Below are 54,101 nucleotides of genomic sequence, written 5' to 3' on the forward strand. Positions count from 1 at the left end.
ACCTCGGTCGCGGTCAGAACCGCATGGGCGCCTCGATCCTTGCCCAGGTGCACGGCAAGCTCGGCAAGCAGGCCCCGGACGTCGACGACGCCGAAGACCTGAAAGCTTTCTTCGCCGTGATCCAGGGCCTGAACGCCGACGGCCACCTGCTGGCTTACCACGACCGTTCCGACGGTGGTTTGCTGACCAGCGCCGTGGAAATGGCCTTCGCCGGTCACTGCGGCCTGAGCCTGAACCTCGATGGCCTGGCAGAAACTTCCGCCGACATCGCAGCAATCCTGTTCAACGAAGAGCTGGGCGCCGTGATCCAGGTTCGCCAGGACGCAACGCCAGACGTACTCGCACAGTTCAGCGCCGCTGGCCTGGGTGACTGCGTGGCCGTGATTGGCCAGCCGATCAACAACGGTGAAATCAACATCGTCTTCAACGGCGAAACCGTGTTTGAAGGCCAGCGCCGCCTGCTGCAACGCCAGTGGGCCGAGACCAGCTACCAGATCCAGCGCCTGCGCGACAACGCCGACTGCGCCGAGCAGGAATTCGACGTGATCCTGGAAGAAGACAACCCGGGCCTGAGCACCAAGCTCAGCTTCGACGTCAACCAGGACATCGCCGCGCCTTACATCAAGAAAGGCATCCGCCCACAAGTGGCCGTACTGCGTGAGCAGGGCGTCAACGGCCAGGTGGAAATGGCGGCAGCGTTCGACCGTGCCGGCTTCAATGCGATCGACGTGCACATGAGCGACATCCTCGCTGGTCGCGTCGACCTCAACGAGTTCAAAGGCCTGGTTGCCTGCGGTGGTTTCTCCTACGGCGACGTACTGGGTGCCGGTGAAGGCTGGGCCAAGTCGGCCCTGTTCAACAGCCGTGCCCGTGACGCGTTCCAGGGCTTCTTCGAGCGTAACGACAGCTTCACCCTGGGTGTGTGCAACGGTTGCCAGATGATGTCCAACCTCAGCGAACTGATCCCGGGCAGCGAGTTCTGGCCGCACTTCGTACGTAACCGCTCCGAGCAGTTCGAAGCCCGTGTTGCGATGGTCCAGGTACAGGAATCCAACTCGATCTTCCTGCAAGGCATGGCCGGTTCGCGCATGCCAATCGCCATCGCCCACGGTGAAGGCCATGCGGAATTCGCCAGCGAAGAAGCACTGCTGGAAGCCGACCTGTCCGGTACCGTGGCCCTGCGTTTCGTCGACAACCACGGCAAGGTCACCGAAGGCTACCCGGCCAACCCGAACGGCTCGCCGCGCGGGATCACCGGGCTGACCAGCCGCGACGGTCGCGTCACCATCATGATGCCGCACCCGGAGCGTGTGTTCCGCGCCGTGCAGAACTCGTGGCGCCCGGAAGAGTGGAACGAAGACGGCGCGTGGATGCGCATGTTCCGTAACGCTCGCGTCTGGGTGAACTAAGTCGGTGTACAAGCTCAGCTTCTTTGTGCCCGACAGCCACGTGGAGACGGTGAAAACCGCCGTCTTCGCAGCCGGCGGCGGGCGCATCGGCAACTACGACAGCTGCGCCTGGCAGGTACTGGGCCAGGGCCAATTCCGCGCGATGGACGGCAGCCAGCCGTTTATCGGGCAGGTGGGGCAGGTTGAAGTGGTTGAAGAATGGAAGGTTGAGTTGGTGGTGGCGGATGAGTTGATCGTGGCTGTGGTGGCTGCGTTGAAGCTTAGCCATCCGTATGAGACACCGGCGTATGAGGTGTGGCAGTTGGCGGATTTTTGATTCGCTGGCTGCAAAACAAGAAACCCGCTGGGCCAGTTTGGTCAGCGGGTTTTTTGTTGCCTGTCACGGCCATTCGCGAGCAAGCCCGCTCCCACATTTGACCGCGTTGCCATGACGGGCACCGATCAAAATGTGGGAGCGGGCTTGCTCGCGAAGAGGCCCTGATGCTCAGCAAAGATTCAGGCTTTTACCCCAACCTCACGGCCACTGACCAACCGCTCCAACGCCTCACCCAACCCCGAAGCCTTGTCACCAATCAGCAAGTGCCAAACCCCACTTTCAAGCTGGCTAACCCCCTGGCAACCTAGCGCAGTCAGTTGGGATTCCGACAACACCGAACCATCCCCCAACTCCACCCGCAGCCGCGTCATCGCCACCGCATCCAATTGCAAAACATTGGCCCGACCGCCCAGCGCACTCAGCCATTTCTCGGCCTCATGCACGTTCACCGGCGTGCTCTTCTCAACAGGCGCTACCACCACCGCAGGCGCCGCAACATACGAAGGCATCGCCAACCGAATCTCATCGGCAATGCTGTCCGCCATCGGCCCGACCACCACCTGCAAACTCCCGCCATTACCCGGTCGAACCACCGCCATCGCACCCAGCGCCTTCAACTCGGCATCCACCGCCTTGTTGCGATCCACCATGTCCAGCCGCAGACGCGTCGTGCAAGCACCCACACTCAGTAGATTCTCCGCACCACCCAGCGCGCGAATGTAAGCCCCGGCCCGTTGGTTATCGGTCATGGCCTCGGCCTGCGCGACCTGAATATCCTCACGCCCGGGCGTCTTCAAATTGAAGCGACGGATGCAGTAGTTGAACACGCTGTAGTAGATCACCGCATACGCCAGCCCAACCGGGAATACCAACCAGCCGTTGGTGGATTTACCCCAACCCAGCACCATGTCGATAAACCCACCGGAGAAGGTAAAGCCCAGGTGAATGTTGAGCATGTTGGTGATCGCCATCGACAACCCGGTCAGCAGCGCATGCACCAGGTACAGGAACGGCGCGAGGAACATGAAGGCGAATTCGATCGGCTCGGTGACCCCGGTCAGGAACGAGGTCAGCGCCATCGACAGGAAAATCCCGCCCATGATCTTGCGCCGCTCCGGCAGTGCATTGCGGTACATCGCCAGGCACGCCGCCGGCAGGCCGAACAGCATTACCGGGAACATGCCGGTCATGAACTGCCCACCTTTCGGGTCGCCGGCAAAATAGCGAGTCAGGTCGCCGGTCACTACCGCGCCGGTCGTCGGGTCGGTGAAGGTGCCGAACACAAACCACGCCATGTTGTTGAGGATATGGTGCAAGCCGGTGACGATCAGCAGGCGGTTGAACACGCCAAACACGAACGCACCAAAACTGCCGCTTTCCATCAGCAGCACGCCGAAGCTGTTGATGCCTTGCTGCACGGGTGGCCAGATCAAACCAAAGATCACCCCCAGCGCCACCGCGGAGAACCCGGTGACGATCGGCACAAACCGTCGCCCACCAAAGAATGCGAGGTACTCCGGCAGCTTGATGTCCTTGAAGCGGTTATACAGCGCACCGGCCATCAAGCCGCTGGCGATGCCCGCGAGCATGCCCATGTTGATGCTGGCGTCCATCACCTTGAGGGTGGAGACCATCACCAGGTAACCGATGGCGCCTGCCAGGCCCGCCGTGCCGTTGTTGTCGCGGGCAAAACCCACGGCAATGCCGATGGCGAAGATCAGCGCCAGGTTGGCGAAGATCGCCTGCCCGGCGTCGTGCATCACCGCGATGTTCAGCAGGTCAGTGTCGCCCAGTCGCAGCAGCAGGCCGGCGATCGGCAGAATCGCGATCGGCAGCATCAGCGCACGGCCCAGGCGTTGCAGCCCTTCGATAAAATATTGGTACACGGCGTGTCTCCCTATTCTTGTTGTTTTCAGCTCAGCGGCCAGTGGTGTTGACAGGCTTGGCGAACGGCTTTGGCGCTGCTCAGGTTAAGCAGGCTTTGGCTCAGTTGCCGGCATTGGGCTGCGTCCAGGTGACGGACACGGTCCTTGATTTCTCCGATCTGCGGCGGGCTGACGGACAGCTCGCTGATGCCCAGGCCGATCAGCACCGGCGTGGCCAGCGGGTCGGACGCCAGCGCGCCGCACACACCGACCCAGCGCCCATGCTTGGCTGCGCCGATGCACGTCTGGGCGATCAGCCGCAACAGCGCCGGGTGCATGGCATCGACCCGGGCGGCGAGGCCGGCGTGGTCGCGGTCCATGGCGAGGGTGTACTGCGATAGGTCATTGGTGCCGATGGACAGAAAGTCCGCGTGCTCGGCCAGTTGTTCGGCCATCAGCGCCGCCGCGGGCACTTCGATCATCACCCCCAGTTCCGGGCGTTGGGTCAGCTCCAGTTCGGCGCACAGTTCATCGAGGCGCTGGCGAATGTGCAGCAGTTCGTCGACTTCGCTGACCATTGGCAGCAGGATGCGGCAACGTTCCAGCGGGCTGACCTGGAGAAGGGCACGCAGTTGCTGGTCCAGCACCTCCGGACGCACTTGCGCCATGCGAATGCCCCGCAGGCCCAGCACCGGGTTGGTCTCGAACGGCAGCGGCAGGTAGTCGAGTTGCTTGTCGCCGCCGACGTCGATGGTGCGGATGATCACGGACTTGTCACCCATGGCATCCAGCACGGCTTGGTAGGCCTGGCGCTGCTCTTGCTCGTCGGGCGCGGTGCGGCGATCGACGAAGAGAAATTCTGTGCGCAGAAGGCCGACGCCATCGGCGCCATTCTCGAAGGCCAACTGGGCTTCGGCGCTGGAGGCGACATTCGCGGCCACTTCAATGCGCACGCCATCCTGAGTGCTGGCGATGCCTTGAGCCTCCGCCTGCTGTTGCTGGCGACGCAGTTTCTGTGCATCGCGCAACTGGTGAACCTGGGCGTGGCGCGCATCATCCGGCGTCAGCTCCAGGCGGCCGTTGGCGGCATCCAGCACCACGCGCTGGCCTTGGGGCACATCAAGCAATTCAGTGCCCAGTGCAACCACGCACGGCAAGCCTTTACCCCGCGCCAGAATCGCCACATGAGACGTCGCGCCGCCTTCGGCCATGCAGATACCGGCGGCGTGTTGATTGCTCAGTTGCAGCAGATCCGATGGGGTCAGCTCATGGGCCGAGACGATAGCGCCGGCCGGCAAATCAAAATTCCAGGCCTCGCCCAGCAACGCCCGCAGCACGCGTTGCTGCAAGTCGCGCAGGTCGTTGGCGCGTTCGGCGAACAACGGTTTACCCAGTGCCAGCAGCACCGCGCATTGGGCCTGGATCGCATCGCGCCAGGCGTGAGTGGCGGCGCTGCCCTGTTCGATGGCGGCGGTGGCGGCCTCCAGCAACGTAGGGTCTTCCAGCAGGGCCAGGTGGGCGGCGAAGATCTCTTCTTCCTCCACATCCTTGCGCAGACGGGCCTGGTCCAGGGTGTGGCGGATTTCGCTACGCACCTGTTCCAGGGCACTGTCCAGGTGCTGCAGCTGTTCATCCGGGGCGTTGTTGCCCGGGTCCACCGGCAGCTCGATTCCGTTCAGGCGGAACAACGGGCCGCAGACCAACCCCGGCGCGGCACACACGCCTTGCAGTACTCCGGCTTCGGTATTCGCGCGGCGTGGGGCGACGGCCACTGGAGCGTGATGCGCTTCGCCAACTTCCACCGACAGCGCAGCGATCAGTGCTTGCAGCGCCGCTTCACAATCCTTGCCACGACAGGTGACCTGCACCTCGTCCTGCTCACCAATCCCCAGGCCCATCAAGCCGATCAGGCTGTCGCACGAAGCCGACTTGCCAGCGAAATGCAGCTGCGACTGGCTGCTGAATGCCTGTGCAGTCTTGCGGATCAAGGCAGCGGGGCGCGCATGCAGGCCGCCACGATGGGTGATGCGAATAGTCGCGCTGGCTTCGGTGACCGACTCATCAATCACTTTCGCTGCACCGGCCAACCGTGCAACCACATGCAGCAGCGGCTCGCCGACCTTCACTGTTTTCAAGGTGATCGGCCGTAGCTCAAACAGCTCGCTGTTGGTCAGGATGATCAAGCTGACCAGGCTTTTGCACTGCCGCGCAATCAGGTCCAGATCAAACTGGACCAGTGCCTGGCCCTTGCTGACCCGCGCACCTTGCTTGACCAGCAGCGCAAAGCCTTCGCCATTCAATTCCACCGTGTCGATGCCCACGTGCATCAGCAATTCAGCGCCATTATCGGCGCGAATGGTCAGCGCATGCCCGGTGCGGGCGACGTGGATGATCACGCCATCACACGGCGCGTGCAGGCAATCGTTGAGCGGGTCGATGGCAATGCCGTCGCCCATGGCGCCACTGGCGAACACTTCGTCGGGAACGTCGCCCAGGGTCAGCACCGGCCCACTGAGGGGAGCGCTGAGGGTGAGGTCTTTATTATTGTGGGACATGGGCACGGTACTCATCAGGAAAACGCTGCAATCAACTCAGTGGGTGCGGGTCACTTTGCTCAAGTGACGCGGTTGGTCCGGGTCCATGCCCCGGGCCTCTGCCAAACCGGCGGCCATCACGTAGAAACTCTGGATCGCCAGGATCGGGTCCAGGGCCGGGTGTTCGGCGCGGCTCAGAGTCAGGTCGCGCTCGGCGATGTCATCGGGAGCGGCCAGCAGCACGCGGGCACCGCGCTGGCGCATATCTGCGGCCAGGCTCAGCAGGCCGGCTTGTTCGGCGCCGCGTGGGGCGAAGACCAGCAGCGGGTAGTTGTCATCGATCAGAGCCATCGGGCCATGGCGCACTTCGGCGCTGCTGAAGGCTTCGGCCTGGATCGCCGAGGTTTCCTTGAGCTTGAGCGCGGCTTCCTGGGCAATGGCAAAACCGGCGCCACGGCCGATCACCATCAGTTGCTGGCAGTCGCGCAGGGCGTCGATGGCCAGGCTCCAGTCTTGCCTGGCGGCTTCACGCAAACCTTCGGGCAGTGCCTTACAGGCTTGCAGCAACTCGTCTTCCTGATTCCAGTGGCCGATCAGCTGGGCGCTGGCGCTCAGGGTCGCGATAAAGCTTTTGGTGGCGGCGACGCTGCGTTCCGGCCCGGCGCACAGCGGCACATGGAATTCGCAGGCGGCTTCCAGTGGCGAGTCTTCGGCGTTGACCATCGAGATGCTCAAGGCGCCGCGCTTGCGCAACAGGCGCAGGCTGTTGACCAGGTCCGGGCTCTGTCCCGACTGTGAGAAACCGAACGCCACTTGCCCGCTGACCTTGAGCGGCGATTGCAGCATGGTCACCACCGACATCGGCAGCGACGCCACCGGAATCCCCAGATGTTGCATGGTCAGGTAGGCGAAGTAACTGGCGGCGTGGTCCGAGCTGCCACGGGCGATGGTCATCGCCACTTGCGGTGGCTGGCGACGCAGGCGGCCGGCGACTTCCACCAGCAGCGGGTCCAGGCGTTGCAGTTGAGCCTCGACGGCCTCACAGGAGGCCAGGGCCTCTTCAAGCATTTTTGAAGTCAATGGTTTCTCCTTCGACCATTACGTCGGTGAGGTGCAGGGAGCGGTCCAGGCGCACGCAGTCGGCAAAGCTGCCGGGTTGCAGGCGACCGCGTTCTTCGAGGCCCAGGTAGTCCGCAGGAAATTGCGACAGGCGTTGTGAGGCTTCGCTGATCGGCAGGCCGATCTTCACCAGGTTGCGCAGCGCCTGGTCCATGGTCAGGGTGCTGCCGGCCAGCGTTCCATCGGCCAGGCGGACGCCGCCCAGGCACTTGGTCACGGTGTGGCTGCCCAGCTTGTATTCGCCGTCGGGCATGCCGGCAGCGGCGGTGGAATCGGTGACGCAGTACAGGCACGGGATCGAGCGCAGCGCCACGCGCATGGCACCGGGGTGCACGTGCAGCAGGTCGGGAATCAACTCGGCGTATTTGGCGTGGGCCAGGGCCGCGCCGACGATGCCGGGCTCGCGGTGATGCAGTGGGCTCATGGCGTTGTACAAGTGGGTAAAGCTGGTGGCCCCGGCGGCGAGGGCGGCGACACCTTCTTCATAGCTGCCCAGGGTGTGGCCGATCTGCATGCGCACGCCACGTTCGCTGAGGGCGCGGATCAGGCCGTCATGGCCGGCGATTTCCGGAGCAATGGTGATCACCCGGATCGGCGCCAGGCGCAGGTATTCTTCGACTTCGGCCATCAAGGCGGTGTGGGCGAAGTTCGGTTGTGCGCCGAGTTTTCCCGGATTGATGTAGGGGCCTTCCAGGTGCACGCCCAGGACACGAGCGGTGCCGGTCGGGCGGCTTTCGCAATAGGTGCCGATTTCGCCGAGCACGCGGGAAATCTCATCCACTGGCGCGGTCATGGTGGTGGCCAGCAGCGAGGTGGTGCCAAACCGCACGTGGGTGCGGGTGATGGTGTGGAAGGCGTCGGTGCCTTCCATGATGTCTTTGCCGCCACCGCCGTGCACGTGCAGGTCGATAAAGCCTGGCAGCAGGTACGGCAGGTCGTTGTCAGCCGGGTTGCACGGGCTGCCTTCTACGGCAGTGACCTTGCCGTGCTGGTGCACCAGGCGGCCGCGAATCCAGCCGTGTGGCGTGAGGATATTGTCTTCGGACATGGGCAGTTCTCTAAATTCGCAGTTCAGCGGAATAGTCGTGGCGGCGCAGTTCTGCGACGAAGTCGTAGTAGTCGTTGCGGCAGTAGGTGTCGGTGATTTCAATCGGGGTGTTGTCGGCGGTGTAGCCCACCCGGGTCATCAGCAGCATGGCGGTGCCGGGGGCGATGCCCACCAGGGCTGCGAACTCGTCCGAGGCGTTGATCGCCTGGATGTGTTGCAGGGCGCGCACGATGGGTTTGCCGATGCTTTCCAGGTATTCGTACAGCGAATTGCCGATGGCCTGCGGGTGGGGGAGGACGGAGGCGGGCATGGCGGTCATTTCAATCGCCATCACCGTGTCGTCGGCCTTACGCAAACGCTTGAGCCGCGCGACTTTGTCGCTGGGTGACAGGCCCAGGCGGATCAATTCTTCATGGGTCGGCGGGGTGATGTCGCGCTCGAGCCATTGGGACGTCGGCACAAAGCCCTTGAGCCGGAGCATTTCGCTGAAGCCCGAGAGGCGCGACAGCGGTTGTTCCAGGCGTGGCGTGATGAAGGTTCCGGAGCCTTGGCTGCGACGGATCAGGCCTTGTTCGAACAGCACTTCCAGCGCCTTGCGGGCGGTCACCCGGGAAATGCTCAGTTGCTCGCTGAGGGCACGTTCCGACGGCAAAGCCTGCTCGGATTTCCACTGGCCGGCATGAATCGCGGCTTCGAGGTTGCGGGCCAGTTGCAGGTACAGCGGCGTCGATTGTTTATCGTCGGGGCGCAGGGCCAGGATGGGGTTCATCGTGTCGGTTTCCGATGCGGTTATTGGAGTGTTGTCGCCCGGTAGTGATCGCAAGCTAATACCACTTAAATACCATGTCAATGCAGCGAAAACAGTGCAGGCGAGCGTTTGCGGGCGTCTTAATAGTGCGCCAGTTAAAGTGGTATTAGAGAGGTCTTTATTTCAGGCAGAAGCGCGCAGCTTGCCGAGGTGAACTGGTATTCACCGGCAGGCCACCCATGGGGCGGGAATTTTTTTTGAATTATTTTACGAGGGGCAGGAAATTACGGACGAATCTCGATCATCGTGCCGTCTTTCACCAGGTTCCAGACTTCGCGCATGTCGACATTGCGCATGCCGATGCAGCCGTCGGTCCAGTCCAGGGTGTGGAACAGCTCTTCGGGGTAGTCCTCGGCGTCGGGGGTGCCGTGGATCATGATCATGCTGCCGGGCTTGACCCCTTCGCGGCGGGCGCGCGCGGAATCGCTGATATTGGGGTAGGAGATGTGCATGGCCAGGTTGAAGCGGTCGCTGGTCTTGCGCCAGTCGATCCAGTAGAAACCTTCCGGGGTGCGGCGGTCGCCTTCCATCAGCTTGGTGCCCTTGGGGTTCTTGCCCAGGGAAATGCGGTAGGTCCTGAGGGGCTTGCCGTCATTGATCAGTTGCAACTGATGGGCCGACTTGAGCACCAGGATTTTCTCGACGGGTTTGCCCCCCAGGATCACTTGGGTGGAGGCTGGCGACAGCGTGGCAAACGACAGGCAGATCAGAGCAAGCAACCAACGCATTGAAACGGTATCCCCTGAAAAGACTACGTGCCGCCTGGATTGTTATTTGGCCAACTGGGTCAGCGGCGGCACCGATTCGCTGCGCACCGGATACGACTGTTGCCGGCGGTCAGCAAAAAAGCATTCTAAGGTACGCCCGACCGTGCGGAAAGCCAGCTCGGACCAAGGGATGTCGGCTTCATCGAATAAGCGCACTTCAAGGCTTTCGGGGCCGGCGGCAAAATCCAGGTCGATCAGTTCGGCCCGGTAGAAGATGTGCACCTGGCTGATGTGCGGCACGTCGATCAGGGTGTAGATGCTCAGGTTGCGCACCCGGGCGCAGGCTTCTTCCAGGGTTTCGCGCATCGCGGCCTGCTCGACGGTCTCGCCGTTCTCCATGAAGCCGGCGGGCAAGGTCCAGAAACCCAGGCGCGGCTCGATGGCGCGCCGGCACAGCAGCACCTGGTCGCCCCACACCGGTACGGTGCCCGCGACGATATTGGGGTTCTGGTAGTGAATGGTCTGACAGTGATCGCAGACATAACGCAGGCGTGCGTCGCCTTCGGGAATGCGCTGGGTGACCGGTTTACCGCACTGGCTGCAGAAGTTCATGCTGGGGTTCCTGGAGAGTGCGCCTATCTTGGCGTGACCGGGTATGGGCTGCAAGTTGTCGTTTAGCGACATGGCCAGGGTTTTGGGGTTGGGCGTGCGCAAGGTTTGGTGCATGATGCAAGGTAGCCAACAGACCGAGATGACTCATGCTGGACGAGCTACTTCGCCGGGTAAGCAATCATACGCCTCACACGCTGGAGACCGACGGTCGTTTCCCGGAAGCGGCGGTACTGGTGCCGATCACCCGCAGTGACGAACCCGAGCTGATCCTGACCTTGCGCGCCAGCGGGTTATCCACCCATGGCGGCGAAGTGGCGTTCCCTGGCGGGCGCCGCGACCCTGAAGATCCCGACCTGATATTCACCGCGCTGCGCGAAGCCGAAGAAGAAATCGGCCTGCCGCCGGGCCTGGTGGAAGTCATCGGCCCGTTGAGCCCGCTGATTTCCCTGCACGGTATCCGTGTCACGCCTTATGTAGGCGTTATCCCCGATTACGTCGAATACCTGGCCAATGACGCCGAGATCGCCGCTGTTTTCAGCGTGCCCCTGGAGTTTTTTCGCCAGGACCCGCGCGAACACACCCACCGTATCGATTACCAGGGCCGCAGTTGGTATGTGCCCAGTTATCGGTTTGGCGAATACAAGATCTGGGGCCTGACGGCGATCATGATCGTCGAGCTGATCAATCTGCTCTATGACGATGCCGACATTAGCCTGCATCGACCGCCGAAAAGCTTCATCAATACCTAAGAGCCAGATGGCCATCGTTCCTGCCGTGAGGATCCACCTATGAAATACCGCCTGGGCGACGCCCGAGTCGAAACCCATCCCAACAGCTGGGTGGCCCCCAATGCCACGCTGGTGGGCAAGGTCAAGCTGGAGGAGGGCGCCAACGTCTGGTTCAACGCGGTGTTGCGCGGCGACAACGAGCTGATCCTGATCGGCAAGAACAGCAACGTGCAGGACGGCAGCGTGATGCACACCGACATGGGTTACCCGCTGACCCTTGGCACTGGCGTGACCATCGGCCATAACGCCATGTTGCATGGCTGCACCGTCGACGATTACAGCCTGATTGGCATCAATGCGGTGATTCTTAACGGGGCGAAGATCGGCAAGCACTGCATCATCGGCGCCAATTCGCTGATCGGCGAGGGCAAGGAAATTCCCGATGGTTCGTTGGTGATGGGCTCGCCGGGCAAGGTGGTGCGGGAACTGACCGACGTGCAGAAGAAAATGCTCGAGGCCAGCGCTGCGCACTATGTGCATAACGCCCAGCGGTATGCCCGTGATCTGGTTGAGCAGGAAGAATGAACCCGGTAGAACGACCCGTCGCCTCGCCGTGCGTGAGCATTTGTGCGCTGGATGACGATGATATCTGCACGGGATGCCAGCGCACGGTGGATGAAATCACCCGCTGGAGTCGCATGGACAACGCCGAGCGCCGGGTAGTGCTGGGGTTGTGCCATGAGCGGGCGAAGGCGAGTGGGCTGGTGTGGATGATTCCGGGGAAGTCCGGCGCCTGATAGACCGCTTTCGCGAGCAAGCCCGCTCCCACATTTGATTGCGTTTATCTTGGAGGAATGCGTTCAAAATGTGGGAGCGGGCTTGCTCGCGAAAGGGCCCGCCCAGACGACATATTTCCAAATGTGAAGTACCCTGTGCCCCTTGTTCACAGGTCCCTCGCCTCATGTTCTTCCTGATTGCCTATATCAGCAGCGTCGTGCTGATCAACTTCGCCTTTTCCACCGCTCCGCACCTGGATGTCATCTGGTCTGCCTGGGGCGGCCTGGTATTTGTCCTGCGGGACATGGTGCAAACCCGTTTCGGCCATGGCGCGATCATCGCCATGCTGGCGGCGCTGGTGCTGTCCTATATCACCTCCGATCCGTCCATCGCCCTAGCCAGCGCCACGGCGTTCGCGGTGTCCGAATGCATTGACTGGCTGGTGTTCAGCATCACCAAGCGCCCACTCCACGACCGCCTGTGGATAAGTTCGGCGCTGAGTATCCCCCTCGATACCTTCATCTTTTTCGGCCTGATCGGCGCCTTGACGCCCGCGGTCGCCGGCACTGCCCTGGTGTCGAAATTCGCCGGCGTTACCGTGGTGTGGCTGGCCATGGCCTGGCGTTTGCGCCGGCAGCGCGTCGCCAACTGAAGCCAATCTTTACAGTTCATGTAAAATGCCGGCCTTTCTCCCCACGATCCGCTCCCCTGAGGACCTGAGATGACCCGAATCGGAACTCCATTGTCGCCAACCGCGACCCGCGTAATGCTGTGTGGCTGCGGTGAGCTGGGCAAGGAAGTGGTAATCGAACTGCAACGCCTGGGCGTTGAAGTGATTGCCGTGGATCGCTACGCCAACGCGCCGGCCATGCAGGTTGCCCACCGCAGCCACGTGATCAACATGCTCGACGGTGCCGCGCTGCGTGCCGTGATCGAAGCCGAAAAGCCGCACTTCATCGTGCCGGAAATCGAAGCGATCGCCACCGCCACCCTCGTGGAGCTGGAAGCCGAAGGCTTCACCGTGATCCCGACCGCCCGCGCGACGTTGCTGACCATGAACCGCGAAGGCATCCGTCGCCTGGCCGCCGAAGAGCTGGACCTGCCGACCTCGCCGTACCACTTCGCCGACACCTTCGAGGACTACAGCAAAGCCGTCACCGACCTGGGCTTCCCGTGTGTGGTCAAGCCGGTGATGAGTTCGTCGGGCAAGGGCCAGAGCCTGCTGCGCAGTGTCGATGACGTGCAGAAAGCCTGGGATTACGCCCAGGAAGGCGGGCGTGCCGGCAAGGGTCGCGTGATCATCGAAGGCTTTATCGACTTCGACTACGAAATCACCCTGCTGACCGTGCGCCACATTGGCGGCACTACCTTCTGCGCGCCTGTCGGTCACCGTCAGGAGAAGGGCGACTATCAGGAATCCTGGCAGCCACAGGCCATGAGCCCGATTGCACTGGCGGAATCCGAGCGCGTTGCCAAGGCGGTAACCGAAGCGTTGGGTGGTCGTGGTCTGTTTGGCGTCGAGCTGTTTATCAAAGGCGATCAGGTGTGGTTCAGCGAAGTGTCGCCGCGCCCCCATGACACTGGCCTGGTGACCCTGATTTCCCAGGACTTGTCTCAGTTCGCCCTGCATGCGCGGGCAATTCTCGGCCTGCCGATCCCGTTGATCCGTCAGTTCGGGCCTTCGGCTTCGGCAGTGATCCTGGTGGAAGGCAAGTCGACCCAGACGGCGTTTTCCAACCTGGGTGCAGCCTTGAGCGAGCCGGATACGGCGTTGCGTCTGTTCGGCAAGCCGGAAGTGAATGGCCAGCGCCGTATGGGCGTGGCGTTGGCGCGGGATGAGTCGATTGAGGCAGCGCGGGCTAAAGCGACCCGTGCTTCGAAAGCGGTTGTTGTCGAGCTGTAACCCCCCGCCGATCGTTCCCACGCTCCGCGTGGGAATGCCGCGCTGGACGCTCCGCGTCCGCTCTTAAGGGCGTGACGCAGAGCGTCACCGGATGCATTCCCACGCAGAGCGTGGGAATGATCATCATTAGGCGACCTTGTTCAAATCGTTATTGCGCGTCTCTTTCAGGCACAACACAGCAATCAAGCTGATCACCGCTGCCGCCGACACATACCCGCCGACATAACTCAAACCGCCCATCGCCACCAGCTTGGTCGCGAAGAACGGTGCCGCCGACGCACCCACGATCCCACCCAGGTTATACGCCGCCGAAGCACCGGTATAACGCACGCGGGTCGGGAACAGTTCCGGCAACATCGCGCCCATCGGGGCAAACGTCACGCCCATCAGGAACAGCTCCAGCGCCAGGAACAGTGCCACGGCCCAGGTTGAACCGTGGGTCAGCAACGGCTCCATGGTGAAGCCGGAAAGGATGGTCAGGATCGCACCGACAATCAGCACCGGCTTACGCCCGTAACGGTCGCTGGCCCACGCCGCCAGCGGCGTTGCCGCGCCCATGAACAGCACCGCGAAGCACAACAGCCCGAGGAAGGTTTCACGGCTGTAACCCAGCGTAGACACGCCGTAGCTCAGGGAAAACGCGGTGGTGATATAGAACAGCGCATAACACACCACCATCGAGGCTGCACCCAGCAGTACTGGCAGCCAATGCTGGCTGAACAGTTCCACCAGCGGCACCTTCACCGGCGCTTCCTTGGCCACGGCGTTCGCGAATACTGGCGTTTCGTGCAGTTTGAGCCGCGCATACAGCCCCACCATTACCAGCGCCGCGCTGAGAATGAACGGAATGCGCCAGCCCCAGCTGCGGAACTGTTCGTCGCTCAGGCTCATGGCCAGGATCAGGAACAGCCCGTTGGCCGCCAGAAAGCCAATCGACGGGCCCAGTTGCGGGAACATGCCGAACCAGGCGCGTTTGCCCTTCGGGGCGTTCTCGGTGGCCAGCAACGCCGCGCCGCCCCATTCGCCGCCAAGCCCGAGGCCCTGGCCGAAGCGCAGTACGCAGAGCAGGATCGGTGCCCAGGCGCCGATGCTGTCATATCCGGGCAGCAAGCCGATCAGCGTGGTGCACACGCCCATCAGCAGCAGGGAAGCCACCAGTGTCGACTTGCGGCCAATCCGGTCACCAAAGTGGCCGAACAGCGCCGAGCCCAGTGGCCGCGCGATAAACGCGATACCGAAGGTCAGGAACGAGGCGAGCATCTGCGCCGTGCCGGAGGTTTGCGGGAAGAACACCGGGCCGATCACCAGCGCGGCGGCAGTTGCGTAGATATAGAAGTCGTAGAACTCGATGGCGGTGCCGATGATGCTCGCGGTGGCGACCCGGGCCGTCGAGTTGGTCGGGGCGGCGGTCGCCGTCTCGTTATAGGTGGTGCTCATTGAGGTATCCCTGACGGTCATTGCGCGTTTGGACGCGGATTATTATTGGTCGAACACCCATGGATCAGGGTTGTGCGCGGGGCGGCTCGGGATGGGAGCAAACACCGGTCAGACACGGTAAAGCGGTGCCTGGACGCGCTCAGTGCGGGTAGCACGCGGTCGGGCGGGGCTTGGGTAAGCCGCCCGATTATAGGAAGGGGTTTGCGGATCCAACAAGGGGCTTAAGCGGCGACCGGCACCGTGCTGGTGTGCCAGATCAGTACCTTGGCGACGCGGTTGTCCTCGGTCTCGAGGATTTCCAGGCGATAACGGCCGATTTTCAGGCACACGGCGCAGTCCGGGATGGTCTCCAGCGCTTCGGTCACCAGGCCGTTGAGGGTCTTGGGGCCGTCGCTGGGCAGGTGCCAGCCGAGGGTTTTGTTCAAGTCACGGATCGAGGCGGCGCCGTCGATCACGTAGCGGCCATCCAGTTGCGGCTGGATGTGCGGGTTGTCGAGGTGCTGCTCGTTTTCGAACTCACCGACGATTTCTTCAAGAATATCTTCCAGGGTCACGATGCCCAGCACTTCGCCGTATTCATCCACCACCATGCCGAGGCGGCGCTGTTGCTTGTGGAAATTCAGCAGTTGCAGTTGCAGCGGCGTGCTTTCCGGGACGAAGTAGGGCTCGTGACAGGCCTCCAGCAGGGCTTCCTTGGTCAGGCTGGCGTCCGGCAGCAGGTGGCGGATCTGCCGCGTGTTGAGCACCGCCTCGACCTGGTTGATGTCGCTGTGGAACACCGGCAGCCGGGTTCGGGTGGAAACCCGCAGTTGCTCGATGATTTCCTCTACCGGGTCATCCAGGTTGATGCCGTCCACTTCGCTGCGGGGCACCAGGATGTCGTTGACGGTGATGTTGTCCAGGGCGTGGATGCCCGGCATGCCCGGCGCGCGGGTGTTGGGGATTTCGGCTTCCGGCTCGTCGTCCTGGTCCGGCTGCGGCTCGTCGCTCTTCTTGACCAGCCCGGGCTTGCGGGTGAACGGGCGCAGTAGCAACAGGCTGACACCGTTGAGCAGCCAGGCCAGCGGATAAAGGATTTTCAGCGGCACGCTCAGCAAGGTATTGCCGAAGCCAAGGATGGTTTGCGGGTGGCGAGTGGCCAGGGCGCGCGGCAGATAGTCGGCCAGCACCAGCAGCACCGCGCTGGAGATCACCCAGCCGAGCCACGGGCCGTTTTGCGCCCAGGCGTAGATCGCCAGCAGGGTGCAGAGAATCACCACCACGGCGCGGCACAGGGTGTTGCAGAGGATCAGGCTGTTGCGCGGGAAGTTCAGGCGGGCGGCGGCTTTGTCACCCTGGCGGGTGCCGGGGCGCAGGGCCAGCAAATGTTGCTGGGCGGCTTCGATGGCGGTAAACAGCGCCGACCATAAAACCAGCAAGGCTACTACCGCAAGCATCGGCCCCAAGGGCAAGTTGTCCATGTCGGCTGCCCGTCAGATATGCAGGATGTATTCGCGAACCAGCTTGCTGCCGAAATAGGCCAGCATCAGCAGGCAGAAACCGGCCAGGGTCCAGCGGATCGCCTTGTGCCCGCGCCAGCCGAGACGGTTGCGGCCCCACAGCAGCACGCTGAACACCACCCAGGCCAGGCAGGCCAGCAGGGTTTTATGCACAAGGTGCTGGGCAAACAGGTTCTCGACGAACAGCCAGCCGGAGATCAGCGACAGCGACAGCAGCGTCCAGCCGGCCCAGAGGAAGCCGAACAGCAGGCTTTCCATGGTTTGCAGCGGCGGGAAGTTCTTGATCAGCCCCGACGGGTGCTTGTGCTTGAGCTGGTGGTCTTGCAACAGCAGCAGCAAGGCCTGGAACACCGCGATGGTGAACATGCCGTAGGCGAGGATCGACAGCAGGATGTGGGCGAGGATGCCCGGCTCTTCATCAATGACCTGCACGGTGCCGGTCGGTGTGAATTGCGCCAGCAGCACCGTCAGCATCCCGAGCGGGAACAACAGCACCAGCAGGTTCTCCACCGGGATCCGGTAGCAGGCCATCAGGGTCAGCGCGATCACCGCGGCGGCAATCAGGCTGGCAGCGCTGAAGAAATCCAGGCCCAGGCCGACTGGCGTCATCAAGTGCGTGAACAGGCTGGCGGCGTGAGCCAGCAGGGCGAGGACGCCAAGGCCTACCAGCAGGCGTTTGTCGGCCTTGGCGCCTTGGGCCAGACGAGTGCCCTGATAGAGGGTCGCAGCGGCATACAAGATGGCGGCGGCGAGGCTGGGTAGCAAACTGGGTGACAAAGGGAGCATAAATCCTGTTAAGCAGGCCCGAAAGGCGCTGAGTTTGGCATACACCTGCGTAACACGAAAGACTCTCAGGCCAGACAGCGGGTGTGCATGGCGACAGTCTTCGCTATAATCCGCGACCTGCCCACGCCGCAGGCTCGCCGAGCGCTGTTTTTAATAGCGATTTACCACAGCCTGGGCCGCCATTACCTCGGTCTAACAATGCATTTCGATGAATAGGGCCTGAAAGGATCGCGCATGTTTGAAAATCTGACTGACCGTCTCTCGCAGACGCTGCGCCATGTCACCGGCAAGGCCAAGCTGACCGAGGACAATATTAAAGACACCCTGCGTGAAGTGCGCATGGCGTTGCTGGAAGCCGACGTCGCCTTGCCGGTGGTGAAGGACTTCGTCAACTCGGTCAAAGAGCGCGCGGTCGGCACCGAAGTGTCCCGCAGCCTGACGCCGGGCCAGGCCTTTGTGAAGATCGTCCAGGCCGAACTCGAAAGCCTGATGGGCGCGGCCAACGAAGATTTGAACCTCAGCGCCGTGCCGCCAGCCGTTGTGCTGATGGCCGGTCTGCAAGGTGCGGGCAAGACCACCACCGCCGGCAAACTGGCGCGCTTCCTTAAAGAGCGCAAGAAAAAGTCGGTGATGGTGGTGTCTGCCGACGTTTACCGCCCGGCGGCTATTAAACAGCTGGAAATGCTCGCGGGCGAAGTGGGCGTGACCTTCTTCCCGTCCGACCTGAGCCAGAAGCCGGTCGATATCGCCCAGGCGGCTATTAAAGAAGCCAAGCTGAAATTCATCGACGTGGTCATCGTCGATACCGCCGGTCGCCTGCACATCGACGAAGAGATGATGGGCGAGATCAAGGCGCTGCATGCCGCGATCAACCCGGTAGAGACCCTGTTCGTGGTCGACGCCATGACCGGCCAGGATGCGGCCAATACCGCCAAGGCCTTTGGTGATGCGCTGCCGCTGACCGGTGTGATCCTGACCAAGGTCGACGGCGATGCCCGTGGCGGTGCCGCCTTGTCGGTACGCGCCATTACCGGCAAGCCGATCAAGTTCATCGGTATGGGCGAGAAGAGCGAAGCGCTCGAGCCGTTCCACCCTGAGCGGATCGCCTCGCGTATCCTCGGCATGGGCGACGTGCTCAGCCTGATCGAGCAAGCGGAAGCGACCCTCGACAAGGACAAGGCCGACAAGCTGGCTAAAAAGCTGAAGAAGGGCAAGGGCTTCGACCTCGAAGACTTCCGCGACCAGTTGCAACAGATGAAGAACATGGGCGGCCTCGGCGGCCTGATGGACAAGCTGCCGAACATCGGCGGCGTGAACCTGGCGCAAATGGGCAATGCCCAGGGCGCGGCAGAGAAGCAATTCAAGCAGATGGAAGCCATCATCAATTCCATGACCCCGGCCGAGCGCCGCGACCCTGAGCTGATCAGCGGTTCGCGCAAACGTCGGATCGCCATGGGTTCCGGCACCCAGGTGCAGGACATCGGTCGCTTGATCAAGCAACACAAGCAGATGCAGAAGATGATGAAGAAATTCTCCGCAAAAGGCGGAATGGCCAAGATGATGCGCGGCATGGGCGGTATGTTGCCCGGCGGCGGCATGCCGAAAATGTAAAGAATTCGAGCAGAAGTTCGCTTCTGCTCCGACCCGCAGGGATGCGGGATCTCCAGCAAACCCGCCATTGGCGGGAGCTGACTTGCCGTTTTAACCGACGGCTCTATAGCAGATCTGAATGGCACGCTGATAGGCGCCAGAAAAAGACATTTGCAAAAGTCCGGATATTCCTTAGAATATGCGGCCTTTCGGGCACCTATGCCCGCTGTGCATTTAGATTTGCAGCACCGACTACAGGAACGATGTTCACATGCTAACAATCCGTCTTGCCCTTGGCGGCTCCAAAAAGCGCCCGTTTTACCACTTGACCGTAACTGACAGCCGCAACCCACGTGACGGCTCTCACAAGGAACAAGTTGGCTTCTTCAACCCGATCGCTCGTGGTCAAGAAGTCCGTCTGTCCGTGAACCAAGAGCGCGTAGCCTACTGGCTGAGCGTTGGTGCACAACCTTCTGAGCGCGTTGCTCAGTTGTTGAAGGATGCATCTAAGGCTGCGGCCTGAGCAATATGAACGCGACGCCAGCGGTTGCTGATGATTTGATCGTTATCGGCAAGATTTATTCTGTTCATGGCGTTCGCGGCGAAGTGAAGGTGTATTCCTTTACTGATCCGACTGAAAACCTGTTGCAGTACAAGACCTGGACGCTTAAGCGCGAAGGTAGTGTGAAACAGGTAGAGCTGGTCAGTGGACGCGGGAGCGACAAGTTCCTGGTCGCAAAGCTCAAGGGTCTTGATGATCGTGAAGAAGCTCGTCTTCTGGCCGGTTATGAGATCTGCGTGCCGCGCAACCTGTTCCCTGAATTGACCGACGGCGAGTACTACTGGTACCAGCTGGAAGGTCTGAAGGTTATTGATCAACTTGGGCAATTGCTCGGGAAAATCGATCATCTTCTGGAAACCGGCGCCAATGATGTAATGGTGGTCAAGCCTTGCGCTGGCAGCCTGGATGATCGCGAACGCCTGTTGCCCTATACCGAGCAATGCGTGTTGGCCGTCGACCTGGCAGCGGGCGAGATGAAGGTGGAATGGGACGCGGACTTCTAACGTGGCTAACCTGCGCGTTGAAGTGATCAGTTTGTTTCCCGAGATGTTTTCCGCCATCAGCGAGTACGGCATCACCAGTCGGGCGGTGAAACAGGGGCTCTTGCAGCTCACCTGTTGGAACCCGCGAGACTACACGACGGATCGACATCACACTGTGGACGATCGCCCATTTGGCGGTGGCCCGGGCATGGTGATGAAGATCAAGCCCCTGGAAGATGCGTTGGTTCAGGCCAAGGCAGCCGCCGGGGAGAAGGCGAAGGTAATTTACCTGTCCCCTCAAGGCCGTCAGCTGAATCAGTCGGCGGTACGCGAGTTGGCGAATCTGGAAGCATTAATCCTGATTGCCGGTCGCTATGAAGGCATTGACGAGCGTTTTATTGATGCTCATGTCGATGAAGAGTGGTCGATTGGGGACTATGTCCTGTCTGGCGGCGAGCTGCCGGCGATGGTCCTGATAGATGCGGTTACACGACTGCTGCCTGGAGCTTTAGGGCATGCGGACTCCGCGGAGGAAGATTCCTTCACGGATGGTTTGCTGGATTGCCCGCACTACACCCGACCGGAGGTGTATGCGGATCAGCGTGTTCCCGACGTATTGCTAAGTGGCAATCACGCACACATCCGGCGTTGGCGTTTACAGCAGTCCCTCGGGCGGACCTATGAACGACGCGCCGATCTTCTGGAAAGCCGCTCGCTTTCTGGAGAAGAGAAGAAGCTGCTCGAGGAATACATCCTCGGGCGGGACGATAGTTAACAACGTATCGATGGTAGGTCCGACGACTTACCTTAGGAGCACAGCATGACTAACAAAATCATCCTTGCACTCGAAGCAGAGCAGATGACCAAAGAGATCCCTACCTTTGCCCCGGGCGACACCATTGTCGTTCAGGTGAAAGTGAAGGAAGGCGACCGTTCGCGTCTGCAAGCGTTCGAAGGCGTGGTAATTGCCAAGCGTAACCGTGGTGTGAACAGTGCTTTCACTGTTCGTAAAATCTCCAACGGTGTTGGCGTAGAGCGTACTTTCCAGACCTACAGCCCGCAAATCGACAGCATGGCCGTTAAACGTCGCGGTGACGTACGTAAAGCCAAGCTGTACTACCTGCGTGACCTGTCCGGTAAAGCAGCTCGCATCAAGGAAAAACTGGCTTAAGTCCAGCTTCCCGATGCAGAAAAAAGCAGCCTACGGGCTGCTTTTTTGTTGCCTGAAATTTGTCCATTTCCCCGGTATCTATTCATGACTCCCCGCCTCGAAGAAATTCAGCGTTGCACTGACCTTAAAGCCGTTTTCCGCTTTTGTGGCGAGGGAGCTTGCTCCCGTTGGGCTGCGCAGCGGCCCTGAAACCGGCAATAGAAGTCTCTCTGTTGGACCTCAATGGTCAATCAGGGCCGCTTCGCGCCCCAGCGGGAGCAAGCTCCCTTGCCACAGATTATTTGCCCGCTTTCATTGATGTTTAGCGGCCCGTGCTGCGATAGGATCTACCCGACATCGCCATTTTCCCTGCTTGAGCCCTCATGTCCGCCATCGACCACCCGCAGATAGACCGCTTCCTCGACGCCCTCTGGCTGGAAAAAGGCCTGTCGGACAACACCCGCCAGGCTTACCGCAGTGACCTGGCGTTGTTCAATGGCTGGTTGCAGGAGAAAAACCTCGAGCTGCTCGATGCCGGTCGCGAGCTGATTCTCGACCACCTGGCCTGGCGCCTGGAGCAAAACTACAAGCCTCGCTCTACTGCGCGTTTTCTCTCAGGCGTGCGTGGCTTCTATCGCTACCTGCTGCGGGAAAAGCTGATCGCTGTCGACCCAACCCTGCAAATCGACATGCCGCAGCTGGGCCGGCCACTGCCCAAATCCCTGTCGGAAGCCGACGTCGAAGCCCTGCTCGCAGCCCCCGACCTGAGCGAAGCCATCGGCCAGCGCGACCGTGCCATGCTGGAAGTGCTGTATGCCTGCGGCCTGCGCGTCACCGAGTTGATCAGCCTGACCCTGGAACAGGTCAACCTGCGCCAGGGCGTATTGCGCGTAATGGGCAAGGGCAGCAAGGAGCGCCTGGTGCCCATGGGTGAAGAGGCGATCGTGTGGATCGAACGCTACATGCGCGACGCCCGAGCCGAATTGCTCAACGGTCGGCCCAGCGATGTGCTGTTTCCCAGCCAGCGCGGCGAACAGATGACCCGCCAGACCTTCTGGCATCGCATCAAGCACCAGGCCAAGGTTGCCGGCATCGGCAAGTCGCTGTCGCCCCACACCCTGCGTCACGCGTTCGCCACGCATTTGCTCAACCACGGCGCGGATTTGCGCGTGGTTCAAATGCTCCTGGGCCACAGCGACTTATCCACCACCCAGATCTACACCCACGTGGCGCGGGCACGTTTGCAGGAGATGCACGCCAAGCACCATCCCCGTGGATGAAAAACACTTCGGAAAAAGCCCAATTTCCCCGCGACTGGCTGCCCTGCGGCCCAACTGTGGTAGGCTTTGCCGGTTCGCAAAGGGGACGGCCCAAACCCGTGTTTGAAGATCGGTGTTCCTGCTCCCGTCCCTGCATCTGCCTTCAGGAGTTCCCATGCGCTTGACCCAGATTTTTGCCATCGCAGCCATTGCGTTGGTCTCAACCTTTGCCGTCGCCGACGACGCCGCAGAGAAGACAATCCGCAAGAGCCTGGAAGCCCTCCAGCTCGACACCCCGATTGAAAGCATCAACGCCAGCCCGATGGCCGGCCTGTACGAAGTCAAGCTCAAGGGCAGCCGCGTGCTGTACGCCAGTGCCGATGGCCAGTACATCGTCCAGGGCTACCTGTTCCAGCTCAAAGACGGCAAGCCGGTGAACCTCACCGAGAAAGCCGAGCGCCTGGGCGTGTCCAAGCTGATCAACGGTATTCCGGTGGCTGAAACCGTGGTTTACCCGGCCATCGGCGAAACCAAGACTCACATCACCGTGTTCACCGACACCACCTGCCCGTACTGCCACAAGCTGCATGCCGAAGTGCCTGAGCTGAACAAGCTCGGCGTTGAAGTGCGCTACGTGGCGTTCCCGCGCCAGGGCCTGGGTTCGCCGGGTGACGAGCAGTTGCAAGCCGTCTGGTGTTCGGCCGACAAGAAAGCGGCCATGGACAAGATGGTCGATGGCAAGGAAATCAAGGCCGCCAAGTGCGCCAACCCGGTTTCCAAGCAGTTCGCCCTCGGCCAGTCGATTGGTGTGAACGGTACGCCGGCCATCGTTTTGGCTGACGGCCAGGTGATTCCGGGCTACCAGCCTGCGCCGCAAGTTGCCAAACTGGCACTGAACGCAAAGTAAGCATTATCGTCGAGCCTTGACGATCATGATCCGCCGACAGTTCGGCGGGTCATTAATAGAGAGCCGCAGTTGTGCGGCTGTTTTCACGGCCGACCTTGAGTCGGCCGTTTCATGGGGAGTTCTTCAGTGAAACCGGTCAAAGTAGGCATCTGTGGGTTAGGGACCGTCGGTGGCGGCACCTTCAACGTACTTCAGCGTAACGCTGAAGAAATTTCCCGCCGTGCAGGGCGTGGGATTGAAGTGGCACAAATTGCCACGCGTACGCCAAAGCCTCAGTTCCAAACGACCGGTATTGCGATTACCAACGATGTCTTCGAAGTCGCCACCAACCCTGAAATCGATATCGTCATCGAGCTGGTAGGCGGCTACACCGTGGCCCGCGAGCTGGTGCTCAAGGCTATCGAAAACGGCAAGCATGTGGTCACTGCCAACAAGGCGCTGATTGCCGTGCACGGTAACGAAATCTTCGCCAAGGCCCGCGAGAAGGGCGTGATCGTGGCGTTCGAAGCCGCCGTGGCCGGTGGCATCCCGGTGATCAAGGCGATCCGTGAAGGCCTGTCCGCCAACCGTATCAACTGGGTGGCCGGCATCATCAACGGCACCGGTAACTTCATCCTCACCGAAATGCGCGAGAAGGGCCGTACCTTCGAAGACGTGCTGGCCGAAGCCCAGGCCCTGGGTTACGCCGAAGCCGATCCGACCTTCGACGTGGAAGGCATCGACGCTGCCCACAAGCTGACCATCCTGGCGTCCATCGCCTTTGGTATCCCGCTGCAGTTCGACAAGGCCTACACCGAAGGCATCACCAAGCTGACCACCGCCGACGTGAACTACGCCGAAGCCCTGGGCTACCGCATCAAGCACCTCGGTGTGGCGCGCAGCACCCCGGCCGGTATCGAGCTGCGTGTGCACCCGACACTGATCCCGGCCGACCGCCTGATCGCCAACGTCAATGGCGTGATGAACGCCGTGATGGTCAACGGTGACGCTGCCGGTTCCACCCTGTTCTACGGCGCCGGCGCCGGCATGGAGCCGACCGCTTCGTCTGTGATCGCCGACCTGGTGGACGTGGTGCGTGCCATGACCAGCGACCCGGAAAACCGCGTACCGCACCTGGCCTTCCAGCCGGATTCGCTGTCGGCCCACCCGATCCTGCCGATCGAAGCCTGCGAAAGTGCCTACTACCTGCGCATCCAGGCCAAGGATCATCCGGGCGTGCTCGCCCAGGTGGCCAGCATCCTGTCGGAGCGCGGCATCAACATTGAATCGATCATGCAGAAGGAAGTCGAAGAACAAGACGGCCTGGTGCCCATGATCCTGCTGACCCACCGTGTGCTGGAGCAGCACATCAACGACGCCATCGCCGCGCTTGAAGCGTTGCAGGGCGTGGTTGGGCCGGTGGTGCGGATTCGCGTCGAACACCTGAACTAATCGTTTTGCGGCAAGGGCCCCACGCGTTCGGCGGCCCTTGTTCAAGCATGCTCTAGAGGAGCCAGTCATGCGTTATATCAGCACCCGCGGCCAGGCACCGGCCCTGAATTTCGAAGACGTTCTGCTGGCCGGTCTGGCCACTGACGGCGGCCTGTACGTGCCGGAAAACCTGCCACGCTTCACCCAGGAAGAAATCGCTTCGTGGGCCGGCCTGCCGTACCACGAGCTGGCGTTCCGGGTCATGCGCCCGTTCGTCACCGGCAGCATCCCGGATGCGGATTTCAAGAAGATCCTGGAAGAAACCTACGGCGTGTTTTCCCACAGCGCCATTGCCCCGTTGCGCCAACTGAACGGCAACGAATGGGTCCTGGAGCTGTTCCACGGCCCGACCCTGGCGTTCAAGGATTTCGCCCTGCAACTGCTGGGTCGCCTGCTGGACTATGTGTTGGAAAAACGCGGTGAGCGCGTGGTGATCATCGGCGCTACTTCCGGTGATACCGGCTCGGCGGCGATCGAAGGCTGCAAGCACTGCGAAAACGTCGACATCTTCATCCTGCACCCGCACAACCGCGTGTCGGAAGTGCAGCGTCGGCAGATGACCACGATCTTCGGCGAGAACATCCACAACATCGCCATCGAAGGCAACTTCGATGACTGCCAGGAAATGGTCAAGGCCAGCTTCGCCGACCAGAGCTTCCTCAAGGGCACCCGCCTGGTAGCGGTGAACTCGATCAACTGGGCGCGGATCATGGCCCAGATCGTCTACTACTTCCATGCTTCCCTGCAGTTGGGCGGCCCGGCGCGTTCGGTGTCGTTCTCGGTGCCAACCGGCAACTTCGGCGACATCTTCGCCGGTTACCTGGCACGCAACATGGGCCTGCCGATCAACCAGCTGATCGTCGCCACCAACCGCAACGACATCCTGCACCGCTTCATGAGCGGCAACCAGTACGTCAAGGAAACCCTGCACGCCACACTGTCGCCGTCGATGGACATCATGGTCTCGTCGAACTTCGAACGCCTGCTGTTCGACATGCACGGTCGCAACGGTGCTGCCCTGGCCGGCCTGATGGACAGCTTCAAGCAAGGTGGCGGTTTCAGCGTCGAGCAGGAGCGCTGGACCGAAACCCGCAAGCTGTTCGACTCCCTGGCGGTGGACGACGCAGAAACCTGCGAGACCATCGCTGAAGTCTACGCCCAGACCGGCGAGCTGCTGGACCCGCACACCGCCATTGGCGTCAAGGCCGCGCGCGAATGCCGCCGCAGCCTGGACATCCCGATGGTGATTCTCGGCACCGCGCACCCGGTCAAATTCCCGGAAGCGGTAGAGAAGGCCGGGGTTGGCAAGGCGCTGGAATTGCCGCCGCACCTCACCGACCTGTTTGAGCGTGAAGAGCGTTGCACGGTATTGGCCAATGACCTGAAAGCGGTACAGGCGTTTGTCAGCCAGCATGGCAATCGCGGCAAGCCACTCTGAGCCAACGGCTTTGCGTGGTGGATCAAGCCCGTCTTCGTGACGGGCTTTTTCATTCTGGCGAGCCATACTTGCGCGGCGACCAACAAGAATAATCAAGGAAACCCAACCGGTGTATTTATCGACCCGAGCACACGCGTGGCTGGCATGTGTGCTGCTGCTTGGCCATGGTTCGGCAAGCCTCGCGGCTGTCAGCCTGCCGTTCAAGCTGGTGCCGGCGTTCATTGCCCTGGAGCCCATGCCCCTGACGGCCAGCGAGCAGCAATGGCTGGCGGCCCATCGGCCACTGAGAGTGGGCATTTCGATTGATGACTATCAGCCGATCGATATCACCCGCGACCGCAATCGCTACCAGGGCATCAGCGCCGATTACCTGGGCCTGATCGGCGCGCGTCTGCATGCACCGATGCAGGTCCTGGGTTTTGCCGAGCGGGCGCAAGCGGTGGAGGCCCTGCGGAGCGGCGCCATCGATATTCTCACCAGTGCCAACGGTTACGAGCGTGATGTGTCGGGGTTGCGCTTTACCGAAGACTACATGCCGGACCGCTCGGTGGTGGTCGTGCGCCGGGATGACAGCACCCAGAACGAGGACCTCAAGGACAAGAAGCTGGTGTTGCTGGACGGTTACGCCAACGTCAAGAACGTCCATCAGGCGTATCCCGGGAGCCACATCATGCTGGCACCGAATCTCTACAGTGGCCTCGAAGCGCTGAAGCAAGGTGATGCCGATGCGTTTATCGGCAACGAAGTGATCGTGCGCGCCTATAAATCGCTACGGCCCTACCTGGGCTTGCAGATCAAGGTGGAAAGCCGGCTGGCGCCCATCGGCTTTGCCTTTGCCACGCGGGAGGCCGACCCGCTGTTGGGGACGCTGATGGACCGGGCGCTGGCGAGTATTGATGAGTCTGTGCGGCGGGAGATCCTTGCGCGCTGGACCACCGGACTGGGGGTGGGCATTGCCGCCGAGCGCATCGCCTTGTCGGCCCCGGAGCGGGCCTGGGTACTTCAGCATCCGCATGTGGTGGTGGCGTCCCAGCAACTGTCTCCCTATGTATTCAAGGACAAGGACGGCCAGTGGGTGGGGCTGAATGTGGACTTGCTCAACCGCATTTCACGCATGACCGGCCTGCAGTTCGTGATGGAGGAAGTGTCCTCCACGGCACAGACCCTGGGGTTGCTGGAAACGGGCAGGGCGGACATGAACACCACCCTGGCCGAGAATCAGGAGCGCAAGGCCTTTCTCGATTTCAGCCATGGGTTCGGGGGCTCAGGCTGGGTGTTTATCCAGCGCGCTGACGCACCGCCAGTGGCCAGTTTGAGCGAGCTTTCAGGCAAGGTGCTGGCGCTGCCGGCACGCCATGTCCTGGAGGGATATATTCGTCGCGAGCACCCCGGGATCAAGCTGCAATCGGTGGATAACTACGTCCAGGCCCGGGAGCTGGTAACGCAGGGGCGCGCGGCGGCGACTATCCAGAGTGAAGTGGAAGTGCAGAGTTACCCGGCCGATGAGTTGCGCATCGGCCGCAGTGTCGAGGGCAAGTGGTCGGCCAACAGCCTGTCAGTGCGCAAGGATCAACCGGAACTGCTGAGCATTTTGAACAAGGCGCTGGAAGCGCTGCCGGTCGCGGAATTGAGCGCCCTGCGTTTGCGTTGGCTGGGTAGCGTACCCGTCCCGGTGCCGGCCTGGCAGCGGGTGCCGCCATGGGCCTACTGGACGGTCGCCATGGCGCTGCTGTTTGTGCTGGTGTCCCTGGCCTGGAACAGCCGGCTCAAGCGCCAGATTCGCCAGCGCCTCCAGGCCGAGCAGCGGCTCAACGACCAGTTGGCGTTCAAGCGCGCGCTGCTGGACGGCATGCCCAACCCGGTATTTGTGCGTGATCTGGAAGGACGCCTGGTGACCTGCAACACCAGCTATGAACAACAGTTGAACACCCGGCGCGAGCAGATCCAGGGCCTGACGCTGATGGAAAGCGGGCTGATGCCTGACGCTACGGCCGCGCGCCTGCATGCCGGCCACATGGAGCAATTGGCGAGCCAGCAGTCGCTGTTCGTCGACCGGCAGCTGGAGTTCAATGGCGGGGCGTTTCATGTGTATCAGTGGACGGTGCCGTTCTTCGACGCCAAGGGCCAGCTCCAGGGTTTGCTCGGTGGCTGGGTCGATATCAACGAGCGCAAGGTCCTGGAGCTCCAGCTGATGGATGCGCGGCAGGCCGCTGACGAAGCGAACTACGCAAAAAGCGCGTTTCTCTCGACCCTGAGCCACGAGATTCGCACGCCGATGACCGCCATTATCGGTCTGCTCGAGCTGGAGCAGGAGCGTGCCCAGGCTGAAGGCAAGACAGTGTCTGAAGCCCTGCGAGTGGCCCATCGCTCGGCGCGTGAGTTGATTGCCCTGATGGGTGACAGCCTCGACCTGGCCAAGATTGAAGCCGGTCATCTGCAACTGGCGCCGCAGGCCACTGACTTGAAAGGTTTCTTCGAGGGCATACAGCGCTTGTTCGAACCCATGGCGCAGAAAAAGGGCCTTCACCTGACCCTGGCATTCGACCCGAGCGCGCAAGGGTATTACTGGTTCGACCCGCTGCGCCTGCGTCAGGTTATCCATAACCTGTTGGGCAACGCGCTCAAGTTCACCTCGCGCGGCGAGGTTCGGGTCAGTGTTGCGCGCAAGCTTGACCCGGCGGGGGCCGAATATTTGCAGCTGTGTGTGGAGGACAGCGGGCCGGGCATTGGCGTCGAGCAGCAGGCGCGAGTGTTCAAGCCGTTTATCCAGGTCAGCGCGCGGACGGCTGCCGAGCACGGCGGCACGGGACTGGGCTTGAGCATCTGCCAGCAACTGGTGGAATTGATGGGAGGCAGCATCACCCTGAGCAGCGTGGTGGGAGAGGGCACGGTGGTGTGCATCGACCTGTACCTGGATCGGGTCAGCAGTGACGACGTGCCAGCATCTGCGGGTGTACCGCTGCTGGTGGCCGGCCGCAACCTGTCGGTGTTGGTGGTGGATGACCTGCCGGCCAATCGGCTGGTGCTGGTTCAGCAGTTGCAGTTCCTGGGTCATCAAGTAGTGGCCGTCGACTCGGCCGAAGCGGCCTTGCAGCGTTGGCATCATGAGGTGTTTGACGTCATGGTCACCGATTGCAATATGCCGGGCATGTCCGGCTACGCCTTGAGTGAGGCCATCCGCCGGCTGGAAGCCCAGGAGCAACGGCCACGCCTGGCGCTGGTGGGTTGCACGGCGAATGCCCTGGATGATGAACAGCAGCGCTGCCGGGAGGCGGGAATGGATGAACTGCTGGTCAAGCCCGTGACCCTTGAGCACTGGACGCGTGTGCTCGCCCGCGTCGTGCCTGCACGCTCTTTCAGCATCCAGACCCTGCGCACCATGACCCAGGCCGACGGACCGGTTTTGCAGCGGATGCTGCAGGAGCTGGCGAGGAGCCTTGAGCAGGAGCATAACCTGATGGCCTCCGCCATGGCGGACCACGACCAGGTCCGGCTGGCCGCCTCGCTGCACCGCCTGAAGGGCATATGCTGCCTGGTGGATGCGTTGCCGCTGGCCAAGGCCTGTGTGGCGCTGGAAGGGTGTATTCGGGAGCAGCGCAACGCTGAGGTTGAACTGCATTGGTTAGCGCTGCGCGAAGCATTGATCGAATTCCAGGTCGAGCTCGAGGCTTATCTGGACCCGTCCGAATAAGACATGTCCTATGGGGAAGGCACGGGGTTTTTATTAGTCTGTGCACCCTCGCTTCTCCCCGGTAACGTTTTTCATGCGCTCCCTCAACGTCCTGATCCTCGAAGATAACCCGTTCCAACTGATGGCCCTGCATCAGATGCTCAACGCCAACGGCGTATTCAATGTACGCACGGCCGAAACGGTCGACGCCGCTCGCCAGTCACTGGAGAGCAAGGGCGCGGTGGACATCGCGATTTGCGATCTGTACCTGGAGCAGGGTGATGGCCTTGAGCTGATTCGGGAAATGGCCGAGCGCCGCCAGGCTCAGGTGTTGATCCTGCTGAGCAACGCCGAGCCGGATGTGCTGGAAGGCGTGGCGCACATGGCCCGACAGTTGGGGCTCAACGTGCTCGGCTGCCTGCCCAAGCCGGCGTCGGCAACGCTGATCGGGAAAGTCCTCGAGGCGTGCCGGGAGCGCTTGCGGCCCGGGCCGCCGGTGGTGTCCTGGGAGCGGGTGCGCCAGTTGCTGGACTTGAGCGAATCCGAGCAGTTGCCGCCTTCGGCGGATCTGAGCCAGGCCGCAATCGCCCGCTGCGGCACGGTCTGGTATCAGCCCATTGTCAGCCAGGCGGGCGCGTTGCAAGGTGTTGAAGCGCTGGCCCGCTGGCAGCTTCCTGACGGCGAGTTGCTGTTGCCTGACGCGTTTCTGCCGGTGCTGGAGTTTGCCGGAATGGAAGAGGCGTTTACCTGGCACGTGCTGGAACAAGCGCTGGGCCAGGCGGCACACGTCATGCGCGAAACCGGGCAGGTGCTGCCGGTGGCGGTGAATATCCCGGGGCGGATGCTGGAGCGTCCGCACTTTCCCCAAGTGCTGCAAGGCTTGCTGCAACTTCACGGCGTGCCCGCCCGTGGCCTGACCCTGGAACTGGTGGAAACCTCGCGCCTGAACACCGACAGCGCCCACGTCACCGGCTTGCTGCGTTTGCGGATGATGGGGTGCAAGCTGTCCATCGGTGATTTCGGCGTGGGCGGCACCAGCCTGCAACGCTTGCTGGAATTGCCCTTCAGCGAATTGAAGATCCCGCCGGCGTTTGCCAGCGGCATGGCCAGGGACGATCGCAAGGCGGCAGTGGTTGCCGGCGCCATGAGCATGGCGAGGCGACTGGGTGTGGGTATGGTGGTGACCGGGGTTGAAAGCGCCGCCGACTATCACGCGGTAAGTGAACTGGGGGCTGCGTGGTTGCAAGGCTGCTTTATCGCCGGCCCCATGGACGCCGAGGCGCTCAAGCAGTGGATCGCGTTTCAGGCTAGGCCAGCCCGTGTTCCTGCACATAGATAAACAGCGCGGCGTCGTTGCTCAGGCCCAGCTTGCGCATGGCGCTGACCTTTTGTGCACTGACGGTTTGCTTGCTGCGATGAAGATTCGCGGCGATCTCGCCTACCGTCAGGCCGCCGGCCAGCAGGCGGATGACTTCCAGTTCACGGGGTGATAGTTGATCCTGGGAGTGCACACGCTCGACGCCTGCCAGGTTCAGTGACTGACTGATGGTCTGGGCCACATAACGTCGCTGCTGGCGCACCTGACGGATTGCTTCAGGCAATTCGTCTGCGAGACTGGCCTTGCTCAGCAGGCCCATGACACCCAGCTCCAGGATGGCGTGGAACAGGCCGGCGTTGTTCAGCATGGTCACCACCACGATGGGCAGGCCCGGGTGATGCCGGCGCAGTTGTTCGATCAGGCGCAAGCCGTCGGCCTGGGGCTCGGCGGGCATCATGAAGTCGGTCACCAGAATGTCGCAGGCACAACGTTGCAGCAGTTCGCCAAGGGCCTGGGGTGAGTTGGCTTCACCGACGATGGTTAGCCTCTCGTCACGTTCCAGGACTGCCCGCAGACCGATGAGGAAAATCGGGTGGTCGTCGGCGAGGACGATGCGCAATGGCTTGTCAGACGTTTCGTTCAATACAGGCTCCCGGGGTAATTCGGGGATTCTAGCCTGTTAACGCAGGAGAGGGTCTGAAGGTGCGGTTTACAAAGGTGTAAAAAACGCCGCGTCCCCGTCCGTGGGGCAGCGGCGTTTTTCGTTTCTGGCAGGCCCGGTCGGAGTGATCGTTTAGGCGAGTAGTTTCTGAGCCACTGCCATTACGGTTCCGACAGCCGTGAAGAAGCCGATGGCGATACCAACGGGATACCAGAAATTCTCTCGGGTTATCTTGTGGGATTCTGCGTTTAGCTTGCGTTGCTCGGCATAAATTCTGGATATGTCGGCGTGAATCTTCTCTAGTATTGCCTGCTCTTTTTCGTGTTCCAGCATGGTCTTCGTCCTTCGCAACGGGGCCTTTTGGTATGCGCTGTTTATCGATGTGCCGGCATGATCAGCACTCACCGAGTATAGGATTCACCCTCGGCATCAGCGCCAAAACGGCAACTCATTGAGTAAGCAGTTATGTGCTGCCGTTTTTTGCTTGTCATGTTGCAAGCGCATGCTGGACACGTCATCCCCCGGCAACCCTTGAAAGACGAAAAAGCGAACTTTCCTACGACGCAAATAGTCACTTAGGATAGATGCAGCTCCCGTTTACACGATTGTTTCCGAACTATTGAGTGGTGATCGAGATGGAAAGTATCAGCCTATTGCTCGGTGAAGCACTGAGCCCTTATCAGGTCACGCTGACCACTTCGGGTGTGCAGGGCGAATGCCTGGTGACCGTAAAGAATCCGGCCGGTGCCATCGTGGTCGAACGAGAAGTCGACCAGGCACAATTGACCGACAAGCGTGCATTGGTGGATGTGGTGGACTGTTTGCACCGCGACTTGATGATTGCCGAAGGACGCCTGGAACCCTCGGTCATGGCGGCCCTGCGCAATGCGGCCCTGACTCGGCCGATCGCCTGCGCATGAAGATTTATTTTTGTTGGGAACCTTCCTACGGCAAGGTGAGTCAGATTTTGTAACAGCGAGATCAAGCATTGTGCTCCGGTGCTTGTGGCTCGTTGTTACTGGTCTTTTTAGGCCCTTATTAACCCCGAGTTGTCTCCCCACTGCTCGGGGTTTCTTTTTGCCTGCGATTTGTCATGGGCTCGGGGCATCCTGGAAAAACGTCGGGTGGTCTTGCAGGTATTGCTCACGCATGACCGGGTCGAGCCATGAGGCGTAGGACTGTCGCAGTTGCTCCTGCGGGATCTCGCGCAGCACCTGATTGATCCGCTCGATAGCCGTGCGGCCTGAGGCGTTATCCGTGCAGGCAATCCGGGTCAGTTGATAGGGCGGGGTGCCTTTGATGGGGTAGAAGATCAGCTCTTGTGGATCAATGCCTTGTTGCAGCGCCTGGTAGCGCACTTCTGTCCAGTAACCCAGCACCGCTTCCAGCCGCCCCTTTCGTTGCATCTGCAGCAGGCTGCCGAGGGCGTCATTGCCGTAATGTGGCGCCAGTTTGTGAGCACTGGTGTGCTTCAGCGCTTCATCGATGATGGCGCCGTAGCTGCGTTCGGCGATGATGCCAAGGCGCGCATCTCGTGCATTCAAAAATGCCTCCAGGTCGAACAGTCCATCCACCACAAACGGCGCCAGCAGCGCCCGCTGACCCTGGCGGATCGTCACCCCGTTGCTCACGGCCGCGAAGGCCTGGGCGGAAAACACGATGGTTTTAGCGCGCTCCGCCGTCCACAGCAGGGACGGGTCGCAGGTAAGCGTGCCGGGGTCGCGGAGCATCTGCATGCCGCGCGCGCGGTTCACGTGGAGGATCTGATGTCGATACTCCGGCATGTGTTCGGCGAGTATCGGCAGCAGTTGGTCGAGGGCGCCCTGGCCTTTTTGCGGGCCTTCGAAAATCGTCACTGGCGGCAGGTCACGCAACAGCCAGATCAAGGTTTCCTGGGCCTGGCTCGACAGTGGCCAAGTCCCGAGCAGTGAACCCAGGAGGCAGAGTCGAATGATGAAGCGCCGGCCCATCAGATCGCGCCGTTCTCACGCAGGCGAGTAACGGCGGCCGCATCGTAGCCCAATTCAGCGAGCACCACGCTGTTGTGCTCGCCCAGCTGCGGTCCGACCCATTCACAACTGCCCGGTGTGTCCGACAGTTTGGGCACGATGCCGGGCATCTTGAAGTCCTTGCCGCCCGGGAGCTGCGCCTTGAGGAACATCTCGCGGGCCAGAAACTGCGGGTCTCCCAGCATGTCTTGCGCGCTGTAGATGCGGCTGGCGGGCACTTCGGCCTTGTTCAACTGTTCCACCACTTGCTCAAGCGGCAGCGAGTTGACCCAGCGATCAATCACCCCGTACAGCTCATCGCGCCGGCTGTCGCGGCCATCGTTGCTGGCCAGTGCCGGGTCGTTGGCCAGGTCGTCGCGACCAATGGCTGACATGAAGCGCTTGAAGATCGCGTCGCCATTGGCGCCGATCTGCACATGCTTGCCATCTTTGCTGGTGTGGATCGAGGAGGGCGTGATGCCGGGCATGATGTTGCCGGTGCGCTCGCGGATAAAGCCGAACACGTCGAACTCCGGGATCATGCTCTCCATCATCGCAAAGATCGCCTCATACAGCGCCACATCCACCACCTGGCCGAGCCCGCCATTCACTTCACGATGACGCAGGGCCATCAGCGCCCCGATCACGGCCCACAACGCCGCGATCGAGTCCCCGATGGAAATCCCGGTGCGCACCGGCGGGCGGTCCTCGAAACCGGTGATGTAACGCAGGCCCCCCATGGATTCGCCCACCGCGCCAAACCCTGGCTGGTCCTTCATCGGCCCGGTCTGGCCAAAGCCCGAGAGGCGCACCATCACCAGTTTCGGGTTCAGGGCGTGCAAGGTTTCCCAGCTCAGGCCGAGCTTTTCCAGCACGCCAGGGCGAAAGTTCTCAATCAAAATGTCGGCATCCGCCAACAGTTGCTTGAGGATCGCCAGGCCGTCCGGGTGTTTCAGGTTCAGGGTCAGGGATTTCTTGTTGCGCGCCTGCACAAACCACCACAGCGAGGTGCCTTCATACAGCTTGCGCCACTTGCGCAGCGGGTCGCCGCCATCCGGGGATTCGACCTTGATCACCTCGGCGCCGAACTCGGCGCAGATGCGCGACGCAAACGGGCCGGCGATCAAGGTGCCGAGTTCGATGACTTTCAGGCCGGCAAGTGGTTTGGCGGTAAACGACATGAGGAACCTTTCGGGCAGGGCAGGGATGTGAGCCTTTTAACATAGGCGAGTGGCGCAGTGATAAGGATGATGCAGCGCAGTATTCGTTGAATCACCTCGCCATCGGTTAGACTTGCCGCCTTTCCCTGTCTCTAGAAGTCCGTTCATGGCCCAGCCGTCCACGACCTACAAGTTTGAACTCAACCTCACCGACCTTGACCGTTCGGTGTACGAGAGCGTCAAGCAGACCATCGCCCGCCACCCTTCGGAAACCGAAGAGCGCATGACCGTGCGTTTGCTGGCCTACGCGCTTTTCTACAACGAGCAGCTGTCTTTCGGTCGTGGCCTGTCAGATGTAGACGAGCCGGCGCTGTGGGAAAAAAGCCTGGATGATCGCGTCCTGCACTGGATCGAAGTCGGCCAGCCGGACGCGGACCGCCTGACCTGGTGTTCCCGCCGTACCGAACGCACGACCTTGCTGGCCTACGGCAGCTTGCGCGTCTGGGAAGGCAAAGTGGTGCCGGTGGCGAAGAACCTGAAAAACGTGAGCATCGCCGCCGTACCCCAGGAAATCCTGGAAGTCCTGGCCAAGGACATGCCCCGGGTGATCAAGTGGGACGTGATGATCAGCGAAGGCACGATCTTCGTGACCGATGACCGTGGGCAGCACGAAGTCCAGCTGGAATGGCTGGCTGGCGAGCGCGGCTGAAACGTCGATAACTGATTGGACGCTGGTCGAGTGTGGGAGCTGTCGAGCTTCAGCGAGGCTGCGATGCAGGCGCTGCGGTCTGACAGGTACACCGAGGTGATCCCATCGCAGCCTCGCTGGGGCTCGACAGCTCCTACAAGGGATCACCGCTAATTTCAACATTAAAGAGAAGCTTCCGTCACCCCATGCGTATCGATCCTCGCCCGTTGCCCGCCGTCCTGCCATTCCTCGGTGAATTGCCACCGTTGTTGACCCGTCTCTACGCCGCACGCGGGGTGCAATCGGAAGCCGAGCTGGATAAAAGCCTGGCGCGGCTGATCCCGTATCAGCAGCTCAAGGGCATCGATGCTGCGGTGGACTTGCTGGTGACGGCCCTGGAGCAGCGCCAGCGGATCCTGATCGTGGGTGACTTCGACGCCGACGGCGCCACCGCCAGCACCGTGGGCACCCTGGGCCTGCGCTTGTTGGGCGCCGCCCACGTCGACTACCTGGTGCCCAACCGTTTCGAATACGGCTACGGCCTGACCCCGGAAATCGTCGCCGTGGCCCTGCAGCGCCAGCCACAGCTGCTGATCACCGTGGACAACGGTATCTCCAGCGTCGAAGGCGTGGCGGCCGCGAAAGTGGCGGGGCTCAAGGTGCTGGTTACCGACCACCACTTGCCGGGCGACGAACTGCCCGCAGCCGACGCCATCGTCAACCCGAACCAGCCGGGCTGTGAATTCCCCAGCAAGGCCCTGGCCGGTGTGGGCGTGATTTTCTACGTGCTGATGGCCCTGCGTGCGCGCTTGCGCAGTTTGGGTTGGTACGAGAACAAGCCGCAGCCGAATATCGGCGAACTGCTGGACCTGGTGGCCCTGGGCAGCGTGGCCGACGTGGTCCCGCTGGACGCCAACAATCGCATCCTGGTCTACCAGGGCCTGGAACGCATTCGTGCCGGTCGTGCCCGGCCGGGGATCAAGGCGATCCTCGAAGTAGCCAAGCGCGATCACGCCCGCATCACCTCCACCGACCTTGGTTTTATCCTCGGCCCGCGCCTGAACGCCGCCGGGCGCCTGGATGACATGAGCCTGGGCATCGAATGCCTGCTCACCTCGGATTTCGCCGCCGCCCGGGAAATGGCCGCGCAACTGGACGGCATGAACCAGGACCGCAAGTCCATCGAACAAGGCATGCAGCGCGAGGCCCTGGCCCAGCTCAAGGACTTGCCGGTGGAGTCGATGCCGTATGGCTTGTGCCTGTTCGACCCGGAATGGCACCAGGGCGTGATCGGCATCCTCGCCTCGCGCATGAAAGAGCGTTACTTCCGCCCGACCATCGCCTTTGCCGACGCCGGTGACGGCCTGCTCAAGGGCTCCGGACGCTCCGTGCCGGGTTTTCATATCCGTGACGCGCTGGCCGTGGTGGCCAGCCAGCATCCGACGTTGATCGCCAAGTACGGCGGCCACGCCATGGCGGCGGGTCTTACCTTGCCCGAGGCCAACTTCCCACTGTTCGCCGAGGCCTTTGACGCCGAAGTGCGTCGGCAACTGCGCGAAGAAGACCTGACGGGCCGGCTGCTGTCCGACGGCACCCTGGCGGTTGAAGAGTTTCACCTGGAACTGGCCCGCGCCCTGCGCAACGCCGGGCCGTGGGGCCAGCATTTCCCAGAGCCGTTGTTTCACGGGGTGTTCCAACTGGTGGAGCAGCGCGTCGTCGGCGAGCGCCATCTGAAGGTGGTGCTCAAGAGCGAGTGTGGATCGGTGAAGCTCGATGGCATTGCTTTCGGCATCGACCGCGAGATCTGGCCCAATCCCACCATTCGCTGGGTGGAACTGGCCTACAAGCTCGACGTGAACGAGTTCCGTGGCCAGGAAACCGTGCAACTGATGATCGCGCATATCGAGCCGCGCTGAACCCTGTGCAATCCTCTGTTGTCGACTAGTCTCTAAGCACTGTGTGATCGGTCTTGTGACCTTGTCTTATTTCAGCCCGCCGGGGACGGGTTTTTCGTCGACCTTTCAAACAGAACCCTGGAGCCTGCCCACTGCATAAAAGAGGTGCCCCATGAGTCTGCTGCTTGAACCCTATACCCTGCGCCAACTGACCCTGCTCAACCGCATCGCCGTGTCACCAATGTGCCAGTATTCCAGCGTCGATGGCCTGGCCAATGACTGGCACCTGGTGCACCTCGGCAGCCGTGCCGTCGGTGGCGCCGGGCTGATCTTTACCGAAGCCACCGCCGTGACTGCCGATGGCCGCATCACCGCCCAGGACCTGGGCCTGTGGAACGACGAACAGATCGAACCGCTGCAACGCATCACGCGCTTTATCAATGCCCAGGGCGCGGTGGCGGGCATTCAACTGGCCCACGCCGGGCGCAAAGCCAGCACGCACCGGCCATGGATCGGCAAGCACGGCAGCGTCAAGCCGGAAGATGGCGGCTGGGTGCCGGTGGGCCCTTCGCCGATTGCCTTCGATCCGCAGCACACTTCCCCCAAGCAACTCGATGAAGGGCAGATCCAGCAAGTGATCGCTGACTTCGTCGCTGCCGCCAAGCGCGCGTTGACCGCCGGTTTCAAAGTGGCGGAAATCCATGCCGCCCATGGCTACCTGTTGCATCAATTTCTTTCGCCCCTGAGCAACCAGCGCCAGGACCAGTACGGCGGCTCGTTCGAAAACCGCATCCGCCTGGTGCTGCAAGTGACCACGGCGGTGCGTGAGGCCTGGCCGCAAGAGCTGCCGCTGTTTGTGCGGGTCTCGGCCACCGATTGGGTCGAGGACGGCTGGAACCCGGATGAAACCGTCGAACTGGCGCGCCGCCTGAAAGACCTGGGCGTCGACCTGATCGACGTCTCCTCGGGTGGCACCGCGGCCAATGCGGAAATTCCTACCGGGCCCGGCTACCAGACCCGCTTTGCCGAGCGTGTGCGCAAAGAGTCGGGAATCGCCACCGGCACCGTGGGCATGATTACCGAGCCCGCCCAGGCCGAGCACATCTTGCGTACCTGTCAGGCCGATATCATTTTCCTCGCCCGTGAACTGTTGCGTGACCCGTACTGGCCACTGCATGCCGACGATGACCTGGGCGGGCGCAAAGCGACCTGGCCGGCGCAGTATCAGCGGGCTACGCATCGCGACCAGCCGATTCATGAGTCGGACTTGCGGGATTAACCTTGCGTAGGAAAACGCCTGAAGCTAATGTCGAAACTATGACTCTATTACTGAACGCCTCGATTATTCCCACCCTCCAGGAGAGGGTGGGCTGACGCGTGCTGGAAAAGCATGAAAAACCCGCCCTTGATCCGGCGGGTTTTTTATTGCCCGCCGATCACCGGCCAAGCCCTGCGACACAAGGAGAAGCTCATGTTGCACCTGATCTGCGGCAAAATCGCATCCGGTAAATCGACCCTGACCCAGCAGTTGTCGCAAGCCACACAGACGGTATTGATCAGCGAGGATGAGTGGCTGTCACGCCTTTATCCCGGACAGATCCAGGCTCTGGGCGACTACGTGCGCTGCACCGGCCACCTGCGCGATGCGTTGACGGCCCATATCATCTCGTTGCTCAAGGCTGGCGTCTCGGTGGTGCTGGATTTTCCCGCCAACACCCTGGCCAGCCGCCGCTGGATGCGCTCATTGTTCGAAGGCGCAGGCGCTGACCATCAATTGCACTACCTGGATGTGCCGGACGAGGTCTGCAAGGCACGCCTGCGTGCGCGCAACGCGGAGGGTACCCACGCGTTCGAAACCAGTGACGCCCAGTTCGACTTGATCACCGGCTATTTCGAAGCACCGACACCTGCGGAAGGCTTCAACCTTGTTCACCATCAACCCTTGGAAGCACAGCATGTTGATCAAGTGTGACCTGACCGAAAAGGACCTGCCGTTGCTGGCGCTGATTGACCGTACCGAACGGATCGATGCGTGCTATCGCGTGGAGCACGGGGAGTTGCTGCTGTACCCCGAGCACCACGACATGCGCGGCTGGCCCGAAGGCGAAGCCGAGCAGGATGCCGTGGCCTTGCAGGCGTGCCTGAAGCGCGGCGGGTGGCTGCACGGAGTGTTTGACGATGAGAAGCTGCTGGCCGCCGTGGTGCTGGACAACCGGGTTATCCTCAACCAGGGCCTGCGTATGCGCCAGCTCAAATTCCTGCATGTGAGCCATGGGGCCCGTGGCCTGGGCCTGGGTGGCCAGCTGTTTGCCCTGGCCTGTGAACACGCCCGCGCAGCTGGGGCCGAGGCGTTGTACGTATCGGCCACGGAATCGCGCAATACGGTGGAGTTCTATCTGCGGCTCGGCTGCCGGTTGCTCAAGCAGCCGGATCCCGAGCTGTTTCAGCAGGAGCCGCACGACATCCACCTGTACCGGCCGCTTGTGGGATAACGCTGTAGGTCATTGCCCTGCAAGCGTTTTTTTAAATGATTACTCTAAAAAAGTCCCACGCCCGGCAAGATAGTTTCTACGCTTAAGGTAAGCATGATTTCTGGCCCAGGAAATCAGCTTGTTGATCCTCGCAGGTCGCATCGCGGGATGGGGTTATGGGCAACCAGGAGCAGTTGATTGATACGAGGAGACAGTCCATGGCCAAGTCTTATGGTGTAGCGGGGGTGTTGTCGTCTTTTCTGGCCCGCAGGATGTCGCTGCGCAGCCGACGCCTGAGTTCGGACGAAGAGCAATTGCTGGAACAGTACCGCGCCCTGACCGAGAGTGATCAGGTGGCGATGCGGTACTTGATTGGGGCGATGAAGAGTATTTCGCGGTTCTGAAGATCCCGAAGGGGCGTTCCCACGCGAGCGTGGGAACGTTCGGTATCAGGTGTACTTGCGCTTGTCTGGTGCAGGTGGGAAGTATTGGTACAGCCAGGTTTCGCTCAAGGTGCGGTCCTGGGTGCGGATGAACAGCCGCAGTTCAACCGGCTCGACGCTGTCGCTGGTCGGGTACCAGTCAAACAGAATTCGATAGCCCTTGATGGCATCCAGTACCAACACGCTGAAGTCTTTGACCTCACCATGGGAGCAGGTCACCACCGGCTCGATCCCGGTGCCTTCAGGCAGGCGATCCAGCCCGCCGCCGTTGAAGTCCACGGCAAAGCGCCGCGCCCAGACTTCGGGGTAGTGCTCGCCCGGCGCCCAACCTTCGGTGAAACCGCCCATGCCCGAACGGGTGGCATTGACCTGCGCCAGTGGCGTGCTGACCGGCGGCAGGGCGCTCCAGTAGAGCTTGTAGCCGTAGTTCAGGGATTCGCCGGCAGCGACGGGCTTCTTCGGGGTCCAGAAGGCCACGATGTTGTCCAGGGTCTCGCCGGTTGTAGGAATTTCCAGCAGATCGATAGAGCCTTCGCCCCACGCGGTTGTAGGTTCTACCCACAGGCTTGGGCGTTTGCTGTACCAGTCCACCGTGTCCTGATAGCTGGCGAACTCATGATCGGTCTGCACCAGGCCGAAGCCTTTCGGGTCGGTGTCGGCAAACGCGTTGAATTGCAGGGTAGCCGGGTTGTTCAGCGGGCGGCAGATCCACTCGCCATTGCCGCGCCACATGGCCAGGCGATCCGAGTCGTGGATTTGCGGGTGAATGGTGTCGCACATCCGCCGCTCAACGGTGCCGCAGCTGAACATGCTGGTCATCGGTGCGATGCCCAGTTGCTCGATGGCGGTACGCGCATTGATATGGGCGTCGATGGCCATTACCACCTGGTTGGCCTGGCAGTCGATATCGAAGCGATAGGCACCAGTGGCGCTCGGCGAATCCAGCAGGGCGTAGACTACGAAGCGGGTGCTGTCCTTGTCCGGGGTTTCGAACCAGAACTTGGTGAAGTCCGGGAATTCCTCGCGCTTTTTCGCGTAGGTGTCGATGGCCAGGCCGCGTGCGGAAAGGCCGTACTGGCCGGTGGAATCCACCGCACGGAAGTAGCTGGCGCCGAGGAAGGACAGCACGTCGTGGCGGTCCAGTTCCGGGGCCTTGAACAGCTTGAAGCCGGAGAAACCCAGGTCGCCGGTCAACTGCTTGGTGTCTACCGTGGTTTTTTCATAGTTGAACAGCGAAGGGCGGAAGTGCACCTCGCGGGCCTGGCGGGTTTTCGGGTCGACGCTGTACATGCGCACCGGCGTCTTGAAGCCCATGCCGACGTGGAAGAACTGCACGTCCAGTTGGCCGTTCAATTCTTTCCACAGCGAATGCTTGCCGTCGTAGCCGATGGCGTTGAAATTCTGCGGGGTCATGGTCGCCAGGGTCGGCGGCAATACCTGCTTGGTGTCCTGGTAGCGATTGCTTGCCAACTGCTTGGCCTGGATCTTCAGGGCCTCGAAATCGAAGGCCTGGGCCTCGCCATCAGCGGCGCGGTTGCCCGCCCAGGCCTGGGCGGCCAGCAGGCCACTGGCCGACAGACCGGTGTAAGCCGCGATGGCCATGGACGCTTTGAGCAAATTCCTGCGGTGCATAAATACAACCTGTCGTGAACAATCCCGCGCCGTTCCTGGCACGTGCTGGATCAAGGAAAACGGTTCGGACATGCCTTCGGCCAAACGCAACGGACATTAAACAGATACCAAATAGCTTAAGCGGTTCGGTGCGCAAGGAAAAATGATTGATGGCGGGTTGATGGCGCTGCATATGAAACAAGACGTTTCTGTGGAAACCGTGTGGCGAGGGAGCTTGCTCCCGTTGGGGCGCGAAGCGACCCCAAACCAGACGATCGAGATCCTTCAGGGATATCTCGATCGCCTGGTTTGGGGCTGCTGCGCAGCCCAGCGGGAGCAAGCTCCCTCGCCACAATAACCTCTTCAGGAACGCCGGGATCAGCCCACTTCGCCTACCGCTCGATATGCCTCATCAATCGCCGCATGGGCATACGCGCTCCACGCGGCATCCGAGTTGGCGATGCTCACATGTCCCACCGGCTGGCGCGCCAGGTCCTTCAGTTTTTCGCTTTCATCGGCATCGTCAAACAAGCTGTTGGAGAAGGTCGCATAGCCGTGTGACCAACGGTTGACAGTGATCGCCAGAATGTCGGTCTGGTGGTTGAAGCCACCCGGGCCGAGCATGCGCTGCAGCTGATCCCGCAGTTGCGCTTCCAGTTGTTCAAATGTCTGCCCATACAACTTGCCCCGCCCGGCGCGGGCCTGGTCGCGGCCGTTCATGCCGCTGTTGGGGCTGGTGGGCACGTACACCATGTGCAAACCAATTGGCTGCGTCGGGTCGCGCGGGTGCTCGTAGCCGCCCATGCTCACCGGGTAATCCAGCTTGATCCGGCTGTAAGGCTGGGTCGCTGCATAAATCTCGTGCACCCCCAGCTTCTGGAACGACGTCCAGTTGCGTACCACCACTTTGGTGTAGACCAGCGGGTACTTCACGTTCTGGCTCAGGGCCTGGGCTTGTTCTGCCGGCAGATCGCGCAGCAGGTACGGGATCATCATGTTGTAGCAGGCCAGGATGCAGCGTTTGCCGCGGACCTGTGCGAGTTGGCCGCCACGACTGTAGCCGATGTGCACACCGTCACCGACGTTACGCACACTGACCGCAGTGCTGTTCAAACGCACCCGCACCGGCGTCCTGGGCTGATCAAGCCTGGCGTAGTCAAACGGCGCCAGCACGATGTCATCCATGGTGTGCCCCGGTGCCACTGCCGGAATCAGGCTGCGCACCAGCAAGCGTGCCAGCGAGGCGTTGCCGTCGGGGAAGTGGTAGATGTAGGGTTCTTCCATTTCTGCGGCGGCTTCTTCGCTGATCGGTGCCAGGTTCATTCCGCCGAAGCCAGGGAAACCCACGCTATAGGCATCAGCCGACGCCACCGCGTCGATACTCAAGGCCATGAAGTCGTTGGTGCGGCTTTGGAAGTACTTCACCGCGCCTTCCGAGAGTCCTACGTTCTTGAGCAGGAAATCGCGGTAGCTGGTGGTCGCGAGGTACTCGGCCTTTTCCTCGGCAGTCTTGCCCGGCAGGTAATCCTTGGGCGCGACGTGCAAGGCAATCAGCGCCTGACGGTCGGTTTCCGGCAGCGGGAAATCATTGATGAAGTCGCTGATGGAGCGCGCATGCAACTGGTCCGGGGCGATGTCGTCGGCGACCATCGGCGTCGGGTCGCCGGTCACCAGTTTGTCTTCGCCAAAGTTTTCCTTGTCGAAGAACACCCCACGGGACAAACCCAGGCCCGGGTAGAACTGGCGGTCGAAGGCGGTCTCGAAGCGCTTGATGTTCACCCCGAGTTTTTTCAACAGCCCGTTTACTTCCTTGCTGTAAAGATGATTCGGTGACTGAAACGCTTCGCTGCCGCCGTAGCCGATGATCAGCCGGCCACCGGCCTGGAACTCATTGCGCTTGGCGTGGCCGCCGAAGTCGTCGTGGTTCTCCAGGATCAGGATCTTCGCCTTCGGGTGCTTCTCACGGTAGAACCACGCCGCCGACAAACCGCTCAAGCCACCGCCGACCACCACCAGGTCGTAGTCTTCGGTGATCGGCAGTTTATCGGTGTCGAAGGCCTTCTTTTCCCAGCCCATCTGGTGGGCAACTTCGAATGAGCCGACATGGCTGCCGCGCAAGCCGGTGAGGGCGGGCGGGTAGTAGCGGCCATCGGGAGCGGCCTGGAGGATTTGCAGCGGGGTCATACCGGCGGCAATCGTGATAGCGACGCCGTTGAGGAAGTCGCGGCGGGTGATGTCCATGGGAACCTGCGAATTATTTATTGTTATGAGATCCCTGCAGGAGCCGGCTGTTGTGGCGAGGGAGCTTGCTCCCGCTGGAGTGCGAAGCGCTCCCAGGATTTTGGGGCCGCTACGCAGCCCAGCGGGAGCAAGCTCCCTCGCCACAGTGAGCTCGCTTCGACAGGGGTAAGGGGTCAGTGCTTGAACATCACATGGCGAACCGTGGTGTAATCCTCCAGGCCGTACATGGACATGTCCTTGCCGTAGCCGGACAGTTTCTGACCGCCATGGGGCATTTCGCTGACCAGCATGAAGTGGGTGTTCACCCAGGTGCAGCCGTACTGCAACCGTGCAGCCAGGCGATGGGCGCGGCCGACATCGGCGGTCCACACGGAAGAGGCCAGGCCGTAGTCCGAATCGTTGGCCCAGGCCAATACCTGGGCCTCGTCGTTGAATTTGGTTACCGACACTACCGGCCCGAACACTTCGCGGCGCACGATTTCATCGTCCTGCTGCGCGTCGGCCAATACGGTCGGCTCAAAGAAGAACCCGTTGCCTTCCACCGCCTTGCCACCCGTGATCAGGCGGATATGGGATTGCGCCACGGCACGCTCCACAAACCCGGCCACACGGTCACGTTGCTGTGCGGTGATCAGCGGGCCCAGCTCGGTGGCCGGGTCATCCTGCAAACCGTATTTGATGCTGGCAACCGCCGCGCCGAGCTTTTCGACGAACGTGTCGTAGATATCGGCCTGTGCATAAATCCGGCACGCAGCGGTGCAATCCTGCCCGGCGTTGTAGAAGCCGAAGGTGCGAATGCCTTCCACCGCCGCGTCGATATCGGCGTCGTTGAAGATGATCACCGGCGCCTTGCCGCCCAGTTCCATGTGCATGCGTTTGACGCTGTCGGCAGTGCTGGAAATGATATTGGCCCCGGTGGCAATCGAACCCGTCAGCGACACCATGCGCACTTTCGGGTGATTCACCAGCGGGCTGCCCACGGTTGGCCCACGGCCAAACACCAGGTTGAGTACACCGGCCGGGAAAATTTCAGCGGCCAGTTCCACCAGGCGCAGCGCGGTCAGCGGGGTTTGTTCCGAAGGCTTGAGCACCACGGTATTACCGGCGGCCAGGGCCGGGGCGATTTTCCAGGCGACCATCATCAGCGGGTAGTTCCACGGCGCGATGGAGGCAATCACGCCCACCGGGTCACGGCGGATCATCGAGGTGTGGCCCGGCAGGTACTCACCGCCGGCCGAACCGCTCATGCAGCGGCTGGCGCCGGCGAAGAAGCGGAACACATCGGCCACCGCCGGGATCTCGTCGTTCAGCGCGGCGCTGTAGGGTTTTCCGCAGTTGTCCGACTCAAGCTTTGCCAGCTCTGCGCCGTGGGCTTCGATGGCGTCGGCGAGTTTGAGCAGCAGCAGCGAGCGATCCTTCGGTGGCGTTTGCGACCAGCCTTCAAAAGCGCTGTCGGCAGCACGCACGGCGGCGTCGACCTGGGCTTCGCTGGCTTCCTTGATTTCCACCAGTACCCGACCCAACGCCGGGTTGAACACCGGCTGCGCCGGGCCTTCGCCTTCGACCAGATGGCCGTTGATCAGCAGTTTGGTTTGCATGGTTCATTCCTCTTAAAGCTGCATCGTTTCCCCTGCCGAAACCGGTTCAAGTGTGGGAGCGGGCTTGCTCGCGAATACGGTCTTTCAGTTGATACATCACCTGACTGATACACCGCTTTCGCGAGCAAGCCCGCTCCCACATTTGAACCTCATTCCTTCAGTGGCAATGTGTTGTCAGTTATTTACCGCCACTACCGGCCACGCTTTCGCCGCCGCGGGTCAGGTAATAGGCACCCAGGATCGGGAACATCGTCACGATCATCACCAGCATCGCCACCACGTTGGTCACCGGCACATCCCGTGGCCGGCTCAACTGGTTGAGCAGCCACAGCGGCAAGGTGCGCTCGTGGCCGGCGGTGAAGGTGGTGACGATGATTTCGTCGAACGACAGCGCGAACGCCAGCATGCCGCCGGCCAGCAACGCCGAGCCGAGGTTGGGCATGATGATGTAGCGGAAGGTCTGCCAGCCGTCGGCGCCGAGGTCCATCGAGGCTTCGATCAGGCTGTGGGAAGTGCGGCGCAAACGGGCGATCACGTTGTTGTAGACGATCACCACGCAGAAGGTCGCGTGGCCGACGATGATGGTGAACATCCCCGGCTCAATCCCCAGGGTCTTGAAGGTCGCCAGCAACGCGATACCGGTGATGATCCCCGGCAGTGCAATCGGCAGGATCAGCATCAGCGAGATGCCTTGCTTGCCGAAGAACTCCCGGCGATACAACGCCGCCGAGGCCAGGGTGCCGAGCACCATCGCAATCAGCGTGGCGATGGCCGCGATTTGCAGCGACAGCTTGATCGCTTCCAATACGTCCGGCCGCGAGAAGGCCACGCTGAACCACTTCAGGGTGAAGCCCTGGGGTGGAAAGCTGAACGCCGCCTCTTCGGTGTTGAAGGCGTAGAGGAAGATGATCAGGATCGGGAAGTGCAGGAAAACCAACCCGCCCCAGGCCGCGATTTTTAGACTGAGTGAGGCTTTTTCAGAGTGCATCGAAGGCCCCCAGACGTTTGACGATGGACAGGTAAACCGCGATCAGCACGATCGGCACCAGAGTGAACGCCGCGGCCATGGGCATGTTGCCGATAGCGCCTTGTTGCGCGTACACCATGCCGCCGACGAAGTAACCCGGCGGGCCCACCAGTTGCGGCACGATGAAGTCGCCCAGGGTCAGCGAGAACGTAAAGATCGAACCCGCCGCGATCCCCGGCACCGACAGCGGCAGAATCACCTGCATGAAGGTCTGGCGCGGCTTGGCGCCGAGGTCTGCCGAGGCCTGCAGCAACGATGGCGGCAAACGCTCCAGCGAGGCCTGGATCGGCAGAATCATGAACGGCAGCCAGATGTACACAAACACCATGAACCGCCCCAGGTGCGAGGTGCTCAAGGTGCTGCCGCCCACGCCGGGAATGCCCATGATGAATTGCAGCGCCGGCTCCAGGCCCAGGTGCTGCACGAACCACTGCGCCACGCCGCCCTTGGCCAGCAGCAGGGTCCAGGCGTAGGCCTTGACGATGTAGCTGGCCCACATCGGCATCATCACCGCGATGTAGAAAAACGCCTTGGTCTTGCCGGTGGTGTAGCGCGCCATGTAGTAGGCGATCGGGAACGCGACGATGGCACTGGCGATGGACACCACCACCGCCATGCTCAAGGTGCGCACGATGATGTCGAAGTTCGACGGCTGGAACAGCGCGGCAAAGTTGGCCAGGGTCAGGTCCGGGGTGACCGCCATGGTGAAGTCATCGAACGTATAGAAGCCTTGCCACAGCAAGGTCAGCAGCGACCCCAAATAGATCGCGCCGAACCAGATCAGCGGCGGCACCAGCAGCAGCGACAGGTACAGGTTGGGCTTCTTGTACAGCAGGTTGGAAAACCTGCGCATCGGGGGTTGGGACAGGGCCAGGCTCATGTCACACCTCGCCTGCGATGTCGGTCAACGGCGTCATGGCTTCCCGCGCCCAGCGCGCGGTGATGGACTGGCCGACTTGATGCCCGGCGGTGGTGTCCAGCCATTGGTTGTTGGCCTGGCTGATGTTCAGCGCCTGGCCGTTTTCCAGTTTCAGTTCGTAGCGAGTGGCGCTGCCCTGGTACTGAATGTCATGCAGCAGGCCGCTGACTTCCACCTCGCCGCTGCCCAGCGGGCCTTCGGCGAAGCGCACGTGTTCCGGGCGGATCGAGAACGGCTGCGGGTTACCGCTCAAGCGTTGCGCCAATTCGCCGCGAATCACGTTGGAGGTGCCGACGAATTCCGCGACGAAGGTGGTGGCGGGCTTCATGTACAGGTTGCGCGGGGTGTCGACCTGTTCGATGCGGCCCTTGTTGAATACGGCCACACGGTCGGACATCGACAGTGCTTCGGTCTGGTCGTGGGTGACGAAGATGAAGGTGATGCCAAGTTGGCGTTGCAGTTTCTTCAGCTCGCTTTGCATCTGTTCGCGCAGCTTCAGGTCGAGAGCGCCGAGGGGCTCATCCAGCAGTAATACGCGCGGACGATTAACCAGTGCGCGGGCCAGGGCCACACGTTGACGCTGGCCGCCGGAGAGTTGCACCGGCTTGCGGTCGCCGTAACCGCCGAGGGCGACCATGCCCAGCGCTTCTTCGGCGCGGTTGAGGCGTTCGGTCTTGCCTACGCCTTTGACTTTCAGGCCGTAGGCCACGTTGTCCCGCACGTTCATGTGGGGGAACAGCGCGTAATCCTGGAACACAGTGTTCACGTCGCGCTGATACGGCGGCAAGCCGGCGGCTTCCTCACCGTGGATGCGGATGGAGCCGGCACTGGGTTGCTCGAACCCGGCGATCAGGCGCAGGCACGTGGTTTTGCCCGAGCCGGAAGGGCCGAGCATGGAAAAGAACTCGCCGTCCTGGATATCGATGGAAACCCGGTCAACGGCTTTCACTTCGCCGAACTGACGGGAAACGTGGGTGAATTGGACTGCAAGCGTCATGGTGCGGTGCTCCAAAAAGGCGCGTCTTGTAAAAATTAAATCGGAGGTAGAGGTGATCGTTCCCACGCTCTGCGTGGGAATGCAGCGCTGGACGCTCCGCGTCCGCCCTTAAAGTCGTGACGCGGAGCGTCACAGGAGGCATTCCCACGCGGAGCGTGGGAACGATCAACTAGGGAGTGCTTAGCGCCCGCCCATGATCGCGATGTAATCCTGGGTCCAGCGGCTGTATGGCACGAACTTGCCGCCTTCAGCCTGCGGGGTTTTCCAGAAGGCGATCTTCTCGAACTGGTCGAAACCGTTGGTCTTGCAACCCTCGGCGCCCAGCAGTTCGCTTTCCTTGCACGCCGCGGGAACCGCCGGCAACGAACCGAACCACGAGGCCACATCACCCTGGACCTTCGGCTGCAGCGACCAGTCCATCCACTTGTAGGCGCAGTTCGGGTGCTTGGCATCGGTGTGCAGCATGGTGGTATCCGCCCAGCCGGTGGCGCCTTCCTTCGGAATGGTCGAGGCAATCGGCTGCTTCTCGTTCACCAGGCCGTTGACCTGATAGGGCCATGCGCTGGAGGCCACCACGCCTTCGTTCTTGAAGTCGCTCATCTGCACGGTGGTGTCATGCCAGTAGCGGTGGATCAACGGCTGCTGGGCGCGCAACAGGTCGAGCACGGCCTTGTACTGGGTTTCGGTCAGCTCGTACGGGCTCTGGATGCCCAGTTCCGGCTTGGTGGCCTTGAGGTACAGCGCCGCATCGGCGATGTAGATCGGGCCGTCATAGGCCTGCACGCGGCCTTTGTTCGGCTTGCCGTCCGGCAGGTTCTGCGCATCGAACACTACGTTCCAGCTGGTGGGCGCGGTCTTGAACACGTTGGTGTTGTACATCAACACGTTCGGGCCCCACTGGTACGGCGTGCCGTACGTTTGCTGGCCGACCACGTACCACGGCGCATCTTTCAGGCGTGGGTCGATGTTCTTCCAGTTGGGAATCAGCGAGGTGTTGATCGGCTGTACGCGCTTGCCGACGATCAACCGCAGCGAGGCATCGCCCGACGCGGTGACCAGGTCGTAGCCGCCCTTGGCCATCAAGCTCACCATCTCGTCGGAGGTGGCGGCGGTCTTGACGTTGACCTTGCAGCCGGTCTCTTTCTCGAAACCGGTGACCCAGTCGTAGTTCTTGTCGCTTTCGCCACGTTCGATATAGCCGGGCCAGGCGACGATATCCAACTGGCCTTCACCGGCACCCACCGCCTTCAGCGGTTCGGCGGCCTGGATGCTGACACTGGCCAGCAGCGCGGTGGTCAGGGCACTGAGCAGAGCGGTCTTGTGCGCAGACATGGGGGTTCCCTCTTCTTTAATTATGGTCGGGGCAGTTTTTGCAGCAGGTGGTGCGTGAGCGTAGTTGTTGTTTTAAAGATGCTGGCCGTGGCGCGCCATGATGTGCCGCACCACGCTGTAGTCCTGTAGCGAATCGCTGGACAGATCTTTGCCATACCCCGAGCGCTTCAAGCCGCCGTGGGGCATTTCGCTGACCAGCATGAAATGACTGTTGATCCAGGTGCAGCCGTATTGCAGGCGCGACGCCACTTGCATCGCCTTGTCCAGATTCTGGGTCCACACGGAGGAGGCCAGGCCGTATTCCGAGTCGTTGGCCCAGTCCACCGCCTGTTCCAGCTCGTCGAAGCGGGTCACGGTGACCACCGGGCCGAACACTTCGCGCTGCACGATTTCATCATTCTGTTTACAACCGGCCAGCAAGGTTGGCTGGTAGAAGAAGCCAGCACCGGAATGCACGGCGGCGCCGGTGATGCGTTCGATATGCGGCTGGCCGAGGGCGCGTTCGACAAAACTGGCGACGCGGTCGCGCTGGCGGGTGCTGATCAGCGGGCCGAGTTCGTTGTCGGCATCGCGCTTGCCGGCAAACCGCAGGCTGCTGACGGCGGCGCCGAGCTCGGCCACCAATTTGTCGTGGATGCCGGCCTGGGCGTAGATGCGGCACGCGGCGGTGCAGTCCTGGCCGGCGTTGTAGTAACCGTAGGCGCGCACGCCTTCGACCACGGCTTGCAGGTCGGCGTCGTTGCACACGATCACCGGGGCCTTGCCGCCCAGCTCCAGGTGCGTGCGCTTGAGTGTCTTGGAGGCGGCCTGGAGGATCTTCTGCCCGGTGACGATATCGCCGGTCAACGAGACCATGCGCACCTTCGGGTGGCTGACCAAATGGCTGCCGACCCCTTCGCCGCCGCCACACAGGATGTTGATCACCCCGCGCGGCAACAACTGGCTCAGTACGGGCGCCAGGGCCAGGATCGACAGCGGGGTATGTTCCGACGGCTTGAACACCAGGGTATTACCGGCCGCCAGGGCCGGGGCGATTTTCCAGGCGGCCATCATCAGCGGGTAATTCCACGGCGCAATGGAGGCCACCACGCCAATCGGATCGCGACGTACCATGCTGGTGTAGCCCGGCAGGTATTCACCGCTCAGTTGCCCGGTCTGGCAGCGCACGGCGCCGGCGAAGAAACGGAACACATCGACGGTCGCGCTCAAATCGTCCTGACGTGCCAGGTGCAGCGGCTTGCCGCAATTCAGCGATTCCAGGCGGGCGAGGTAGTCGGCTTGTTTTTCGATTGTCTCGGCGATGCCCAGGAGGATGTTCGAGCGCTGCTGGGGCGTGGTCCGCGACCAACCGGCAAAGGCCCGGTGGGCGGCGAGGATTGCGGCTTCGACCTGCTCGGTACTGGCTTCGGCGATATGGGTGAGGATTTCACCGGTGGCCGGGTTGATGATCGGCTCGACAAACCCCTGGCCCGGGACCAGTTCGCCGTCGATCAGCAACGCAGTGAGCAGCGGTGTGGGCGCGCCAGACATTTTTCGCGATCTCTTTTCTTGTGTGGTCATGGCTGTTCTCGTGCGAGGCGCCTGACCTTCTCTTATGGGATGAGCAGAGACTAGAGGTCAGGCGCGAGGTCAACAAATACTAAATACTGAAAGCAGCATTCGATTAAATAGATGGCTTGCGTGGGTGGGGCTGTTCGCGGGCCACCGTCAGGAATGGGTCCACCAGTGCCGGGCGCGCCGTGCCCCGGCGCCAGGCCAGGCCCACGTCGAGGGTCTGGCTGAGGTCGGCAATCGGCCGGGCCTCGATGATGTCGCCTTCCAGGGACCAGGGGCGGTAGGTCATGTCCGGCTGGATCGACACGCCCAGGCCGGCGGCGACCAGGCTTCGCACGGCTTCCGTCGAGGCGGTGCGCAAGGTGACGCGGGGTTGCAGCCCGGCGCCGGTCCACATGCGTTGGGCGTTGTGGCCCATTTCGTCGACGTTCAGCTGAATCAGCGGCTCGCGCGCCACATCCGCCAGGTTGATGCTGTCGTGTTCCAGCAGCGGGTGCTGGGCGGGCAGCCATAAACGGTGGGGCGAGTGGGTGAGCACTTCGGTTTGCAGGGCGTGGCGGTCTTCGAGGTTGGAGAGGATCAGCACGCCGACGTCGATTTCACCGCTGACCAGCAGGTGTTCGATGTAGGGGCGTTCGTCCTCCATCACGCGGATTTCGACATTGGGGTAGGCGCGCTGGAAGCGGGTAAGCAAGTCCGCCAGGTAGTAGCCGGCGACCAGGCTGGTCACGCCGATGATCAACTGCCCGGCCACCTGGTCGGTGCTCTGTTGCAGGCTGCGCTTGGCGTTGTCGACGGTGGCGAGGATGAGGTGCGCCTGGCGCAGGAACTGGTGGCCCTGGTGGGTCAGGGTCATGCCCTTGGCGTGGCGGTTGAACAGGTTGACGCCGATTTCCTGTTCCAGTTGCTGGATCGCCAGGGTCAGGGTGGACTGGGAGATGAAGGCGGTCTGGGCAGCGGCGGAGATCGAGCCGGTCTCGGCCACGGCGATGAAGTGACGGATCTGACGCAAGGTCATCATGCTGGAATTACCAGTGGGGTGTTTTTATAGATTTGTTCGAGTGTATATCGTTTTAATTGAGGGGTAAGCGCGTTACATCTGGAAGCACTCTAGATCGGGGGTTTTTGGCACTTAGTTTTACGCTGGGGGCCTATTGGTCCTGTGAACTTGAGTTTCTGGAGGTTGTGAATGAATACCCGTGGATTGCTCGATCAACTGCTCAAATCCGGCCAGGACATGTTGCAGAACAAGGCTGGCGGGCAGCGCAAGTCAGATGACAAGGGTGCCCTTGGCGGACTGCTGGGTGGCGGCGGGTTGGGTAGCTTGCTTGGCGGTGCCGGTGGTGGGGCCCTCGCGGCCGGCGCCATGGGCCTGTTGCTGGGCAACAAGAAAGCCCGCAAGTTTGGCGGCAAGGCGCTGACCTATGGCGGGTTGGCTGCTTTGGGGGTGATTGCCTACAAGGCCTACGGTAATTGGCAGGCGCAGCAGGCGAGTGCGCCTCAAGGGGAGCCGCAGACCATTGATCGGTTGCCGCCGGCCCAGGTCGAGCAGCACAGCCAGGGGATTTTGAAGGCGCTGGTGGCTGCGGCCAAGGCTGACGGGCATGTGGATGAGCGTGAGCGGGCGTTGATCGAAGGGGAGTTTGTGAAGCTGGATAACGATCGTGAGTTGCAGCAGTGGTTACATGCCGAGCTGAACAAGCCGCTGGATCCGGCAGATGTGGCTCGGGCTGCCAGTACTCCGGAATTGGCCGCCGAGATGTATATCGCCAGTGTGATGTTGGTGGATGAGGAGAACTTCATGGAGAAGGCTTACCTCGATGAGTTGGCGCGGCAGCTTAAGTTGGAGCCTGGGTTGAAGGCTGAACTGGAGAAGCAGGTGCGGCAGGTTGAGGTGGTTTGATTGTGTACATATCCGTTTCTGCGGTAACGGCTACTTATGGTAAAAGCAAAGACCAGAACGAAAGCAGAGCCGCTTTTCTGTAGGAGCTGGCTTGCCGGCGATGCAGGCACCTCGGTCTTCCAGACACACCGAGGTGATGCCATCGCCGGCAAGCCAGCTCCTACAGTGGACCGTGCCCGCTTTAGCTTTTGATTTGGTTTTTAAACACTCAAGCCGGCC

49 protein-coding genes and 1 pseudogene (1 of these 50 only partly in view) are annotated in these 54,101 nt (G+C 61.6%); 26 read left to right on the forward strand and 24 right to left on the reverse strand.

Annotation, left to right across the window (positions count from 1 at the left end):
* Both purL and HX801_RS00775 read left to right on the forward strand, forming a co-directional pair.
* Positions 1-1,409 carry the final stretch of a phosphoribosylformylglycinamidine synthase gene (gene purL, locus HX801_RS00770; protein ID WP_177021406.1) on the forward strand. It extends 2,488 nt beyond the left edge of the window, so only the last 1,409 of its 3,897 coding nucleotides appear in the window; its start codon lies off the left edge, out of view; its stop codon occupies positions 1,407-1,409.
* A gap of 4 nt (positions 1,410-1,413) precedes the next feature.
* Positions 1,414-1,725, forward strand: coding sequence for an NGG1p interacting factor NIF3 (locus tag HX801_RS00775; protein ID WP_087695123.1), 312 nt, complete (start codon positions 1,414-1,416; stop codon positions 1,723-1,725).
* Between the two features lie 179 nt (positions 1,726-1,904).
* Here the strand turns inward: HX801_RS00775 and nagE are convergent, their stop codons facing one another.
* The 7 genes from nagE to HX801_RS00810 form a co-directional block, all read right to left on the reverse strand.
* A complete protein-coding gene (nagE, locus tag HX801_RS00780) occupies positions 1,905-3,563 on the reverse strand; it encodes an N-acetylglucosamine-specific PTS transporter subunit IIBC (protein ID WP_218166742.1) in 1,659 nt (552 codons plus the stop codon).
* A 74-nt stretch (positions 3,564-3,637) separates the two neighbouring features.
* Positions 3,638-6,145 (reverse strand): phosphoenolpyruvate--protein phosphotransferase, encoded by a 2,508-nt coding sequence (gene ptsP / locus HX801_RS00785; RefSeq protein WP_177021407.1) that lies wholly within the window; start codon positions 6,143-6,145, stop codon positions 3,638-3,640.
* A gap of 36 nt (positions 6,146-6,181) precedes the next feature.
* Positions 6,182-7,204, reverse strand: coding sequence for an SIS domain-containing protein (locus tag HX801_RS00790; protein WP_023659131.1), 1,023 nt, complete (start codon positions 7,202-7,204; stop codon positions 6,182-6,184).
* A complete protein-coding gene (gene nagA, locus HX801_RS00795) occupies positions 7,185-8,291 on the reverse strand; it encodes an N-acetylglucosamine-6-phosphate deacetylase (protein WP_087695120.1) in 1,107 nt (368 codons plus the stop codon). Before nagA ends, HX801_RS00790 begins: the two co-directional genes overlap by 20 nt.
* A 10-nt stretch (positions 8,292-8,301) precedes the next feature.
* Positions 8,302-9,060 (reverse strand): GntR family transcriptional regulator, encoded by a 759-nt coding sequence (locus tag HX801_RS00800; RefSeq protein WP_003209609.1) that lies wholly within the window; start codon positions 9,058-9,060, stop codon positions 8,302-8,304.
* Between the two features lie 263 nt (positions 9,061-9,323).
* The gene (locus HX801_RS00805; RefSeq protein WP_003209608.1) at positions 9,324-9,827 is read right to left on the reverse strand and encodes a murein L,D-transpeptidase family protein; all 504 of its coding nucleotides are present in this window, start codon (positions 9,825-9,827) and stop codon (positions 9,324-9,326) included.
* 42 nt (positions 9,828-9,869) lie between these two features.
* On the reverse strand, positions 9,870-10,418 hold the full coding sequence (locus HX801_RS00810) for an NUDIX hydrolase (protein ID WP_003209606.1): 549 nt from the start codon (positions 10,416-10,418) through the stop codon (positions 9,870-9,872).
* Between the two features lie 146 nt (positions 10,419-10,564).
* Between HX801_RS00810 and HX801_RS00815 the strand changes: the two genes are divergently transcribed.
* From HX801_RS00815 to purT, 5 genes are all read left to right on the forward strand, one after another.
* The gene (locus HX801_RS00815) at positions 10,565-11,167 is read left to right on the forward strand and encodes a CoA pyrophosphatase (RefSeq protein WP_003209605.1); all 603 of its coding nucleotides are present in this window, start codon (positions 10,565-10,567) and stop codon (positions 11,165-11,167) included.
* 39 nt (positions 11,168-11,206) lie between these two features.
* Positions 11,207-11,731 (forward strand): gamma carbonic anhydrase family protein, encoded by a 525-nt coding sequence (locus tag HX801_RS00820; RefSeq protein WP_008438249.1) that lies wholly within the window; start codon positions 11,207-11,209, stop codon positions 11,729-11,731.
* Positions 11,728-11,943 (forward strand): DUF1289 domain-containing protein, encoded by a 216-nt coding sequence (locus tag HX801_RS00825; protein ID WP_087695119.1) that lies wholly within the window; start codon positions 11,728-11,730, stop codon positions 11,941-11,943. Before HX801_RS00820 ends, HX801_RS00825 begins: the two co-directional genes overlap by 4 nt.
* A 164-nt stretch (positions 11,944-12,107) precedes the next feature.
* A complete protein-coding gene (locus HX801_RS00830; protein WP_003209599.1) occupies positions 12,108-12,575 on the forward strand; it encodes a hypothetical protein in 468 nt (155 codons plus the stop codon).
* Between the two features lie 69 nt (positions 12,576-12,644).
* Complete coding sequence (gene purT, locus HX801_RS00835) at positions 12,645-13,826, forward strand: formate-dependent phosphoribosylglycinamide formyltransferase (protein ID WP_177021408.1); 1,182 nt, start codon at positions 12,645-12,647, stop codon at positions 13,824-13,826.
* A gap of 126 nt (positions 13,827-13,952) precedes the next feature.
* Here the strand turns inward: purT and HX801_RS00840 are convergent, their stop codons facing one another.
* From HX801_RS00840 to HX801_RS00850, 3 genes are all read right to left on the reverse strand, one after another.
* Positions 13,953-15,263 (reverse strand): MFS transporter, encoded by a 1,311-nt coding sequence (locus HX801_RS00840; RefSeq protein ID WP_003209595.1) that lies wholly within the window; start codon positions 15,261-15,263, stop codon positions 13,953-13,955.
* A gap of 221 nt (positions 15,264-15,484) precedes the next feature.
* Positions 15,485-16,723 (reverse strand): transporter associated domain-containing protein, encoded by a 1,239-nt coding sequence (locus HX801_RS00845; RefSeq protein WP_008438241.1) that lies wholly within the window; start codon positions 16,721-16,723, stop codon positions 15,485-15,487.
* A 12-nt stretch (positions 16,724-16,735) separates the two neighbouring features.
* Positions 16,736-17,548 carry an inner membrane protein YpjD gene (locus HX801_RS00850; RefSeq protein ID WP_010176828.1) on the reverse strand — a complete coding sequence of 271 codons (813 nt, stop codon included), beginning with the start codon at positions 17,546-17,548 and terminating at the stop codon, positions 16,736-16,738.
* A gap of 234 nt (positions 17,549-17,782) precedes the next feature.
* Here HX801_RS00850 and ffh point away from each other — a divergent pair, with 234 nt between their 5' ends.
* From ffh to HX801_RS00905, 11 genes are all read left to right on the forward strand, one after another.
* Positions 17,783-19,159, forward strand: coding sequence for a signal recognition particle protein (gene ffh, locus HX801_RS00855; protein WP_003209589.1), 1,377 nt, complete (start codon positions 17,783-17,785; stop codon positions 19,157-19,159).
* Positions 19,160-19,409: 250 nt separating this feature from the next.
* A complete protein-coding gene (rpsP, locus tag HX801_RS00860; protein WP_003209587.1) occupies positions 19,410-19,661 on the forward strand; it encodes a 30S ribosomal protein S16 in 252 nt (83 codons plus the stop codon).
* A 5-nt stretch (positions 19,662-19,666) separates the two neighbouring features.
* Positions 19,667-20,203: a ribosome maturation factor RimM gene (rimM, locus tag HX801_RS00865; RefSeq protein WP_003175898.1), complete on the forward strand. Its 537-nt coding sequence runs from the start codon at positions 19,667-19,669 to the stop codon at positions 20,201-20,203.
* 43 nt (positions 20,204-20,246) lie between these two features.
* The gene (gene trmD / locus HX801_RS00870; RefSeq protein WP_236260845.1) at positions 20,247-20,957 is read left to right on the forward strand and encodes a tRNA (guanosine(37)-N1)-methyltransferase TrmD; all 711 of its coding nucleotides are present in this window, start codon (positions 20,247-20,249) and stop codon (positions 20,955-20,957) included.
* Between the two features lie 45 nt (positions 20,958-21,002).
* Positions 21,003-21,353: a 50S ribosomal protein L19 gene (gene rplS, locus HX801_RS00875; RefSeq protein ID WP_003175895.1), complete on the forward strand. Its 351-nt coding sequence runs from the start codon at positions 21,003-21,005 to the stop codon at positions 21,351-21,353.
* Between the two features lie 362 nt (positions 21,354-21,715).
* The gene (xerD, locus tag HX801_RS00880) at positions 21,716-22,612 is read left to right on the forward strand and encodes a site-specific tyrosine recombinase XerD (protein ID WP_003209584.1); all 897 of its coding nucleotides are present in this window, start codon (positions 21,716-21,718) and stop codon (positions 22,610-22,612) included.
* Positions 22,613-22,766: 154 nt separating this feature from the next.
* On the forward strand, positions 22,767-23,498 hold the full coding sequence (gene dsbC / locus HX801_RS00885; RefSeq protein WP_003209582.1) for a bifunctional protein-disulfide isomerase/oxidoreductase DsbC: 732 nt from the start codon (positions 22,767-22,769) through the stop codon (positions 23,496-23,498).
* A 126-nt stretch (positions 23,499-23,624) separates the two neighbouring features.
* On the forward strand, positions 23,625-24,929 hold the full coding sequence (locus HX801_RS00890; protein WP_003209580.1) for a homoserine dehydrogenase: 1,305 nt from the start codon (positions 23,625-23,627) through the stop codon (positions 24,927-24,929).
* A 67-nt stretch (positions 24,930-24,996) separates the two neighbouring features.
* A complete protein-coding gene (thrC, locus tag HX801_RS00895; protein WP_003209579.1) occupies positions 24,997-26,406 on the forward strand; it encodes a threonine synthase in 1,410 nt (469 codons plus the stop codon).
* Positions 26,407-26,515: 109 nt separating this feature from the next.
* Complete coding sequence (locus HX801_RS00900) at positions 26,516-30,097, forward strand: transporter substrate-binding domain-containing protein (RefSeq protein WP_177021409.1); 3,582 nt, start codon at positions 26,516-26,518, stop codon at positions 30,095-30,097.
* A 73-nt stretch (positions 30,098-30,170) separates the two neighbouring features.
* Positions 30,171-31,415 (forward strand): EAL domain-containing protein, encoded by a 1,245-nt coding sequence (locus tag HX801_RS00905; protein WP_177021410.1) that lies wholly within the window; start codon positions 30,171-30,173, stop codon positions 31,413-31,415.
* Here the strand turns inward: HX801_RS00905 and HX801_RS00910 are convergent.
* A complete protein-coding gene (locus tag HX801_RS00910; RefSeq protein WP_003209573.1) occupies positions 31,384-32,037 on the reverse strand; it encodes a response regulator transcription factor in 654 nt (217 codons plus the stop codon). The two genes, HX801_RS00905 and HX801_RS00910, sit on opposite strands and share 32 nt — an antisense overlap.
* Before the next feature lie 150 nt (positions 32,038-32,187).
* Positions 32,188-32,388 (reverse strand): hypothetical protein, encoded by a 201-nt coding sequence (locus tag HX801_RS00915; RefSeq protein ID WP_003209572.1) that lies wholly within the window; start codon positions 32,386-32,388, stop codon positions 32,188-32,190.
* A gap of 302 nt (positions 32,389-32,690) precedes the next feature.
* On the opposite strand from HX801_RS00915, the gene HX801_RS00920 reads away from it, so the two are divergent.
* On the forward strand, positions 32,691-32,975 hold the full coding sequence (locus tag HX801_RS00920) for a DUF3509 domain-containing protein (RefSeq protein WP_003209570.1): 285 nt from the start codon (positions 32,691-32,693) through the stop codon (positions 32,973-32,975).
* 171 nt (positions 32,976-33,146) lie between these two features.
* On the opposite strand, the gene HX801_RS00925 is transcribed toward HX801_RS00920, so the two are convergent.
* Together HX801_RS00925 and HX801_RS00930 are read right to left on the reverse strand one after the other, a co-directional pair.
* Positions 33,147-34,025 (reverse strand): TIGR02285 family protein, encoded by an 879-nt coding sequence (locus tag HX801_RS00925; RefSeq protein ID WP_177021411.1) that lies wholly within the window; start codon positions 34,023-34,025, stop codon positions 33,147-33,149.
* Positions 34,025-35,224: a CaiB/BaiF CoA-transferase family protein gene (locus HX801_RS00930; RefSeq protein WP_102605531.1), complete on the reverse strand. Its 1,200-nt coding sequence runs from the start codon at positions 35,222-35,224 to the stop codon at positions 34,025-34,027. The genes HX801_RS00925 and HX801_RS00930 overlap by 1 nt, the downstream gene beginning before the upstream one ends.
* Before the next feature lie 145 nt (positions 35,225-35,369).
* Between HX801_RS00930 and HX801_RS00935 the strand changes: the two genes are divergently transcribed.
* From HX801_RS00935 to HX801_RS00960, 6 genes are all read left to right on the forward strand, one after another.
* Positions 35,370-35,912: a YaeQ family protein gene (locus HX801_RS00935; protein ID WP_003209567.1), complete on the forward strand. Its 543-nt coding sequence runs from the start codon at positions 35,370-35,372 to the stop codon at positions 35,910-35,912.
* Between the two features lie 185 nt (positions 35,913-36,097).
* Positions 36,098-37,807: a single-stranded-DNA-specific exonuclease RecJ gene (gene recJ, locus HX801_RS00940; RefSeq protein ID WP_003209565.1), complete on the forward strand. Its 1,710-nt coding sequence runs from the start codon at positions 36,098-36,100 to the stop codon at positions 37,805-37,807.
* Between the two features lie 151 nt (positions 37,808-37,958).
* Positions 37,959-39,065: an NADH:flavin oxidoreductase/NADH oxidase gene (locus HX801_RS00945; protein ID WP_003209564.1), complete on the forward strand. Its 1,107-nt coding sequence runs from the start codon at positions 37,959-37,961 to the stop codon at positions 39,063-39,065.
* A 192-nt stretch (positions 39,066-39,257) separates the two neighbouring features.
* Positions 39,258-39,758, forward strand: a complete 501-nt coding sequence (locus tag HX801_RS00950) for an ATP-binding protein (RefSeq protein ID WP_177021412.1) — start codon at positions 39,258-39,260, stop codon at positions 39,756-39,758.
* A complete protein-coding gene (locus HX801_RS00955; RefSeq protein ID WP_177021413.1) occupies positions 39,742-40,278 on the forward strand; it encodes a GNAT family N-acetyltransferase in 537 nt (178 codons plus the stop codon). The genes HX801_RS00950 and HX801_RS00955 overlap by 17 nt, the downstream gene beginning before the upstream one ends.
* A 197-nt stretch (positions 40,279-40,475) precedes the next feature.
* The gene (locus tag HX801_RS00960; RefSeq protein WP_003209560.1) at positions 40,476-40,661 is read left to right on the forward strand and encodes a hypothetical protein; all 186 of its coding nucleotides are present in this window, start codon (positions 40,476-40,478) and stop codon (positions 40,659-40,661) included.
* Positions 40,662-40,706: 45 nt separating this feature from the next.
* Here HX801_RS00960 and HX801_RS00965 read toward each other — a convergent pair whose 3' ends face one another.
* The 9 genes from HX801_RS00965 to HX801_RS01005 form a co-directional block, all read right to left on the reverse strand.
* Positions 40,707-42,332: a glucan biosynthesis protein D gene (locus HX801_RS00965; protein WP_102368202.1), complete on the reverse strand. Its 1,626-nt coding sequence runs from the start codon at positions 42,330-42,332 to the stop codon at positions 40,707-40,709.
* 357 nt (positions 42,333-42,689) lie between these two features.
* Positions 42,690-44,552, reverse strand: a complete 1,863-nt coding sequence (locus tag HX801_RS00970) for an NAD(P)/FAD-dependent oxidoreductase (protein WP_134325817.1) — start codon at positions 44,550-44,552, stop codon at positions 42,690-42,692.
* A 173-nt stretch (positions 44,553-44,725) separates the two neighbouring features.
* A complete protein-coding gene (locus tag HX801_RS00975; protein ID WP_177021414.1) occupies positions 44,726-46,150 on the reverse strand; it encodes a gamma-aminobutyraldehyde dehydrogenase in 1,425 nt (474 codons plus the stop codon).
* A gap of 178 nt (positions 46,151-46,328) precedes the next feature.
* Entirely contained in the window at positions 46,329-47,138 is an 810-nt protein-coding gene (locus HX801_RS00980; protein WP_003209553.1) for an ABC transporter permease, read from the reverse strand.
* Entirely contained in the window at positions 47,128-48,057 is a 930-nt protein-coding gene (locus tag HX801_RS00985) for an ABC transporter permease (RefSeq protein ID WP_003209552.1), read from the reverse strand. Before HX801_RS00985 ends, HX801_RS00980 begins: the two co-directional genes overlap by 11 nt.
* A 1-nt stretch (position 48,058) precedes the next feature.
* Positions 48,059-49,093, reverse strand: a complete 1,035-nt coding sequence (locus HX801_RS00990) for an ABC transporter ATP-binding protein (RefSeq protein ID WP_003209551.1) — start codon at positions 49,091-49,093, stop codon at positions 48,059-48,061.
* 180 nt (positions 49,094-49,273) lie between these two features.
* The gene (gene ydcS / locus HX801_RS00995; protein ID WP_003209550.1) at positions 49,274-50,425 is read right to left on the reverse strand and encodes a putative ABC transporter substrate-binding protein YdcS; all 1,152 of its coding nucleotides are present in this window, start codon (positions 50,423-50,425) and stop codon (positions 49,274-49,276) included.
* 72 nt (positions 50,426-50,497) lie between these two features.
* On the reverse strand, positions 50,498-51,955 hold the full coding sequence (locus tag HX801_RS01000; protein ID WP_003209549.1) for a gamma-aminobutyraldehyde dehydrogenase: 1,458 nt from the start codon (positions 51,953-51,955) through the stop codon (positions 50,498-50,500).
* Between the two features lie 133 nt (positions 51,956-52,088).
* Positions 52,089-53,000, reverse strand: a complete 912-nt coding sequence (locus HX801_RS01005; RefSeq protein ID WP_003209548.1) for a LysR family transcriptional regulator — start codon at positions 52,998-53,000, stop codon at positions 52,089-52,091.
* Between the two features lie 168 nt (positions 53,001-53,168).
* Between HX801_RS01005 and HX801_RS01010 the strand changes: the two genes are divergently transcribed.
* A complete protein-coding gene (locus tag HX801_RS01010) occupies positions 53,169-53,882 on the forward strand; it encodes a tellurite resistance TerB family protein (protein WP_177021415.1) in 714 nt (237 codons plus the stop codon).
* 30 nt (positions 53,883-53,912) lie between these two features.
* Here the strand turns inward: HX801_RS01010 and HX801_RS31875 are convergent.
* Positions 53,913-54,101 (reverse strand): annotated as a pseudogene (locus HX801_RS31875) (hypothetical protein); the annotation flags it as partial.

The organism is Pseudomonas sp. G1002, assembly GCF_013385455.1.
Taxonomy (GTDB): Bacteria; Pseudomonadota; Gammaproteobacteria; order Pseudomonadales; family Pseudomonadaceae; genus Aquipseudomonas.

Bases quoted from the DNA above. Each gene is read 5' to 3' on its own strand.
- trmD (WP_236260845.1), top strand. From the start codon at position 20,247: ATGTTTTCCGCCATCAGCGAGTACGGCATCACCAGTCGGGCGGTGAAA.
- nagE (WP_218166742.1), bottom strand. From the start codon at position 3,563: ATGCTGCCGATCGCGATTCTGCCGATCGCCGGCCTGCTGCTGCGACTG.
- thrC (WP_003209579.1), top strand. From the start codon at position 24,997: ATGCGTTATATCAGCACCCGCGGCCAGGCACCGGCCCTGAATTTCGAA.
- HX801_RS00930 (WP_102605531.1), bottom strand. From the start codon at position 35,224: ATGTCGTTTACCGCCAAACCACTTGCCGGCCTGAAAGTCATCGAACTC.
- HX801_RS00810 (WP_003209606.1), bottom strand. From the start codon at position 10,418: ATGAACTTCTGCAGCCAGTGCGGTAAACCGGTCACCCAGCGCATTCCC.
- HX801_RS00815 (WP_003209605.1), top strand. From the start codon at position 10,565: ATGCTGGACGAGCTACTTCGCCGGGTAAGCAATCATACGCCTCACACG.
- HX801_RS00805 (WP_003209608.1), bottom strand. From the start codon at position 9,827: ATGCGTTGGTTGCTTGCTCTGATCTGCCTGTCGTTTGCCACGCTGTCG.
- HX801_RS00915 (WP_003209572.1), bottom strand. From the start codon at position 32,388: ATGCTGGAACACGAAAAAGAGCAGGCAATACTAGAGAAGATTCACGCC.
- ydcS (WP_003209550.1), bottom strand. From the start codon at position 50,425: ATGTCTGCGCACAAGACCGCTCTGCTCAGTGCCCTGACCACCGCGCTG.
- nagA (WP_087695120.1), bottom strand. From the start codon at position 8,291: ATGTCCGAAGACAATATCCTCACGCCACACGGCTGGATTCGCGGCCGC.
- HX801_RS00985 (WP_003209552.1), bottom strand. From the start codon at position 48,057: ATGAGCCTGGCCCTGTCCCAACCCCCGATGCGCAGGTTTTCCAACCTG.
- purT (WP_177021408.1), top strand. From the start codon at position 12,645: ATGACCCGAATCGGAACTCCATTGTCGCCAACCGCGACCCGCGTAATG.
- HX801_RS01010 (WP_177021415.1), top strand. From the start codon at position 53,169: ATGAATACCCGTGGATTGCTCGATCAACTGCTCAAATCCGGCCAGGAC.
- ptsP (WP_177021407.1), bottom strand. From the start codon at position 6,145: ATGTCCCACAATAATAAAGACCTCACCCTCAGCGCTCCCCTCAGTGGG.
- HX801_RS00980 (WP_003209553.1), bottom strand. From the start codon at position 47,138: ATGCACTCTGAAAAAGCCTCACTCAGTCTAAAAATCGCGGCCTGGGGC.
- recJ (WP_003209565.1), top strand. From the start codon at position 36,098: ATGCGTATCGATCCTCGCCCGTTGCCCGCCGTCCTGCCATTCCTCGGT.
- HX801_RS00825 (WP_087695119.1), top strand. From the start codon at position 11,728: ATGAACCCGGTAGAACGACCCGTCGCCTCGCCGTGCGTGAGCATTTGT.
- HX801_RS00830 (WP_003209599.1), top strand. From the start codon at position 12,108: ATGTTCTTCCTGATTGCCTATATCAGCAGCGTCGTGCTGATCAACTTC.
- HX801_RS00905 (WP_177021410.1), top strand. From the start codon at position 30,171: ATGCGCTCCCTCAACGTCCTGATCCTCGAAGATAACCCGTTCCAACTG.
- HX801_RS00970 (WP_134325817.1), bottom strand. From the start codon at position 44,552: ATGGACATCACCCGCCGCGACTTCCTCAACGGCGTCGCTATCACGATT.
- HX801_RS00920 (WP_003209570.1), top strand. From the start codon at position 32,691: ATGGAAAGTATCAGCCTATTGCTCGGTGAAGCACTGAGCCCTTATCAG.
- HX801_RS00845 (WP_008438241.1), bottom strand. From the start codon at position 16,723: ATGGACAACTTGCCCTTGGGGCCGATGCTTGCGGTAGTAGCCTTGCTG.
- HX801_RS00965 (WP_102368202.1), bottom strand. From the start codon at position 42,332: ATGCACCGCAGGAATTTGCTCAAAGCGTCCATGGCCATCGCGGCTTAC.
- rplS (WP_003175895.1), top strand. From the start codon at position 21,003: ATGACTAACAAAATCATCCTTGCACTCGAAGCAGAGCAGATGACCAAA.
- rimM (WP_003175898.1), top strand. From the start codon at position 19,667: ATGAACGCGACGCCAGCGGTTGCTGATGATTTGATCGTTATCGGCAAG.
- HX801_RS00960 (WP_003209560.1), top strand. From the start codon at position 40,476: ATGGCCAAGTCTTATGGTGTAGCGGGGGTGTTGTCGTCTTTTCTGGCC.
- HX801_RS00925 (WP_177021411.1), bottom strand. From the start codon at position 34,025: ATGGGCCGGCGCTTCATCATTCGACTCTGCCTCCTGGGTTCACTGCTC.
- ffh (WP_003209589.1), top strand. From the start codon at position 17,783: ATGTTTGAAAATCTGACTGACCGTCTCTCGCAGACGCTGCGCCATGTC.
- HX801_RS00935 (WP_003209567.1), top strand. From the start codon at position 35,370: ATGGCCCAGCCGTCCACGACCTACAAGTTTGAACTCAACCTCACCGAC.
- HX801_RS00840 (WP_003209595.1), bottom strand. From the start codon at position 15,263: ATGAGCACCACCTATAACGAGACGGCGACCGCCGCCCCGACCAACTCG.
- dsbC (WP_003209582.1), top strand. From the start codon at position 22,767: ATGCGCTTGACCCAGATTTTTGCCATCGCAGCCATTGCGTTGGTCTCA.
- HX801_RS00850 (WP_010176828.1), bottom strand. From the start codon at position 17,548: ATGCTCCCTTTGTCACCCAGTTTGCTACCCAGCCTCGCCGCCGCCATC.
- HX801_RS01005 (WP_003209548.1), bottom strand. From the start codon at position 53,000: ATGATGACCTTGCGTCAGATCCGTCACTTCATCGCCGTGGCCGAGACC.
- HX801_RS01000 (WP_003209549.1), bottom strand. From the start codon at position 51,955: ATGTCTGGCGCGCCCACACCGCTGCTCACTGCGTTGCTGATCGACGGC.
- HX801_RS00950 (WP_177021412.1), top strand. From the start codon at position 39,258: ATGTTGCACCTGATCTGCGGCAAAATCGCATCCGGTAAATCGACCCTG.
- HX801_RS00945 (WP_003209564.1), top strand. From the start codon at position 37,959: ATGAGTCTGCTGCTTGAACCCTATACCCTGCGCCAACTGACCCTGCTC.
- xerD (WP_003209584.1), top strand. From the start codon at position 21,716: ATGTCCGCCATCGACCACCCGCAGATAGACCGCTTCCTCGACGCCCTC.
- HX801_RS00955 (WP_177021413.1), top strand. From the start codon at position 39,742: ATGTTGATCAAGTGTGACCTGACCGAAAAGGACCTGCCGTTGCTGGCG.
- HX801_RS00820 (WP_008438249.1), top strand. From the start codon at position 11,207: ATGAAATACCGCCTGGGCGACGCCCGAGTCGAAACCCATCCCAACAGC.
- HX801_RS00800 (WP_003209609.1), bottom strand. From the start codon at position 9,060: ATGAACCCCATCCTGGCCCTGCGCCCCGACGATAAACAATCGACGCCG.
- rpsP (WP_003209587.1), top strand. From the start codon at position 19,410: ATGCTAACAATCCGTCTTGCCCTTGGCGGCTCCAAAAAGCGCCCGTTT.
- HX801_RS00975 (WP_177021414.1), bottom strand. From the start codon at position 46,150: ATGCAAACCAAACTGCTGATCAACGGCCATCTGGTCGAAGGCGAAGGC.
- HX801_RS00990 (WP_003209551.1), bottom strand. From the start codon at position 49,093: ATGACGCTTGCAGTCCAATTCACCCACGTTTCCCGTCAGTTCGGCGAA.